The organism is Alphaproteobacteria bacterium, from assembly GCA_033344895.1.
Lineage (GTDB): Bacteria > Pseudomonadota > Alphaproteobacteria > UBA8366 > Aestuariispiraceae > Pacificispira.
This window is the reverse complement of the sequence record JAWPMN010000001.1, coordinates 3,954,881-4,012,551: the sequence shown is the minus strand read 5'-3', so window position 1 is coordinate 4,012,551 and position 57,671 is coordinate 3,954,881. Positions and strand designations below refer to the sequence as shown.

Annotated in this window: 51 protein-coding genes (2 of these 51 running past the window's edge); 27 read left to right on the top strand and 24 right to left on the bottom strand. The window is 60.9% G+C overall.

The annotated features are described in order from the left end of the window. From R8L07_19085 to R8L07_19045, 9 genes are all read right to left on the bottom strand, one after another. Positions 1–378, bottom strand: the 5' end (the start) of a protein-coding gene (locus R8L07_19085) for a cyclic nucleotide-binding domain-containing protein (protein ID MDW3207646.1). Its footprint begins 1,578 nt before the window's first position; only the first 378 of its 1,956 coding nucleotides appear in the window; its start codon is at positions 376–378; the stop codon falls past the left edge of the window. A gap of 149 nt (positions 379–527) precedes the next feature. Beyond that, entirely contained in the window at positions 528–926 is a 399-nt protein-coding gene (locus tag R8L07_19080) for a YdbL family protein (protein MDW3207645.1), read from the bottom strand. Then, complete coding sequence (locus tag R8L07_19075) at positions 895–1,011, bottom strand: YnbE family lipoprotein (protein MDW3207644.1); 117 nt, start codon at positions 1,009–1,011, stop codon at positions 895–897. Before R8L07_19075 ends, R8L07_19080 begins: the two co-directional genes overlap by 32 nt. Positions 1,012–1,200: 189 nt before the next feature. After that, positions 1,201–4,110 carry a YdbH domain-containing protein gene (locus tag R8L07_19070; protein ID MDW3207643.1) on the bottom strand — a complete coding sequence of 970 codons (2,910 nt, stop codon included), beginning with the start codon at positions 4,108–4,110 and terminating at the stop codon, positions 1,201–1,203. After that, positions 4,107–4,946 (bottom strand): hypothetical protein, encoded by an 840-nt coding sequence (locus tag R8L07_19065; protein MDW3207642.1) that lies wholly within the window; start codon positions 4,944–4,946, stop codon positions 4,107–4,109. The genes R8L07_19070 and R8L07_19065 overlap by 4 nt, the downstream gene beginning before the upstream one ends. Positions 4,947–5,064: 118 nt before the next feature. Continuing rightward, the gene (locus R8L07_19060; GenBank protein MDW3207641.1) at positions 5,065–5,856 is read right to left on the bottom strand and encodes a xanthine dehydrogenase family protein subunit M; all 792 of its coding nucleotides are present in this window, start codon (positions 5,854–5,856) and stop codon (positions 5,065–5,067) included. A 26-nt stretch (positions 5,857–5,882) separates the two neighbouring features. Then, positions 5,883–8,261: a xanthine dehydrogenase family protein molybdopterin-binding subunit gene (locus tag R8L07_19055; protein ID MDW3207640.1), complete on the bottom strand. Its 2,379-nt coding sequence runs from the start codon at positions 8,259–8,261 to the stop codon at positions 5,883–5,885. 99 nt (positions 8,262–8,360) lie between these two features. Beyond that, on the bottom strand, positions 8,361–8,849 hold the full coding sequence (locus tag R8L07_19050; GenBank protein ID MDW3207639.1) for a (2Fe-2S)-binding protein: 489 nt from the start codon (positions 8,847–8,849) through the stop codon (positions 8,361–8,363). A 167-nt stretch (positions 8,850–9,016) separates the two neighbouring features. Beyond that, on the bottom strand, positions 9,017–9,784 hold the full coding sequence (locus R8L07_19045; GenBank protein ID MDW3207638.1) for a carbon monoxide dehydrogenase subunit G: 768 nt from the start codon (positions 9,782–9,784) through the stop codon (positions 9,017–9,019). A 110-nt stretch (positions 9,785–9,894) separates the two neighbouring features. Here R8L07_19045 and R8L07_19040 point away from each other — a divergent pair, with 110 nt between their 5' ends. From R8L07_19040 to R8L07_19030, 3 genes are all read left to right on the top strand, one after another. Further along, on the top strand, positions 9,895–10,407 hold the full coding sequence (locus tag R8L07_19040; GenBank protein MDW3207637.1) for a DUF4065 domain-containing protein: 513 nt from the start codon (positions 9,895–9,897) through the stop codon (positions 10,405–10,407). Positions 10,408–10,472: 65 nt separating this feature from the next. Next, positions 10,473–11,747 (top strand): MFS transporter, encoded by a 1,275-nt coding sequence (locus tag R8L07_19035; protein MDW3207636.1) that lies wholly within the window; start codon positions 10,473–10,475, stop codon positions 11,745–11,747. 201 nt (positions 11,748–11,948) lie between these two features. Further along, entirely contained in the window at positions 11,949–13,283 is a 1,335-nt protein-coding gene (locus R8L07_19030; GenBank protein ID MDW3207635.1) for a sodium:proton antiporter, read from the top strand. Between the two features lie 55 nt (positions 13,284–13,338). On the opposite strand, the gene R8L07_19025 is transcribed toward R8L07_19030, so the two are convergent. Next, positions 13,339–14,172, bottom strand: a complete 834-nt coding sequence (locus R8L07_19025; GenBank protein ID MDW3207634.1) for a universal stress protein — start codon at positions 14,170–14,172, stop codon at positions 13,339–13,341. Positions 14,173–14,356: 184 nt separating this feature from the next. Here R8L07_19025 and R8L07_19020 point away from each other — a divergent pair, with 184 nt between their 5' ends. From R8L07_19020 to lpxB, 16 genes are all read left to right on the top strand, one after another. Next, complete coding sequence (locus R8L07_19020; protein ID MDW3207633.1) at positions 14,357–16,228, top strand: ABC transporter ATP-binding protein/permease; 1,872 nt, start codon at positions 14,357–14,359, stop codon at positions 16,226–16,228. 179 nt (positions 16,229–16,407) lie between these two features. Then, positions 16,408–17,256 carry a 30S ribosomal protein S2 gene (gene rpsB, locus R8L07_19015; GenBank protein ID MDW3207632.1) on the top strand — a complete coding sequence of 283 codons (849 nt, stop codon included), beginning with the start codon at positions 16,408–16,410 and terminating at the stop codon, positions 17,254–17,256. Between the two features lie 177 nt (positions 17,257–17,433). Then, positions 17,434–18,360, top strand: a complete 927-nt coding sequence (gene tsf, locus R8L07_19010) for a translation elongation factor Ts (GenBank protein ID MDW3207631.1) — start codon at positions 17,434–17,436, stop codon at positions 18,358–18,360. Between the two features lie 113 nt (positions 18,361–18,473). Then, positions 18,474–19,208 carry a UMP kinase gene (pyrH, locus tag R8L07_19005; GenBank protein MDW3207630.1) on the top strand — a complete coding sequence of 245 codons (735 nt, stop codon included), beginning with the start codon at positions 18,474–18,476 and terminating at the stop codon, positions 19,206–19,208. A gap of 115 nt (positions 19,209–19,323) precedes the next feature. Next, complete coding sequence (gene frr / locus R8L07_19000) at positions 19,324–19,866, top strand: ribosome recycling factor (GenBank protein MDW3207629.1); 543 nt, start codon at positions 19,324–19,326, stop codon at positions 19,864–19,866. Between the two features lie 31 nt (positions 19,867–19,897). Next, entirely contained in the window at positions 19,898–20,629 is a 732-nt protein-coding gene (locus R8L07_18995; GenBank protein ID MDW3207628.1) for an isoprenyl transferase, read from the top strand. Next, positions 20,626–21,489: a phosphatidate cytidylyltransferase gene (locus tag R8L07_18990; GenBank protein MDW3207627.1), complete on the top strand. Its 864-nt coding sequence runs from the start codon at positions 20,626–20,628 to the stop codon at positions 21,487–21,489. The genes R8L07_18995 and R8L07_18990 overlap by 4 nt, the downstream gene beginning before the upstream one ends. Then, the gene (gene dxr, locus R8L07_18985; GenBank protein MDW3207626.1) at positions 21,486–22,652 is read left to right on the top strand and encodes a 1-deoxy-D-xylulose-5-phosphate reductoisomerase; all 1,167 of its coding nucleotides are present in this window, start codon (positions 21,486–21,488) and stop codon (positions 22,650–22,652) included. Before R8L07_18990 ends, dxr begins: the two co-directional genes overlap by 4 nt. 21 nt (positions 22,653–22,673) lie before the next feature. Further along, positions 22,674–23,762: an RIP metalloprotease RseP gene (gene rseP / locus R8L07_18980; protein MDW3207625.1), complete on the top strand. Its 1,089-nt coding sequence runs from the start codon at positions 22,674–22,676 to the stop codon at positions 23,760–23,762. 204 nt (positions 23,763–23,966) lie between these two features. Then, positions 23,967–26,294: an outer membrane protein assembly factor BamA gene (gene bamA / locus R8L07_18975; GenBank protein ID MDW3207624.1), complete on the top strand. Its 2,328-nt coding sequence runs from the start codon at positions 23,967–23,969 to the stop codon at positions 26,292–26,294. 1 nt (position 26,295) lies between these two features. Then, positions 26,296–26,874, top strand: coding sequence for an OmpH family outer membrane protein (locus tag R8L07_18970; protein MDW3207623.1), 579 nt, complete (start codon positions 26,296–26,298; stop codon positions 26,872–26,874). Between the two features lie 16 nt (positions 26,875–26,890). Beyond that, entirely contained in the window at positions 26,891–27,922 is a 1,032-nt protein-coding gene (gene lpxD, locus R8L07_18965; GenBank protein MDW3207622.1) for a UDP-3-O-(3-hydroxymyristoyl)glucosamine N-acyltransferase, read from the top strand. 12 nt (positions 27,923–27,934) lie between these two features. Beyond that, the gene (gene fabZ, locus R8L07_18960; protein MDW3207621.1) at positions 27,935–28,402 is read left to right on the top strand and encodes a 3-hydroxyacyl-ACP dehydratase FabZ; all 468 of its coding nucleotides are present in this window, start codon (positions 27,935–27,937) and stop codon (positions 28,400–28,402) included. After that, on the top strand, positions 28,403–29,206 hold the full coding sequence (gene lpxA / locus R8L07_18955) for an acyl-ACP--UDP-N-acetylglucosamine O-acyltransferase (GenBank protein ID MDW3207620.1): 804 nt from the start codon (positions 28,403–28,405) through the stop codon (positions 29,204–29,206). It abuts the gene before it with no gap. A gap of 34 nt (positions 29,207–29,240) precedes the next feature. Next, positions 29,241–30,077 (top strand): UDP-2,3-diacylglucosamine diphosphatase LpxI, encoded by an 837-nt coding sequence (gene lpxI / locus R8L07_18950; protein MDW3207619.1) that lies wholly within the window; start codon positions 29,241–29,243, stop codon positions 30,075–30,077. Beyond that, positions 30,074–31,261, top strand: coding sequence for a lipid-A-disaccharide synthase (lpxB, locus tag R8L07_18945; GenBank protein MDW3207618.1), 1,188 nt, complete (start codon positions 30,074–30,076; stop codon positions 31,259–31,261). The genes lpxI and lpxB overlap by 4 nt, the downstream gene beginning before the upstream one ends. Positions 31,262–31,298: 37 nt before the next feature. On the opposite strand, the gene R8L07_18940 is transcribed toward lpxB, so the two are convergent. Beyond that, positions 31,299–32,600, bottom strand: coding sequence for a citrate synthase (locus R8L07_18940; protein ID MDW3207617.1), 1,302 nt, complete (start codon positions 32,598–32,600; stop codon positions 31,299–31,301). Positions 32,601–32,761: 161 nt separating this feature from the next. Continuing rightward, a complete protein-coding gene (gene gltX, locus R8L07_18935) occupies positions 32,762–34,174 on the bottom strand; it encodes a glutamate--tRNA ligase (protein ID MDW3207616.1) in 1,413 nt (470 codons plus the stop codon). A gap of 150 nt (positions 34,175–34,324) precedes the next feature. On the opposite strand from gltX, the gene R8L07_18930 reads away from it, so the two are divergent. Beyond that, a complete protein-coding gene (locus R8L07_18930; protein MDW3207615.1) occupies positions 34,325–36,481 on the top strand; it encodes a ComEC/Rec2 family competence protein in 2,157 nt (718 codons plus the stop codon). A 10-nt stretch (positions 36,482–36,491) separates the two neighbouring features. Here the strand turns inward: R8L07_18930 and lexA are convergent, their stop codons facing one another. From lexA to R8L07_18900, 6 genes are all read right to left on the bottom strand, one after another. Further along, positions 36,492–37,187 (bottom strand): transcriptional repressor LexA, encoded by a 696-nt coding sequence (gene lexA, locus R8L07_18925; protein MDW3207614.1) that lies wholly within the window; start codon positions 37,185–37,187, stop codon positions 36,492–36,494. A gap of 154 nt (positions 37,188–37,341) precedes the next feature. Then, positions 37,342–38,550 carry a molybdopterin molybdotransferase MoeA gene (locus R8L07_18920; GenBank protein MDW3207613.1) on the bottom strand — a complete coding sequence of 403 codons (1,209 nt, stop codon included), beginning with the start codon at positions 38,548–38,550 and terminating at the stop codon, positions 37,342–37,344. Next, positions 38,547–39,029 carry a cyclic pyranopterin monophosphate synthase MoaC gene (gene moaC, locus R8L07_18915; GenBank protein MDW3207612.1) on the bottom strand — a complete coding sequence of 161 codons (483 nt, stop codon included), beginning with the start codon at positions 39,027–39,029 and terminating at the stop codon, positions 38,547–38,549. Before moaC ends, R8L07_18920 begins: the two co-directional genes overlap by 4 nt. Before the next feature lie 3 nt (positions 39,030–39,032). Continuing rightward, positions 39,033–39,836: an indole-3-glycerol phosphate synthase TrpC gene (trpC, locus tag R8L07_18910; GenBank protein MDW3207611.1), complete on the bottom strand. Its 804-nt coding sequence runs from the start codon at positions 39,834–39,836 to the stop codon at positions 39,033–39,035. Next, the gene (trpD, locus tag R8L07_18905; protein MDW3207610.1) at positions 39,833–40,879 is read right to left on the bottom strand and encodes an anthranilate phosphoribosyltransferase; all 1,047 of its coding nucleotides are present in this window, start codon (positions 40,877–40,879) and stop codon (positions 39,833–39,835) included. The genes trpC and trpD overlap by 4 nt, the downstream gene beginning before the upstream one ends. A gap of 26 nt (positions 40,880–40,905) precedes the next feature. Beyond that, the gene (locus R8L07_18900; GenBank protein MDW3207609.1) at positions 40,906–41,481 is read right to left on the bottom strand and encodes an aminodeoxychorismate/anthranilate synthase component II; all 576 of its coding nucleotides are present in this window, start codon (positions 41,479–41,481) and stop codon (positions 40,906–40,908) included. Between the two features lie 189 nt (positions 41,482–41,670). Between R8L07_18900 and R8L07_18895 the strand changes: the two genes are divergently transcribed. Then, positions 41,671–42,864, top strand: a complete 1,194-nt coding sequence (locus R8L07_18895; GenBank protein MDW3207608.1) for a divergent polysaccharide deacetylase family protein — start codon at positions 41,671–41,673, stop codon at positions 42,862–42,864. A 23-nt stretch (positions 42,865–42,887) separates the two neighbouring features. Here the strand turns inward: R8L07_18895 and trpE are convergent, their stop codons facing one another. Both trpE and R8L07_18885 read right to left on the bottom strand, forming a co-directional pair. Then, positions 42,888–44,396 (bottom strand): anthranilate synthase component I, encoded by a 1,509-nt coding sequence (trpE, locus tag R8L07_18890; protein ID MDW3207607.1) that lies wholly within the window; start codon positions 44,394–44,396, stop codon positions 42,888–42,890. A 2-nt stretch (positions 44,397–44,398) separates the two neighbouring features. Continuing rightward, positions 44,399–46,264, bottom strand: a complete 1,866-nt coding sequence (locus R8L07_18885) for a SurA N-terminal domain-containing protein (protein ID MDW3207606.1) — start codon at positions 46,262–46,264, stop codon at positions 44,399–44,401. A gap of 233 nt (positions 46,265–46,497) precedes the next feature. Here R8L07_18885 and tpiA point away from each other — a divergent pair, with 233 nt between their 5' ends. The 4 genes from tpiA to kdsA all read left to right on the top strand — a co-directional run bounded on the left by tpiA (position 46,498) and on the right by kdsA (position 50,420). Beyond that, complete coding sequence (tpiA, locus tag R8L07_18880; GenBank protein MDW3207605.1) at positions 46,498–47,250, top strand: triose-phosphate isomerase; 753 nt, start codon at positions 46,498–46,500, stop codon at positions 47,248–47,250. 133 nt (positions 47,251–47,383) lie between these two features. Then, a complete protein-coding gene (gene secG, locus R8L07_18875) occupies positions 47,384–47,713 on the top strand; it encodes a preprotein translocase subunit SecG (protein MDW3207604.1) in 330 nt (109 codons plus the stop codon). A 123-nt stretch (positions 47,714–47,836) separates the two neighbouring features. Then, positions 47,837–49,477, top strand: coding sequence for a CTP synthase (locus R8L07_18870; protein MDW3207603.1), 1,641 nt, complete (start codon positions 47,837–47,839; stop codon positions 49,475–49,477). A gap of 106 nt (positions 49,478–49,583) precedes the next feature. Further along, positions 49,584–50,420, top strand: coding sequence for a 3-deoxy-8-phosphooctulonate synthase (kdsA, locus tag R8L07_18865; protein ID MDW3207602.1), 837 nt, complete (start codon positions 49,584–49,586; stop codon positions 50,418–50,420). A 6-nt stretch (positions 50,421–50,426) separates the two neighbouring features. Here the strand turns inward: kdsA and R8L07_18860 are convergent, their stop codons facing one another. The 3 genes from R8L07_18860 to R8L07_18850 all read right to left on the bottom strand — a co-directional run bounded on the left by R8L07_18860 (position 50,427) and on the right by R8L07_18850 (position 53,509). Continuing rightward, entirely contained in the window at positions 50,427–51,419 is a 993-nt protein-coding gene (locus tag R8L07_18860) for a hypothetical protein (protein ID MDW3207601.1), read from the bottom strand. A 46-nt stretch (positions 51,420–51,465) separates the two neighbouring features. Then, positions 51,466–52,356 (bottom strand): hypothetical protein, encoded by an 891-nt coding sequence (locus R8L07_18855; protein ID MDW3207600.1) that lies wholly within the window; start codon positions 52,354–52,356, stop codon positions 51,466–51,468. A gap of 127 nt (positions 52,357–52,483) precedes the next feature. Beyond that, positions 52,484–53,509 (bottom strand): hypothetical protein, encoded by a 1,026-nt coding sequence (locus R8L07_18850; protein MDW3207599.1) that lies wholly within the window; start codon positions 53,507–53,509, stop codon positions 52,484–52,486. Positions 53,510–53,752: 243 nt separating this feature from the next. Between R8L07_18850 and eno the strand changes: the two genes are divergently transcribed. Then, complete coding sequence (gene eno, locus R8L07_18845) at positions 53,753–55,027, top strand: phosphopyruvate hydratase (protein MDW3207598.1); 1,275 nt, start codon at positions 53,753–53,755, stop codon at positions 55,025–55,027. Between the two features lie 57 nt (positions 55,028–55,084). On the opposite strand, the gene R8L07_18840 is transcribed toward eno, so the two are convergent. Next, positions 55,085–57,262, bottom strand: coding sequence for an ATP-binding protein (locus R8L07_18840; protein ID MDW3207597.1), 2,178 nt, complete (start codon positions 57,260–57,262; stop codon positions 55,085–55,087). A gap of 355 nt (positions 57,263–57,617) precedes the next feature. Here R8L07_18840 and R8L07_18835 point away from each other — a divergent pair, with 355 nt between their 5' ends. Further along, positions 57,618–57,671 carry the 5' end (the start) of a septum formation initiator family protein gene (locus R8L07_18835; protein MDW3207596.1) on the top strand. It continues 267 nt past the right edge of the window, so the window shows 54 of its 321 coding nt (coding positions 1–54); the start codon lies at positions 57,618–57,620; the stop codon falls past the right edge of the window.

Below are 57,671 nucleotides of genomic sequence, written 5' to 3'. Positions count from 1 at the left end.
TTCAGGTTGGGTTGCGCGCGATCTTGGCGCGGCTTCGACACTGGCCGTTGTCCGACGCAGCCTGGATACCAGCACTGCCATGATGTCCGATGCGAACTTCGGGTCGATGCTGATTTGTTGCAGAAAGTCCCGTGCCGGAAACGACCGCACGGTCACGGGGCCTTTGGCACGGGCCGATGCAGAGCGGGGGCGGCCGTCAATGACGCCCATTTCGCCCAGCATCTCACCGGGTCCCAGAAGGGCGATGGTGATCTCGCCTTCTTCAGACTCCGTGAAAACCTCTACTTCGCCGGAATCGATCAGGCAGGCGAAATCGCTCGGCTCGTTCTGACGGAAAACCACTTCTCCGTCACCGAGTGTTCGAATCTCACCATCCAAGGCGATTGCTCCCCAACCATACCCAGCCGACGAGAATGCGCCGGGCGAAAAGTCACCCCGACAGGGCTGATCGAGCAGAGCCTATGCCATCACCACGGGAAAGTGTAGCGAAGCTAGCTGGGATTTTATCTATCCCGGACGGGACGTGACTATTTTTGCCGCCACCCGGATTGGGTCAGGAACCACCAGCCGGATGGGGCCTTGTCGAAAATCGCCTTGGCATAGATTTCCTGAATGGCCGAAATCGATACGCCTTGTTCTGCCGACTTGGATTTGTAGAAGGCCTGGCGCTTCTGGTTGATGCTGTCGACAAGTTGCTGTGTTTCGGCACTAGCACCGTCGCGGGCTACTGCATAACCGTCATGGCGTTCCCCAACCGTCCCGATATTGCGTGGGGCGTCGAGGGGATCAGCCGCCCTGGCAAGGCCCGGGATGAGAACTCCGGCTGCAACCAGAAGCCCACCCGCTGCCAGCAGCAGGGAACGGCGATCCGGCGCGCTCAGGCTGTCAGCCTTGTCAGAAGATCGGGTTCGAATCGACGTCATCATTGGCCTCTTCGATCAAACGCAGACGGACATCCGCGTCCAGTTTTACATTAAGATTGATGGTGATCGGCTCGCGGGGCGCTTCCACCTGAACTTTGGGTGTACATGCGGAAATCGCAACCGCACATGCCAGCACGGCAATGGGCCATATCGGTATGCGGGCAGGTCCACTCACGGATTTCAGCACCTTTCTTTAGAATGCGGCTCCCTAGGAGGTCCGCGTGTCTATTGGAAGACTAGGCAAGATTTCCCCGAACCGAAAGACATTGCTGCCTTGTCAATCGCGGGATCGGCGCCCAAGAATATCCGTCGAGAGGTTAAGAACCTGCTGCAAGACACGGAAAAGTTTTCGGAAATCGCTTTCCAGGGAAATATTCAGCTGAAACGGATGTCCTTCCAGGACTGCGGGATTGCGTCCGCCCATGCTCAGGAGGATCGTACCATCCCGGTCTTCGGGCAAGTCCACCTCCGCGGTGAGGCTGTCATAGTGAAAGTCCTTCAGGACCTCCGTCATCAGTTGAACAGTCTCCTCATCGCTCGCGAGGGCCCGATTGACCGAAGGATTGTCGACCTTGAGAACACCGCCTCCCTCAGCACCGATGCTGCCGCCCTGGATGACCGCATCCCCGGACCGAAGCTGTATCGGCAGCAAACCGGATACCTGACCGGTGGCCTCGACACCTTCGATATCGATCATGGTCATTGCATCCGCCAGTGAGACCCGCCGCAGACGGACCGTCCCCTCCAAGCTGCCATTCGCGGCATCTGCGACGGCATCGATCAGCGCGATGGAGCCCCCGAACAGTGTCAGGGTTGCTTCATCGATGTTGATACGGGCGTTGCGGTCGACCCGAAACCGCGCTGAAACCGGCACTGTCGGCATGCCGGGCAGACTCGCCGACGCCGTGAAGGCGTGCGTGCCAAGCGTGGCCGGAAAATTCGCCAGATCGAAGGTCAGCGGCCCATTCAGCCCCTGCACGGCGCCTTCTGAGGATTTGACCGCGAGGTCAGCCAGGTCCAAGGCCAGGGTGCCTGAAACATCGGTATCGCTGAGGACAGCCTCCAGCGATGCAGACACCCGTCCGGACAACGCCGGCAGGGCATTCGCATCGACAAGGAAGCGCGGCGGCACGAAATCGACGAGATCGATACCGCCACTTCCGAAGGTGATCGGCTGCGTGGAAAGAGAAATTCGGGTCTGAACCGGCGCCTGTTCGGTTTGGGCAACGCCAAGATTGGCGGAAATCGCACCGTCGGCGAGGGAGATCGGCCCCTCAGCCGAAAGCCGACCGTCCTTCGTCAAGGAGACCGCGAGGTCGATCGCAGCGCGTCCCGGGGCAATGGGGCGTCCGCTGGTCATCAGCTGTTCACTGCTGAAAGAAAAGGTGCCGGTTTTGCCGTGCCATGTGCCACGGATTACGGACCCGAGGGCCGCGGCGTCCAGTGACGGTGAGGCGATGTCCGACGGTCCGAGGACGACGCCCAGGGCTCCGCCCGAATACTCGATCGACGCCGGTTGCCGCCCGAACCGGATCGACGTCGTCCCGTCGCGACCGGGCAGGGCAACGCTGAGTTCACCGATTCGCAGTGATCCCTTGGCCTCCAAGCTGCCGGCCGGGTCATCGAAGCCGATCCGAACGGACAGCGGATCTCGCCCGGCCACATCCACCCGAAGATCGGGGGACAGGCGCGCGTCTCCGGTTCCGGTCAGACCGTCGGCACGCACCTGGCCGCCCGGTTCAACGGTAATGCCGATCCCGCCAAGACCTTCATCGAGATCCGCGACTCCTTCTCCACGAAACGTCGCCTGTCGCACCCAGACAGGATCGAAAATGGTCCCCGTCATCGTGCCCTCCAGGGCGTAGGACAGGCGAATTGGAGGGAAGGCGCCTCGGAGATAGGCCGCCAGATCCAGTTCCAGGGCACCAAGCTCAAGATGGGCCGACAGATCCCGGGGCAGGTCGACGCCGCGCAGCACGGACAGGCTGGAACGCCGGATGAAGACGGCTTTCGGGGCCAGGTCGGGGTCCAGGGTCAGGGATGCCGGTTCGATTTCCGCCGCGAGCGGCCCGATGGTCAGCGAAGCCGACATATCGAGATCAAGGCGGCTTTCCGTGTCAGTGGTGCCGAAAACCAGCGCGGGATCATCCGTCCGCGCATCCAGCACAATCTGGGGGGCGCCGCTGAGATAGGGCCGAAACGTGTCCGGGACCTGTGCGACCAGGAATTCGGGGAGGCTGGTAGCGGCGATCTCAATGGGTTGCGGCAGCGTCACCCTGTGCGTGGCGCCGTCACTCGCCACTTCGATCAATCCGTCCTCTAGTGACAGTTCCGGGTATCCTTTCGGTTTCAGCCCGGCGCCGGTCCAGGCAAGCTCGACCTCTCCGCCGACCTGACGCCCTGCATCCGAGGGCCGGCCCAACATGGAAAAGTCGAAACGCGCGGTGGCTCTGCCGCGGGCCGACTCGATACCCGGGCTCAACGGCAGCCAGTGCGCTAGAGACAGGTCTCCGGTTCCCGTAGCGGAAAAGCTGTCATTCGATGAATCGAACTCGGTCAGTACGGCACTTCTGGAAACGGGATCTTCCAACCTGAGCCGTCCATTCAGAGGGAACAGGCGGGGCGCTGAAGGCAGGGACAGATCCACTTCCCCGGAAAGCGTGTTGCGTCCGACAGGGCTGTCGACTTCGACCACGAGATCGGTGAGCACAAACCGGCGGACCGGAACGTCGACCGGTCCAGTGTCTTCGGTCGCGGAGGGCGGCGGCAGATCCAGCCCCTCAACCACAACCCCGGTGTCATCGGCTGTGACATGCATCCGCAGCCCGTCGACTGTGACGTTTTGCAGGAACGGTGTCGAAAAGGGGTTTGCGGTGAATGAAACAATGATCGTTCGGGCCGAAGGGCCGTTTTGGACGGCAACATCGGACAGTTCGATCCGATCAAAATCCGCCCGCGTCGCAATGAACCGGATATCCAGGCCAAGCTGGGTGGACGCGAGCCCCGGCCCGAAACGGTTGAGAAGTTCGATCCGGAACGGCCAGGCCGCTGCCATCACGATCACGAGGCCCAAAAGCGTGAACAGCAACCATTTCGCCAGGACCGCCACGATCAGCGGTTCTGCCTTGGCAGTGCCATCGCTGGGGCGTTCTTCGGCGGTCAGAGGACTTTTTTCCGGATCGCTCATCGGGCTGATCGCGGAGCCCCGATGCGACAGCCATTCTGAAGACAGCGACGCAGGGCGTCTTCCAGAGCCGCACTGAACGTCGCGTCGATCGGACCGTCATAGTAGCCCGCCGATTGCAGATAGGATTGAAATCGCGACGTCGCCGCCGCATTGCCGTCGGCAATCTGCCGATAGCGGGAAAGCGCACCATCCAAGTCCCCGGATTCTGCAAGGACGGCCGCTTCGACGATCCCGGTCTGATCCGTTTCCGCTTCGATGTCCTGCAGCAGGTCGGAAGCGCGTTGACCGTCCCGAAGTTCGGGCAGGGGGGCCGTTGCCAGAATCCAGGCAAGGGTCTGCCTTGCCTCGCGCAGTTCGGGATCGTGGCCGAGTGCGGTTTCCAGATCCTGGATTGCCGATCCGTATTCCCGATGTGCATAGAGGGCGAGCCCCCGTCTGGCATAAGGCGTTGCCGACAGGGGATTGAGGCCTGCCGCAACGCTGAAATCCGCGATCGCTCGATAAGGTTCATTGAGCCGCAGCAGAAGATCGCCGCGGTTCATATAGGCTTCGAAGCTGTAGGGATCGTAATCCAAAGTCGTATCAAGGTCCGTCAGCGCGGCATCAAGTTCCCCGGCCGATTGCCGGGCCGCTGCACGGTTCAGATGAGTACGGGCGTAGTCCGAAAGGTCGGTGAAGGCCGCACCGTCGATCAGGCTGGTACAAGCGGAGATCCGAGGCGCCGGCTCCCGGCCCGCGTCGCTGCAGATCATTTCCATCTCGCGGAAATCCTGTGCCGTCGCCCGGCCGGAAAGGGCCGTCAGAATCGCCACGATCATGATCAATCGCCGTACCATGGCTGCGTTCCCCGATTCCCCCTTCATGGCATTACTCTGCCCAGAGATCCGAAAAAAGAAAAGGGACCCGCACCAGGCGGGTCCCATTGGATCAATCGAATGCGGAGAGACCTGGAGGTCAGCCCGCGGCGGCCTGGGCCGCCCGTTTCGCCATGACACCGATCAGATGTTTGCGATAGGCAGCGGAGGCGTGAATGTCGGCATTGAGCGAGCCCTCATCGATCGAACTGCTGTCCGGGGTTTGTCCGGAAGCGATTTGCTCCTCAATTCCGCCCGCCCGGAAGACGCCGTCCTGACCGGCGCCGGTGACCGCGACCCGGACCCCGCCATCGGTATGGGCCACGAAAACCCCCACCAGGGCGTAGCGCGATGCCGGATTATCGAACTTCATATAGGCTGCGGATTTCGGCACCGGGAAACGGATCGCCGTGATGATCTCATCGTCTTCCAATGCAGTCTCGAACATACCCTGGAAGAATTCCTCGGCGGAGAGTTCCCGCTTCGTCGTCACAACCGTCGCGCCCAATCCGAGGACGGCCGCAGGATAATCGGCGGCCGGGTCATTGTTGGCCAGGGACCCGCCGATCGTGCCGCGATTGCGGACCTGAGGGTCCCCGATCCCGCCGGCCAGGGCGGCGAGGGCGGGAATTGCCGCCTTGACCTCGGCCGATGCGGCGACGGCACCATGGGTCGTCATGGCACCAATGGTTACCGTGGCCCCGTCGGACGCAATGCCGACCAGATCCCGGCAGCCGCGCAGCGACACGACATCGCTGGGCGCCGCCAGGCGCTGTTTCATCGTCGGCAGCAGGGTCTGGCCACCGGCAAGAATCTTGCCGTCCTCGGCGCCGGACATCGCATTGGCGGCGTCAGCGACGGTCGATGGTGTGTGATACGAGAAATCGTACATTTTCTTATCCTTTCATCCTCCGCCGGTTACTCGGCCGCGGCCGGGACACTGGCGGACTGGATCGCTTGCCAAACCTTCTGCGGCGTTGCGGGCATTGAGATGTCCTCGACACCCCGCTCCGCCAGTGCATCGAGCACCGCATTGATTACTGCCGGCGGGGAGCCGATGGCTCCGACTTCGCCGCACCCTTTCACGCCCAGAGAGTTATGCGCGCAAAGTGTACTCTCCGTCGTTGCCTGGAACCCGGGAAGGTTGTCGGCCCGCGGCATGCAGTAATCCATGTAGGACCCGGAAATCAGCTGCCCGCTTTCGTCATACTCGCAGGATTCCAGCAGTGCCTGCCCGATCCCCTGGGCAAGACCGCCGTGAATCTGACCCTCGACGATCATCGGGTTGATGACGCGGCCGACATCGTCGACGGCGGTCATGTTGATGATTTCCGTCACGCCGGTATCCGGATCGATCTCAACTTCGCAGATATGGCATCCGCCGGGATAGGTGAAGTTCATCGGATCATAGAAGGCGTTTTCTTCCAGCCCCGGTTCCAATGTTTCATGCGGGAAGTTGTGCGGTACATAGGCGGTCAGCGCCACGGTGCCGAAATCGACCTCCTTGTCCGTCCCTGCGACGGTGAACTTGCCGTCCTTGAACTCGACGTCCTCCGGCGAGGCCTCCATCAGATGGGCGGCGATCTTGCTGGCCTTGTCGATGACCTTGCCCAGGGCCTTCATGATGGCTTCACCACCGACCGCCAGCGACCGCGATCCATAGGTGCCCATCCCGAAAGCGATGCGGTTGGTATCACCGTGATCGATGTCGATATTCTCCAGCGGAATGCCCAGGGTCTCGGACACCAGCTGCGCAAAGGTCGTCTCGTGCCCCTGACCATGGCTGTGGGACCCGGTATAGATCGTCACCGAGCCGGTCGGATGCACGCGGACATTCGCGCTTTCGAACAGGCCGGCACGGGCACCGAGAGAGCCGACGACCGCCGACGGGGCGATGCCGCAGGCCTCGAGATAGGTCGAAATACCGATTCCGCGCAGTTTTCCGCGCCCGGCGGCCTCCGTCTTGCGGGCCGGGAACCCGTTCCAATCGGACAGTTCCATCGCCTTCTTGAGCGTGGCCTCGTAGTTGCCGCTGTCATAGGTCAGGGCAACCGGTGTCTGATAGGGGAACGCGTCGGCGGGAATGAAGTTCTTCCGGCGAATTTCGACCTGATCCATACCGAGCTGGCGTGCTGCCTTGGAGACAAGACGCTCCAGCAGATAGGTCGCTTCCGGGCGTCCTGCCCCCCGATAGGCATCGACCGGCACGGTATTCGTGAAGATCGCCTTCACATTGGCATAGATTTTCGGCGTCGTGTAGACGCCGGCCAGCAGCGTCGCATAGAGATAGGTCGGCACGCAGGTCGAAAATGTGGACAGATATGCCCCCATATTCGCCTTCGTGTAGACCTTCAGTCCCAGGAACTTGCCGTCGGCATCGATGGCCAGATCCGCATGGGAAATGTGATCCCGGCCATGGGCGTCCGACAGGAAGCTCTCGGAGCGTTCGGCCACCCATTTGATCGGCCGGCGTACTTTGCCCGCGGCCCAGGTGACGATGGCTTCCTCCGCATAGTGATAAATCTTGGAGCCGAAACCGCCGCCGACATCGGGCGCGACGACCCGCAGCTTATGTTCCGGAATCTGCAGGACGAAGGCGCCCATCAGAAGCCGGATCACATGCGGGTTCTGGCTGGTCGTATAGAGCGTGTATTCGCCCGTTCCCTTGTTGTAGTCGCCGATGGCCGCCCGCGGCTCCATGGCATTCGGGACAAGGCGGTTGTTGGTCAGGTCGATGGAAACGACATGGGCGGCATTCTTGAACTCCGCGTCGACCTCGGCCTCGTCGCCAAGCTCCCAATCATAGCAGAGGTTCCCCGGTGCGGCATCGTCATGGACCAGCGGCGCGCCATCTGCCAGAGCCGCTTCCATGTGCGCCACGGCCGGCAGTTCCGTATAGTCGACTTCTATCAGTTCCGCCGCGTCCTTGGCCTGGGCATATGTCTCGGCCACCACAATCGCGACCTGGTCGCCGACATGACGGACCTTGCCGACCGCAAGGGCAGGGTGCGGCGGCTCGTTCATCGGGCTGCCGTCCTTGTTGTTGACACCCCAGCCGCAGGGAATGCCGCCGACACCTTCCATGTCGGCGCCGGTGAAGACGGCGATCACGCCCTTTGCGGCCTTAGCCGCATCGGTGTTGATGCCGTTGATCTTCGCATGGGCGTGCGGGCTGCGCAGGATATAGCCGTAGGTCTGGCCCGGCTGATTGATATCGTCCGTGTAATTGCCGCGGCCGGTCAGGAAGCGGAAATCTTCCTTACGCTTTACCGAAGCACCGATTCCGGTAGCACTCATGACGTTTCTCCCGAAAGAAGTCCCTGTTGCGGCGCGAGGCTTCTGTGTGACGTCATGGCGTCCGGCCCCTGCGCGCGTGAATTCGGCATTGGCGGCGCGCTATTCAGCGGCGGCCTTCTCACCGCGCATGGCAGCGGCGCCCGCGGCGATCGACTTCACGATGTTATGGTAGCCGGTGCAGCGGCAGATATTGCCTTCCAGCCATTCCCGGATTTCATGTTCGCTGGGATTGGGATTGGTCTTCACCAGATCCAGCGCGCTCATTACCATGCCGGGTGTGCAGAATCCGCATTGAAGTCCGTGGTTTTCACGGAAGGCTTCCTGCATCGGATGCAGGTCGTCGGTATCCTGGGCCAGGCCTTCGATCGTGGTGACGTCGGCGCCGTCCGCTTCCACGGCCAGCATGGTGCAGGATTTTACGGAATCGCCGTTTACGTGCACGACGCAGGCGCCGCACTGGCTGGTGTCGCACCCGATATGGGTGCCGGTGAGATCCAGATTTTCGCGAATGAATTGAGCGAGCAGGGTGCGGGCCTCAACGTCTCCCGACACCTGCTTGCCGTTCACCGTCATGGAAACGGTTGGCATGCAGTTATCCTCCCTGTGCAGGCGGGACAGCCTCGACAAGGCCGCCTTCTCAGGCAGGGAGTTTGGAGCGCCGTTCGTAGCGGGTCAAGGGTACTCGGAGAAGGGGTTTTGTGAATTCCCTATGACTTTTTCCGATATCAGCGCCCGCCGGTGAGTGCGGTAGCGAATTACCCGCCGGTGCCGGTCGTCGGGCCGCCGCCGCCGAACAGCAGGGTCAACCCTGCCAGAACCGCGACAAGCAGCAGGATCCACTGGAAGGGTGACAGCCCCTTTCGTTTCGCCTTGGTTGCATCAACCGCGTCGATCGCCGCCCGCGCAATGTCATCGCGGGTGTCCTGGGTGGCATGGGAGGCGGTCGTTGCCGAATCTTCCGCACTTCCCAATGTCGCATTGGATTCGGGGCCGGTCTCGGGCTGTGCCTCCGGGTCCGCTTGCGGGGGAGTTTCGGGTTCGGGAGCGGGCGTCTCTGCGACCACTTCCCGGTTTTCGGCCTCACGGTCGTTCACGATTTCAACGAATTTCTCGAAAAAATCGGTGGCGTATTTCTTGGCCGTGGAATCCACCAGCCGCGCCCCGATCTGGGCCAGCTTTCCGCCGACCTGAGCGTTGACCGTGTAGTTCAGGATCGTTTCGCCGTCATCCTCGGTCAGTTTGACGTCGGCACCGCCCTTGGCGAAACCGGCCGCGCCGCCCTTGCCTTCACCGACGATGGTGTAGCTTTCCGGCGGATTGACGTTTTCCAGCCGTACCGCGCCCTTGAAGGTCGCCTTGACCGGGCCGACCTTGGCCTTGACGGTCGCCTCGAAACCACCGTCCTCGGTTCGCTCCAGCGATTCGCAGCCGGAGATGCAGGCCTTCAGAACCTCCGGATCGTTCAACGCATCCCATACGGTTTCGCGGGACGCCGGAATCCGGTATTCGCCTTGCATGTCCATGACGGGGTTCCTTTTCTCTGTGGTTCGGCGCGGCGCATTCGATCTGAGGCACCGGCCCTGCTATATCAAGTGAAAAGGATTTTGGAAATCGAGAGAGGGTTATAACGGTTATGACGGTTCCGGTAGTCGGATCGACCCTGGATGTCGCTCTCTGGTTCTTCGACCAGAGTCGTCGGGACGAACTGCATCTGCCTGCCCAGAAACTCCAGCGGTTGCTGTGGATCGCGCAGGCACTCTATGCCGCGGAGAATCACGGTCGCATGCTGATGCCTGCGACCTTCGTCGCCGGCGAGACCGGACCGACCGAACCTACCGTTTTTCATATCTTCGAGGACAGCCGTCCGCCCATCGCGCAGCACCGGATGAAGCCGGAGGCCGAGAACTTCCTGTCCCGCATCTGGCGGAAATATGGCCATCACTCGCCCGACTATCTGAACCGGATGATGAGCCACAACGAAGTCTATCGCCGTGCGTACCGGAAGGAGCCGGGCACGGTAATACCGTTCGAAACAATTGCGAAGCATTTCACCAGCAAACCAGACATAGGCAGCCAGGTGAAAACCTCCGATGGCCGGATCCTGAAGAAGTGGGTCCCGACCGCAAAGCCGGTCGCCCGCCGCTGAACCTGTCTGGCCCGCCGGCCAATCGTTCGGTAGGCTGATCGCAAATCAGCGAACCGGAGTTCCCCATGCCCGGTATCTACGGGTCCATAGCCGCCATTCTGCTGTCCATCGCCCTGCTATACGGGGGCAATACGATGATGGGCACGCTTCTGCCTGTCCGGGCCGGGCAGGAAGGTTTCGACGCGATCTTCGTTGGCGGCATGGGCACCGGCTATTTCATTGGCTTCATACTCGGTTGCAGATTGACGCCCTGGCTGGTTCAGCGTGTGGGCCATATTCGTGCCTTCGGCGCGCTTGCCGCGATAACCGCCAGCACGACACTCGGCTTCGCGCTGTTTCTCGAACCGGCCCCGTGGATCGTGCTGCGTTTCGTCTACGGCCTTGCGGGATCAGGGTTGTTGATGATCGTCGAAGGCTGGCTGAACGAAAAGGCCGGGCAGGGCAACCGCGGCCGCGTGCTGGCAATCTATACCTTGGTTTATATCGCCGCCCAGGCCCTCAGCCAGCAGGTGTTTCTGTTCATCCCGGCAAAGGAAGTCACGCTGTTCCTTGTGGCGGCGATTGCGATCTGCCTATCGCTTGTGCCGATCGCTGTGACCACCTCTCCGTCGCCGACGCCGCTGCGCACGGCCAGCCTGAACCTGCGTCGACTCTATGAGACATCCCCTGTTGCCACGCTGGGCAGTCTCGGTGTCGGTCTGGCAAATGGGGCATTCTGGAGCCTGGCGCCGCTCTTTGCCCAGGGAATCGGATTGTCGACCGAAACGGTCGGCATGTTGATCACCTCGGTCATACTCGGGAATGCCGTTCTGCAGTGGCCCATTGGCTGGCTGTCCGACCGAATTGACCGACGCATTCCGATAGTCGGCTGCTTTTTTGGCGCCAGTGCGCTCGGGCTGATGATGTCCTTCTCCGACGGTGTGCTCCTAATCCTGTCCATCGCGGCCGTCTACGGCGCCTTCGCGCAATCGATCTATGCCATGCTCGTCGCACATGCCGGCGACAAGGCGGGGCCGGAAGATTTCGTATCCGTGAGCGGCGGTCTGCTACTGCTGTACGGGGTCGGTGCCCTGATCGGTGCGATGCCCGGCGCGGCGCTGATGGATGCGTTCGGGCACCAGGCCCTGTTCTGGTGGACGGCATCCGTCCATGCGGGAATCGCTCTCTTCATCCTGTGGCGTATGCGGCAGCGTCCCGAGCGGGCCGAACCGGCCCCGGAGGGATTTCAGGCCGTTCCGAAGTCCACTCCCATGGCTTTCGAACTCGATCCCAGAGCCGATGCTGCACCGCAGCCGGACGAGGACGCCAGGGCGCAGGACGGGACGAAGAGCCCGCCTTGATCTTGCCGCGACAGGGTATTATGGACGAGGGGTCCGTGTTTCGGACCCTGGGCCCTTCCTTCGAATCAGCTTGGAAACACCGTGCCGATGCTCCGATCCGCCGCCACCGTATTCGTCTCGGCTCTGCTGTTTTCTTCGTTCGGATTTGGTCAGTCCGCGCTTGCGGCCGCCCCCGGCGCCCCGCATCTCGACGGGGCTTCCATGGGGCTGATCTGGGTCGTGCCCTTTGTCGGCATGCTGCTTTCCATTGCCATCTTTCCGCTCGTCGCGCCGCATTTCTGGCATCATAATTTTGGAAAGATTTCAGCGGTTTGGGCGCTGTTGTTCCTGGTTCCGTTCACCCTCGTGTACGGCTTCAATCTGGCCCTCTACGAGGTCGTCCACGTCCTGTTCCTGGAATATCTGCCGTTCATCATTCTGTTGCTGTCGCTGTTCACGGTTGCCGGTGGCGTCCGGGTGAAGGGGTATCTGGCCGGAACACCGGCAGTGAATACGGGAATCCTGCTGATCGGAACCGTGATAGCCAGCTGGATGGGCACGACGGGAGCGGCCATGCTTCTGATTCGGCCGCTGATCCGCGCCAATGAGGACCGCAAACACAAGGTCCATACCATGGTGTTCTTCATCTTTCTGGTGGCGAATATCGGGGGCTCGTTGACGCCGCTTGGCGACCCGCCGCTGTTCCTCGGTTTCCTCAAGGGGGTTTCGTTCTTCTGGCCGACGACGGAAATGTTCGTGCCGATGCTTTGCGTGTCCATCGTGCTTCTGATTGGCTACTACATCGCGGATTCGATCCTGTTTGCGAAAGAACGCAAGGCCGGGTCGCAGGTCGGTCTGCCCAAGGAGAACGAGGAGACCCATCCGCTGGGGATCGAAGGCGGGATCAACATCCTGCTTCTGGTCGGCGTCATCGGTGCCGTTCTGATGTCCGGCATCTGGAAAACCGGGATCGCCTTCGAAATCTATCATGTGGATGTAAAGCTTCAGAACATCGTCCGTGATCTGGCCCTGATCGGGCTGGCCGGGCTGTCTTGGCATCTGACCTCCATCGAAAGCCGCCGGGCGAACGGGTTCAGCTGGTTTCCGATCGTCGAGGTCGGCAAGCTCTTCGCGGGCATTTTCATGACGATCATTCCGGCTATCGCGATTCTGAAGGCGGGAACCGATGGTGCGCTGGAACCGATCGTTTCCCTGGTTTCCAAAGATGGCGAGCCGGTGAATGCGATGTATTTCTGGGCGACCGGGATTCTGTCCAGCTTCCTGGACAATGCGCCGACCTATCTGGTGTTCTTCAACACCGCCGGTGGTGATGCCCAGGTTCTGATGAACGAATTGTCGACCACCTTGCTGGCGATTTCAGCTGGCGCGGTCTTCATGGGGGCAAATACCTATATCGGGAACGCGCCGAACTTCATGGTCCGTTCGATTGCCGAAGAACGGGGTATCGCGATGCCCAGCTTCTTTGGCTACATGGCCTGGTCCGGCCTGATCCTGCTGCCCATCTTCGTCGTGGTGACGTTCCTGTTCTTCCTTTAGGACGCGCATAACCGTCCGATGGGCATGGCCGCACCCAGCCCGCCGGGGCGGATGATCAGTGCGACATCAGCAGGGGAATATGGGTGTGGCCAATCACGTAGCGGCTGGCGGACCCGAACAGCTTGTCCAGGAAGGACGTGTGCCCGTAGGCGCCCATGACGACCATTTCGGCCTTCACCGCCTCAGCCGTCAGCAGAATCTCCTCCCCGGCGTGCCCGGATTGCGCCTGGGAGATCTGTGAGACTTCGACGCCATGCCGCTTCAGGTAGTCGACAACCCGGTTGGCGGATTCCGAAGCCACCTGCCGGTCTGAACCGCAGGTCAGCAGATGTACGGACTTCGCCTTGGTCAGCATCGGCAGGGAATCGCGCAGGGCCCGGATGGCTTCCTTCGAGTAGGTCCAGGCCACCAGGATCGTTCCGACCGTATCCAGATCGAATTCGGTCATGCCTTTCGGAATCACCAGAACCGGTCCGCCGGCTCCCATGACCAGCTTTTCCGGCATCTGGTACATCAACCGGTCCTCGAAACTGTCGAAGCCAACCTGGTTCACGACGGTCATGTCGACGTGGTGAACTTCATCCAGCAAGGTGTCGAGGTGATCTTCCTCGCCATAGATCCATTCGTGAGAGACATTGGCGGCCGCACAGACTTCTTCGACACGCGACTTGATCGCCGTCGATTTCTCCCTGGCACGTTCCCTGGCTTCCTGAAGATACAATGCAGAGGCACCGCGTCCTTCGGCACCGGGCGGAAGGTGGACCGGCGTCGCGACGTAGAGCGCCAGCAGATGGGCGTCCAGCTTGCTCGCCAGGCCGACCGCCACCTTGAGCCGGTTGTCGCAATCGGGATCCGGTGCAAGATGGACGAGCAGGGTCTTGATAGCCATGGCGGAAACCTCCCGAAATCGACGCGTGAATCGGGTGCGAGGCTATCGCCCGGGTCCGGCGAATGCAATCGGATCACAGGGGGACGGAATGGGGAAATCTGACGGAGAATTATTCGACATTGCTTTTGCCGACCGGCCTGCCATCTTAAAAGTACACTAATTCGTTTCCTTCAAAGATTCCCCTATGGCCACTGATACACAAACCGGGTCCGAGGCAAAAACCAGGCGCGGAGTCCAACTCAGGACCCTGCGTACCATGCTGCCTTACCTGTGGCCTGCCGGGCGCCCCAATATAAGGTATCGTGTCGTCGGTGCGCTGATCGCGCTGGCCCTTGCCAAGGGGGCGAACGTCATCGTCCCGATCTTCTACAAGCGCGCCGTGGATGCCCTGGACGCCGCCGGCAGCGAACAAGGCGCCGCTGTCGCCGGGATTGTGGCTATCCCGGTTGCTCTGCTGGTCGGATACGGCCTGACGCGACTTCTTGCCGTCGTATTTCAGGAAATTCGCGAAGCGCTGTTCGCCCGTGTGGCTCAGACCGCGATCAGGACGGTCGCGCTGCAGACCTTTCGGCACCTGCACGCGTTGAGCCTGCGCTTCCATCTGGAGCGTCAGACAGGCGGTCTTTCCCGCGTCATCGAACGGGGGGTGAAAGGCATCGAATTCGTCCTGAACTTCATGCTGTTCAACATTCTGCCGACCCTGCTGGAAATCGGCTTGGTCTGTGTCATCCTGTGGGGGCTGTTCGACATCACCTATGCGGCGGTGACCTTTGTCACCATCGCCGGATATATCGCCTACACGCTGATCGTGACGGAATGGCGGCTGAAGTATCGCCGCGAAATGAACGACAGCGACACGAACGCGAATACCAAGGCGATCGACAGCCTGCTGAATTACGAGACAGTGAAGTATTTCGGCAATGAAGGGCATGAGGCCGACCGGTACGATGGTGCCCTGAAACGCTATGAAAACGCTGCGGTTCGTTCGACGGTCAGCCTGTCGGTGGTCAATGTCGGGCAGGGCGGCATCATTGCCCTTGGTCTCGTGGTTCTGATGCTGATGGCAGCCAACGGTGTGGCGGCCGGCACCATGTCACTGGGCGATTTCGTTCTGGTGAACACCTACCTGATCCAGCTTTACCTGCCGCTGAACTTCCTGGGGTTCGTTTATCGCCAGATCCGGCAGAGCCTGACCGACATGGAGGACATGTTCCAACTGCTGCATGTGCCGCAGGAAGTGCAGGATAAGCCGAAGGCCGAAACGCTGCGTGCGCCGGAAGGGCGGCTCAGTTTTCATCATGTCGATTTTGGATATGACCCGCGCCGCCCCATTCTGAAGGACGTCGACTTCACGGTCGAGCCGGGCAAGACGCTTGCAATTGTCGGTCCGTCAGGAGCCGGTAAGTCCACGATCAGCAGGCTGCTGTTCCGTTTTTACGATCCTGTCGGGGGCGCCGTGACCATCGACGGTGTCGATTTGCGGGACGCTACGCAGGACAGCGTGCGTGCCGCGGTCGGAATCGTGCCGCAGGACACGGTCCTGTTCAACGACACGATCGAGTACAATATCGGCTATGGACGACCGGGGGCGAGCCGGGAGGAAATCCGCGAAGCGGCGCGACTGGCACGAATCCACGATTTCGTCGAGTCCCTGCCGGACGGGTATGAAACGACTGTCGGGGAGCGCGGCCTCAAGCTGTCTGGGGGCGAAAAACAGCGCGTCGCCATTGCCCGCGCCATTCTCAAACAGCCGCAGATACTGCTCTTCGACGAGGCGACATCCGCCCTCGACACCGCAACGGAGCGGGAAATCCAGAAATCCCTGCGCGAGGTGAGCCGGGGGCGCACCACGCTTGTCATTGCGCACCGCCTTTCGACCGTGGTTGACGCCGATGAGATCATCGTTCTGGAGGCCGGTCGGATTGCGGAGCGCGGTACACACTCGACCCTGCTGACCCAAGGCGGCGTCTATGCCGAGATGTGGCGGCGTCAGCAGGAGGGAGAGGAAGGCGACGGAATCGCCCTGGACCGTTCGGTCAGTCCGAAATCGGAATAGGGCGGCGGCCGGGAAGAGGGCTTGTCATCGCCGGTTCCGCGGTATATACGCCGCCGCACAACACACATGGGACTTTCCGGGATGTGGCCGTCATAGGGCCCGTTCCGTCCGGTGCCGGGCTTCCGGCTTATACCAAGGGTCTCATGGAGGATTAACCGGAGAAGCAAAGGAGCCATTTTATGGCCGTGCCGACTTTTACCATGCGTCAGCTGCTCGAAGCGGGCGTGCATTTCGGACATACCACCCGTCGCTGGAACCCGAAGATGAAACCGTTCATCTTTGGTGAGCGCAACGGCATTCACATCATCGATCTGGAACAGTCCGTTCCGATGCTGACCCGCGCGCTGGAAGAAGTGTCGCGCGTCGCAGCGGCCGGCGGCCGCATCCTGTTCGTCGGCACGAAGCGCCAGGCACAGACGATCGTTGCGGAGCACGCGCTGAAATGCGGTCAGTACTACGTCAACCACCGTTGGCTCGGCGGCATGCTGACCAACTGGAAGACGATCGCGAACTCGATCAAGCGCCTGAAGGCCCTGGAAGCCCAGTTTGAAGACGAAGCGAACCTGCAGGGCCTGACCAAGCGTGAGCGACTGGGCCTGGAGCGGGAGCGCGAGAAGCTGGACCGCGCCCTGGGCGGCATCAAGGACATGTCCAACCTGCCGGACCTGATTTTCATCATCGATACCAACAAGGAATCGATCGCGATCAAGGAGGCCGGCAATCTGAACATTCCGGTCGTTGCGGTGCTGGACTCCAACTCCGACCCGGATGGGGTTGCCTTCCCGATCCCGGGCAATGACGACGCCATGCGCGCCATCAACCTGTATTGCGACCTCGTCGCCGGCGCCGTTCTGGGTGGCCTGCAGGAATCGCTCGGCAAGTCCGGCGTTGACCTGGGTGCCGCGGCCGAACCGGCTGTCGAGCCGGCCCTGACGGAAGAGGCCGCCCCGGCCGAAGAAGCCGCTCCGGCGGAAGCAGCACCGGAAGCGGGTGCCGACGGCTCGGAAGAAGCCAAGACCGAGGCCTGATCGCCCTGCGATCGTGATGCGCGCCCCGACCGTCAACGCCCTGTCACAATCTTGTGGCACAGCGGGTCGGACAGTCGGGGCCGCCATCCAGCCTTTGATTTGATTGAACCGGACAGCGGTCCGGCCGGCCCGCCGGCAACGCGACCGCGAAAACGCTAAGACAAGAGGAGCCGTTCCATGGGCCAGATTTCGGCGAGCATGGTAAAGGACCTGCGCGAAAAGACCGGCGCGGGCATGATGGATTGCAAGAAAGCTCTGGCGGAAACCGACGGTGACGTCGAAGCCGCCGTCGATTGGCTGCGCAAGAAAGGTCTTGCCGCCGCCGCGAAGAAGTCGGGCCGCGTTGCGTCCGACGGTCTGGTCGCGGTCGTGACGGACGGCAAGGCCGGCGCCGCGGTTGAGATCAACGCCGAGACCGATTTCGTCGCGCGCAACGAAAGCTTCCAGGCCTTCGTTTCGGAAGTGGCCAAGATTGCCCTGGCGAATGGCGGCGATGCCGCGAAGACGCTGGCTTCCGCCTATCCGGGCACGGACCGCAACGTCGAAGAACAGCTGACCCACAACATTGCGACGATCGGCGAGAACATGAGCTTCCGCCGCGCGATCGCCCTGTCGGTCGAGAACGGCGTTGTCGCCGGTTATGTGCACAGCGCCACGGCGCCGGGCCTCGGCAAGATCGGCGTGCTGGTCGCGCTGGAATCGACGGGCGATACCGAGAAGCTGGAAGCTCTGGGCAAGCAGATCGCGATGCATGTCGCGGCCGCCCGCCCGGAAGCGCTGAAGATCGAAGATGTCGATAGCAGCAACCTGGATCGCGAGCGCGAAGTTCTGGTCGAGCAGGCCAAGGCTTCGGGCAAGCCGGACAACATCATCGAGAAGATGGTCGAGGGCCGGATTCGCAAGTATTACGAGGAAGTTGTTCTGCTGGAGCAGGTCTTCGTCGTCGATGGCGAGAACCGGGTCAAGAAGGTCGTCGAAGACGCTGCGAAGGACGTCGGCGCCCCGGTGACGCTGACCGGCTTCGTCCGTTTCGAACTGGGCGAAGGCATCGCGAAGAAGGAAGAAGACTTTGCCGCCGAAGTTGCCGCGGCGATGAAGAGCTGAGGCTCGATATGCATGAAAAGGGCCGTTCCCCACGGGAGCGGCCCTTTTCTTTTGCCTGTAACGTCCCGAATAATCACAATGCGGTCCTCTCCGAGGAAGGATAGTGAAGCCCCATGCCGACTGATGGATCCGATCTGACCTACAAGCGCGTTCTTCTGAAACTGTCCGGCGAGGCCCTGATGGGCGACCGAGACTTCGGGCTGGACCCGGAGGTCGTCAGCCGGATCGCTGATGAAATCAAGGGGGTCCGGGAACTGGGCTGCGAGATCTGCCTCGTTATCGGCGGTGGCAACATCTTCCGCGGCGTGTCCGTGGCCGCAAAGGGGATGGAACGCACGACCGCCGACTATATGGGCATGCTGGCGACCGTCATGAACGCCCTTGCCATGCAATCCGCCCTGGAGGCAAAGGGCGTTCCCACGCGGGTTCAGTCTGCGATTCCGATGGCGACCGTTTGTGAACCCTATATCCGCCGCCGCGCGACACGGCATATGGAGAAGGGCCGGATCGTCATCTTCGCGGCGGGAACCGGCAACCCGTTCTTCACCACCGATACCGCCGCCGCTTTGCGCGCGTCCGAAATGGACTGTGATGCGATGCTGAAGGCGACGAAGGTCGATGGCGTGTACACCGCGGATCCCATGAAGGACCCCGATGCACAACGTTACGAAACACTGACTTATCAGCAGGTCCTGACGGACAATCTGAAGGTGATGGATGCGTCCGCGATCACCTTGTCGCGCGACCGCGGCATTCCGATCCTGGTTTTCTCACTTTACGAACCCGGCATGTTCGCCCAAGTGGTCCGCGGGCAGGGTCGGTTCACAAAGGTGATGGAAGGGTCCTAATTGTTGTCCGAAAATCGCTCTGCATCATTGGACCGACGCGGGCAAACCGGATAAAACATCGCTCGGGTCGATGGCGACGCCGAAAGATTGGGGTGAATAGGAAATGTCTGCGAATATGAAAGATCTGAAGCGCCGGATGGAAGGTGCACTGGAAAATCTGGCGACCGAGTTTCAAGGTCTCCGGACGGGACGCGCATCCACGGATCTGCTGACGCCGATCCATGTCGACGCCTATGGCGCCAGCATGCCGCTGAACCAGGTCGCCAGTATTTCGGCGCCGGAGGCCCGTATGCTGTCCGTCACCGTCTGGGACAACAGCATGGTCAAGGCTGTCGAAAAGGCCATTCGCGAGTCGGAACTGGGGCTGAACCCGATGACGGAAGGCAACGTGATGCGAATTCCGCTGCCGGAACTCAACGAGGAGCGCCGCACCGAACTGACTCGCGTCGCCGGTAAATACGCTGAACACGCCCGCATCGCCGTTCGCAACATCCGACGGGATGGCATGGATACGCTGAAGCGTCAGGAGAAGGACGGTGAGATCGGCCAGGACGAGCTGCACCGTGGCCAGGACGATATCCAGAAGTTGACCGATGAATATGTCGCAAAGGTCGACGCTGCGCTGGCAGAGAAAGAAAAGGACATCATGCAGGTCTGACCGGGGCGCCGGGACGATCGTCGATTCCGTTATGACCGAATCCTCCACCGACATTTCGCCGCCGAAACACGTGGCCATAATCATGGACGGCAACGGCCGCTGGGCGAAACGCCGCGGCCTGCCGCGTGTTGCTGGCCACAGGCAGGGCGCCGAATCCGTGCGCAAGGTTGTCGAGTCAGCCGGGCGCCTGGGGATTGAATACCTGACTCTTTTCAGTTTCTCGTCGGAGAACTGGCGTCGTCCGGAGGAGGAAGTCAGCGATCTGATGGGCCTGTTGCGGCGCTATCTCAAATCCGAGATTGCCGAACTGCACCGCAAGAATGTTCGGTTCAAGGTGATCGGCGAACGCAATCGCCTGGACAAGGACATTCAGGCCCTGGTTCAGGATGCCGAGCAGATGACGGCTGAAAACACGCATCTAACACTGTCTCTGGCCCTGTCTTACGGCGGTCGGGCGGAAATTGCGGATGCGGCACGCCGTATCGCGGAATCGGCCCGCCTTGGCCTTCTGGAACCGGCGGCAATCGATGAGAAGCTGTTCGAAAGCTACCTTTGGTCCGTCGGACTGCCTGACCCGGATCTATTGATCCGGACAAGCGGGGAAAAACGCATCAGCAATTTCCTGCTCTGGCAATGTGCCTATACCGAATTCTACTACACTGACGTCTATTGGCCGGATTTTGACGAAGCCGAGCTTTCCGCGGCTATCGAGGACTTCCGCCGCCGGGACCGACGCTTCGGCGCGACGGCGAGCTACGCATGACTTCCGATGCGGCCGGCGGCAAGACTGTCCTTCCTTCCGACCTGAAGATTCGGGCCGCCTCCGGCTCAGTGCTGATCGCAATAGCGGTGGCGGAGCTCTATCTCGGCGGCTCCTATTTCGTTGTGTTCATCGGGTTGCTGGCCTGCGGCATGATCTGGGAGGCTCTGAACCTTACCGGCGTTCGCGGCAGGCTGCGGCGTCTGACGGCAACGGCACTGACGGGCGCCGCTTTCCTGGCCCTGATGCCGGCCCTGCCGAATGGTGGCTTTCCAGTCTGGATTTCCCTGTGCCTGATGGGGGGGACATTGATCTTTGCCTGGAGTGCGGCCACGCGCAAAAGGGCCTTTCCCTTTGGCATGGTCGCCGCCGCATCGGTCTGCATCGGATGTCTGGTGATCGTTCTGGCGGAGTTGCGGTCTGAGTTTTATACGATCCCGCCACTGATCCTGCTGGTCCCGGCCGTGATCGGTACCGATATCGGGGCCTATTTCGTTGGCCGGGCACTTGGCGGCCCGAAGCTTGCGCCCAAGGTCAGCCCCAACAAGACATGGTCCGGCGCGATCGGCGGTGTGGCAATCGCGGTCGCGGCCGGAACGGCAACCGTCTGGGCATTTCGGCAGAACGGCTTGCAGGCCCCGCTGATCGACACGTTGGTCATGCTTACCATCCTCTCCGTCTGTTCACAGATTGGCGATCTGGTCGAATCCTGGCTGAAGCGACGTGCGGGACAAAAGGATTCTGGTAGACTGATCCCCGGCCACGGCGGGTTGCTGGACCGGTTTGACGGCTTCATGGGAGCCGCAGTCCTGGGCCTCGGTCCGTGGCTGTTGCTTCATGAAACCGGAGCGATCGGCGGATGACCGCACCAAAACGCGTCACCATCCTTGGAGCCACCGGCTCTATCGGCCAAAGCACTCTGGATCTTGTACGACAGGATCCGACCGCATTCGATGTTGTCGGATTGACGGCACACCGAAATGTTGCCGATCTCGCGCGGCTGGCGCGGGAATTCAATGCCGATTGTGCCGCGATTGCCGATCCGGCCCTGTATGACGACCTGAAACAGGCCCTGACCGGCACGGCAACTGAGCCCCTGGCAGGGGAGGCGGCCATCGCCGAACTGGCCGAACGTCCCGCCGACTATGTCATGGCGGGGATCGTAGGGTCCGTCGGTCTGCGGCCGACACTGGCGGCGGTTCGGACAGGGACCTGCGTGGCGTTCGCGAACAAGGAATGTCTGGTTTCCGCCGGCCGGCTGATGATGCGGGAAGTGGCTGCTCATGCGGCGACGCTGTTGCCGGTCGATTCCGAACACAACGCGATTTTTCAGGTATTCGAATCCGGCAACCGCGCCGCGATCACGCGCCTGATTCTGACGGCATCCGGGGGACCGTTCCGGACGTGGGATACCGCCGGAATGGCGGCGGCCACCCCGGCACAGGCGGTAGCACACCCGAACTGGAGCATGGGCGCAAAGATCTCCGTCGATTCCGCCAGCATGATGAACAAGGGGCTGGAACTGATTGAAGCGCATTACCTTTTCGATATGCCGGAGGACCGCATAGAGATCGTTGTGCATCCACAATCCATCATCCACAGCATGGTGGAATACGCGGACGGCTCGGTTCTAGCCCAACTCGGGCCGCCGGACATGCGCACGCCGATCGCGAACACCCTTGCCTGGCCAGGCCGAATGTCCAGTCCGTCGGAGCGGCTGGATTTTCTCAAATTGGCGCGCCTTGACTTCGAGCCGCCGGATGAACGGCGATTCCCGTCGCTGCGACTGGCTCGGGAGGCCTTGCAAGCCGGCGCATATGCACCAACTATCATGAATGCCGCGAATGAGGAGGCCGTAGCGGCCTTTCTCGGGGGACGCTGTGGCTTTGCCGATATCCCCCGGACGGTGGAGGCAACGCTGAGCGCCATTGCGCCGCGCCCCCTCGATACACTGGAAGACGTCTTCGATCTTGAAATCGAAGCGCGCGCGAAAGCCCGGGAGCACGTGGCCGTCGCTGCGGAATAGCCGGATTTGGAAAGGTAGCGTATGGATTCTCTGATCGGCGGCGTGGGCCATTTCAACGCCATCATCATCTTCTGCATTCTGGTCTACATCCATGAGATGGGCCATTACCTGGTGGCGCGGTGGTGCGGCGTGCGGATCGAGGTGTTTTCCATCGGCTTCGGTCGGGAGCTGTTCGGCTGGACGGATAAATCCGGAACACGTTGGAAATTCAGCATGATCCCGCTCGGGGGATATGTTCGCATGTTTGGCGAACACAGCATGGAAGATGTTCAGGGCGATACCGGACGCGCGATCAGTGAAGAAGAGAAGGCGGTGTCCTTCGATCACAAGCCCCTGGCCCAGCGGGCTGCCATCGTTTTTGCCGGCCCGGCCATGAATTTCCTTTTCGCGATTGCCATTCTGGCCGTTCTTTTCGGCGCGGCCGGTGTTCGGGAAACACGTGACTTCGCGGCCTATGGTGTCGGTGCCATCGTGCCCGAAAGTGCAGCTGCTGAAGCAGGGCTTGAGGAGGGGGATCGCATCCTCTCCATCGATGGCCGCAGCGTTCCCGACTGGGAAACCCTGGTTCGCGAGGTGCAGTCGAGTGACGGGCGCGAACTGATCCTCAAGGTGGAACGGGACGGATTGGTCTCGACCAAGCGGATCACGCCGCGGCAGAATCCGGAGACGGGCACGTATCTGATCGGGATTCATGCACCTTTTCAGGTGGTTACATTCGGTCCTCTCGAATCCCTTGCCATGGCGACAGAACGGACCTGGGATTACAGCGTTCTGACCCTTACGGCCATTGGCGAGATCATTACCGGTTCCCGAAGCCTCGATGATATGGGCGGGCCGGTAAAGATCGTCGATCTGTCGAATCAGGTGGCGCAACGGGGGGCGCTCGACCTGATCGTCTTCATGGGGGTCTTGTCCATCAACCTTGGACTGTTGAACCTGCTGCCTGTTCCCATGCTCGATGGGGGGCATCTGTTCTTCTATGCCATCGAGGCCTTGCGAGGACGCCCTCTGAACGAGCGAACGCAGGAATATCTGCTCCGCGGCGGGCTCGCGTTGCTGCTCTTTGTGATGATTGTCGTCACTGGAAACGATCTGCTCGGTTACTTTTGAAACCGCCCCAAGTGAGAACAGAGTGAATCCGTTCTTAGAGAATTGATTCGCGCGGTATTTTCGGGTTTAATCCGTTGCAACGATAAGGTATCACTGAGCCGGTTTCCGGGCGCTGTTCGGATCCGGCTCGATTGATGATTCGCGGTTTGTGGGACGAAGAGGGCGGTTTTGGTGGCGATCTTCCCGAGAAATGTATCGTGTTTGGTGGCGGTCGCAGGCGTATTGCTGCTGACTTCCGGCGCTGTTTCGGCTCAGACCGTTCCGCCCATTGTCGCCCCTCAACCACAGGGCACCACCCCCGGTCAGCAAGGGGATTCGCAGCCGCGGGTCGACCCGAACGCCCCAACGATCAGTCAGATTTCCATCGAAGGCGCGCAGCGTATCGAGCGTGCGACGATCCTGTCCTATATCGGGGTTCGCGAAGGTGACAAGATCGACGCCCAGGGCGTGAACGAGATTCTGAAGACCTTGTTCGCGACAGGCCTGTTTGCCGATGTCACCATGCAGATGACGGGCGGCACGCTGGCCATTCGAGTGGTTGAAAACCCGATCATCAACCGGATCGCCTATGAAGGGAACCGGCGCATCGATGACGAAACGCTGGAGACGGAAACGCAGCTTCGTCCCCGTGTCGTCTACACCCGGACGCGCGTCCAGAACGATGTGCAGCGCATTCTCGATCTGTATCGCCGCAGCGGCCGATTCGCAGCGCGGGTGGAACCGAAGGTAATCCAGCTTGAACAGAACCGCGTCGACCTGGTCTTTGAGATTTCAGAAGGCCCCGTCACCGGTATCGAGAAGATCAGCTTCATCGGGAACGACTACTTCTCGGACAGCGCCCTTCGGGAAGAGTTGGCGACCAAGGAGTCTCGCTGGTATCGCTTTCTTTCCAACGCCGATACCTATGATCCGGACAAACTGACCTTCGATCGCGAATTGCTGCGGCGCTACTATCTCGCCAACGGTTTTGCTGATTTCCGCGTGATCTCGGCCGTGGCAGAGCTGACGGAAGACCAGGAGGCGTTCTTCATTACCTTCACGGTCGAGGAAGGGGAGCGCTATCAGTTCGGTGCGTTCGATCTGACGTCCAAGATTCCGGATATTGATCCGGAACCGCTCAAGGATGCCATCGGGCTCGAGACCGGCGACTGGTATAATGCCGATGCGGTGGATGACACGATCGTGTCGATCACCAATGCGGTTGGCGATCTGGGCTATGCCTTCGTTGATGTGCGTCCGATCGTCGATCGCGACAAGGAAAACCGCACGATCAACATCACGTTCGAGGTTCAGGAGGCGCCGCGGGTCTATGTCGAGCGCATCGACATCCGCGGCAACGTTCGCACGCTCGACGAAGTCGTTCGCCGCGAATTCCTGCTCGTCGAAGGCGACGCGTTCAACGCAACCAAGCTGCGCCGTTCACGTCAGCGCATCAGCGATCTCGGTTTCTTCTCCAATGTCGAAGTCACCAACGTTCCGGGTTCCGATCCGGACAAGACCGTGGTTCAGGTTGACGTCGAAGAACAGTCCACCGGGGAACTCTCGATCGGGGCGGGCTTCTCGAGCACGGATGGCGCGTTGGGTGAACTGACCATTCGTGAGCGCAACCTTCTTGGTCGCGGCCAGGATTTGCGCCTCGGTACGACCTTGTCTCAGCGCCGTCAGATGGTCGATTTCGCCTTCACTGAACCGTATTTTCTGGATCGCGATCTGTCCGCCGGTGTGGATTTGTTCCACATCGTTCGGGACAACCAGGATGTTGCGTCCTACGACAGTCGGGAAACCGGTTTCGGGCTTCGCCTCGGCTACGATTTGAATGAAGACTGGCGTCAGCAACTCCGGTACAGGTTTGCCGAGGAAACGATCGAGAATATCGACTCCTCCGCCAACCGCTTCATCAAGGAAGAGGAAGGTTCGAAGTTTGTCTCGTTGGTCGGTCAGACTCTGACCTTTGATCGACGCAATAGCCGGATCGATCCGACAGACGGCTATCTTTTCGCCTTCGGCACAGATTTCGCCGGTCTGGGTGGTTCAGTCCAGTACATGCGGACGACATTGCGCGGCTCCTGGTATATTCCGATCACCGACGATATGCGCCTTGTCACCGGCGCAGAGGTCGGATCACTGGTCGGTCTTGGCGACGATGTTCGGATCAACGATCGCTTCTTCCTGGGAGGCGACAATCTGCGCGGCTTTGAATTTGCCGGCGCCGGTCCCCGCGACTCCGCCAGCGGCGATTCCCTGGGTGGGGAGCGCATGGCGAACGGGTCGGTGGAATTCATCTTCCCGCTCGGTCTTCCCGAAGAATTCGGGCTGTCCGGCGCGCTGTTCACCGATGTCGGTTACCTGACCGAGGTTGATGAGAAAGGCAGCGGGATCCAGGATGAGCCTTCCCTGCGCGCGTCCGTGGGGACAGGCATCACGTGGAGTTCTCCATTCGGCCCGATCCGGGTGGACTTCTCACACGCCGTTCTCAAAGAAGACTTCGATGAAACGGAGTTCTTCCGGTTCAACTTCGGCACGAGGTTCTAATATGCCCTGGCAATCGATGAGCGTGCGCACCGTTATTGCGGTGTTCGTCGCCGTCGCGTCCATGATGTCCGTCAACGCTGCCGCTCAGGACATCCCGCCGGTCAAGGTCGCAATCGTGGAGATGCAACGCATCCAGAACGAGGCGTCAGCCTGGAAAGACCTGAGTCAAAAACTCAAGGCCGCACAAGAAAAGGTGCTTCAGGATCTGCAGCCGCAGCAATCGGCACTCGAAGAGGAGGCCAAGGCGCTGCAGCAGCAACAGGCCATCCTTGCTCCGGAGGCTTTTGAAACCAAGGTGGCGGAATTCGAGCAGAAACGCCGTGAGATGGTTCAGACGTCAAATGAACGTCGACAGGCTGTCGAACGTGCCCTCGTTGAGGCCAAGAACAGGATTATCAAGGAAATCCGTGACATCCTGCTCGGTATCACGGAGGAAAAGGGTTACAACCTAATTCTCGATCAGTCGAATGCTGACCCGACCATTGTCGTCGCGTCTCCGGAAATCAACATTACCGAGACCGTGATCAAGCGCCTGGATCAGAAGCTGCCGACAGTAGAATTCAGCGTCCCCGCTCAATAAGAGGCAGCGACATTCTGTGGCAGATCCACGTTTTTTCACTCACGGCGGTCCTTACACGCTTCGCGAAATCGCAGAAATTACCGGTTGCGAGGTATCGGATTCGAGGGCGCTTGAAAAACGTGTGACAGACGTCGGGACGTTGAACTCCGCAGGGCCCGAAACGGTCGGTTTTCTCGCCAACAAGCGGTATCTGGACGACCTGGCCGGCACCGCCGCCGGCGCAGTCCTTATTCAGCCACAATACGCCAGCCGACTTCCGGATGGCTGTGTCGGACTGGTTCATCGCGATCCGTATTATGCCTTCGCCCAAGTCTCCCAACTCTTCTATCCGGAGCCGTCCCCGGAACCGGCGATTCACGAAACGGCGGCCATTTCGGACAGCGCGACTCTAGGTCGGGACCTGCGCATCGACGCTGGCGCGGTAGTCGGCGACAATGTGGTACTTGGCGACGGTGTGTGGTTGGGGCCCAATGCGGTCATTGATCGTGGCGTTGTCATAGGGAAGGGAACCTGGATTGGCGCAAACGCCTATGTCGGCTATGCCGATCTGGGTGACCACAACAGAATTCATCCGGGCGTCCGGATCGGAACCCGTGGATTTGGTTTCGCCATGAGTCCACAGGGCCATCTGGACATCCCCCAATTGGGAACGGTCAAGATTGGCAGTTACGTTGAAATCGGAGCCAACTCGACCGTCGACCGGGGCATGGGCCCCGATACGGTTATCGGCGACGGGTGCAAGATTGATAATCTCGTACAGATCGGGCACAACGTCCGTTTGGGACGTGGCTGTGTCGTCGCGGCACAAGTCGGGATCGCGGGAAGCACCGTGCTACAGGATTTCGTTGCATGCGGCGCACAGTCAGGAATCGCGGGGCATCTGACAATGCATTCCGGCGCGCAGATTGCCGCCAAGGCGGGCGTAATTCGCGACGTCGAACCGGGGAACAGGGTCGGCGGTCTACCGGCCGTACCGGTTCGGCAATGGCTGCGACAGCACGCAGTCCTCAGCAAAGCCGCCGCGACCGGTAAGGTTGATAAAGACTAAGACGAGCGAGCCATGAGCGAAACGCAAGAAGACTATACCAAGAATATCGATATCATGCGGGTCATGGACCGGATTCCTCACCGGTTTCCGTTCCTGATGATCGACAAGGTTCGCGAAGTCATCCCTTTCGAAAGCGCTGTCGGAATCAAGTGCGTTTCGATGGGGGAGCCGCATTTCCAGGGCCATTTCCCCGGTAAGCCAGTCATGCCGGGCGTGCTGATTATTGAAAGCATGGCACAGACCGCCGGTGTCATGGTGGTGACCAGCCTCGGCCCCGAATCCGAGGGCAAGTTGGTGTACTTCATGTCGGTCGAAGAGGCGAAATTCCGCCGACCTGTCGAGCCCGGCGACTATATGGAAGTGCATGTTACCAAGAAGCAGAACCGCGGCCAGGTATGGAAATTCCGGGGCGAGGCCTTTGTCGACGGAAAGCTCTGTGCCGAAGCGACCTTCGCCGCCATGATTCGCGACAGGCCCTGAATGGCGGAAATTCATCCCACATCAGTCGTCGATCCACGCGCAACGCTGGCGGATTCTGTATCGATCGGTCCATTCTGCACGGTCGGCCCCGACGTCGAACTGGGCGAGAATGTCGTACTCCGGTCCCATGTCGTCATTGATGGCGATACGTCAATCGGCGAAGGTACTGAAATATTTCCCTTCGCGAGCCTTGGCCTTGCGCCTCAGGACCTAAAGTATCGTGGCGAAAAGACCCGCCTGGAGATCGGCGCACGCACGAAAATTCGTGAATATGTGACCATGAATCCCGGCACGGAAGGCGGCGGCGCGCTGACCAGGGTAGGCAACGATTGTCTGTTCATGGTCGGATCCCATGTGGCGCATGATTGCATGGTGGGCAACCATGTCATCCTGGCCAACAATGCCACCCTGGCCGGTCATGTCACATTGGGCGACTTCGCCATCGTCGGCGGGCTCTCCGCCGTCCATCAGTTTGTCCGGATCGGCCCGCACGCCATGATCGGCGGCATGTCCGGCGTTGAGCATGACGTAATTCCTTACGGATCCGTCATGGGCGACCGGGCCAGTCTCTGCGGTTTGAACATTGTCGGACTGAAGCGGCGGGGCTTCGACAAGGAAACGATTCACCGCATGCGCTCCGCCTATCGGATGCTCTTTGCGGATGAGGGGACGATCAAGGAACGCGTCGACGACGTCAGCGAAGTCTTCGGCGAGGAAGAGGCCGTACACCAGATTCTCGAATTCGTTCGCGCGCAATCCAGCCGGGGCCTGACCCAGCCGCGCTCTTTGGGATCGGGCGAATAGCGAACAGCGCCCCCTTCGAAGCGGAACCACCGCAATGTCGTCGATCGAAAGACTGGGTGTTATCGCTGGAAGCGGCAAACTACCCCTCGAGATAGCCGAGGCGGCCGCCGAAAACGGCATCAAGGTTCATGTTTTCGTCCTGCGCGATCAGGGCGATTCAACGCTGTTCGAAGATCGATTCCCGACATTCATGATCCGACTGGGCGCGGCCGCGGAAGCTATATCCCTCGTTCGCGAACAGAAGGTCCAGGATATCGTTTTTGCTGGCGGGGTGCGTCGACCGTCCTTCAAGGAACTCAGTCTGGATGCCACGGCGGCCAAAATACTGGGAAAGGGTCTCTTCAGACTGGGGGACGACGGGCTGCTTCGATCCGTCATCAGGTATCTGGAGGAGCATGAGGGCTTTCGGGTTCATGCGGTCGACGAATTCCTGAACAGCCATAAGCCACGGGCCGGACAGATCGGGGATGTCGCCTTGCCGGATCACGCCGATGCCGACATCCGACGGGGCATCGATGTGCTCGACGCCTTGGCGCCGCAGGACGTGGGACAGGCCACCGTCATTCAAAACGGACTTGTCCTTGGAATAGAAGCGATCGAAGGGACCGCTGCCCTGTTGGCCCGATGTGGCCCCTTGCGCCGAGACTGTGACGGTCCGGTTCTGGTCAAGATGAGCAAGCCGGAGCAAACCGGCCGGGCGGACCTGCCGACGATAGGACCAGATACAATCGACCAGGCCCAGGAAGCCGGCCTGTCGGGGATTGCCATCGAGGCTGAACGGAGCCTGATCGTATCGCGCGACGAAACGATCAGGCGCGCAAATGCCGCCGGCCTGTTTCTGGTCGCGGTGACGCGGGACAGCCCGAAATGAACCCCGGCATTGATCGTCCGCTCAGGGTTTTCCTCTCCGCCGGGGAAAGCTCCGGCGATGTTCTGGGTGGGCGCTTGATCGCCGCCCTGACTGAACGCTGCCCGGCCGGCCTTGAACTTCAGGGGGTCGGCGGTCCTGAAATGGCGCGACAGGGCCTCACCAGCCTGTTTCCCATGTCGGAATTGGCGTTGATGGGTTTGGTCGAAATCCTGCCCCACATTCCGAGGCTCAAGCGGCGGATCGCGGAAACGGCGAGAGCGGCAACGGCCTTTTCCCCGGACGTGATCGTCACAATAGACGCCCCGGGCTTCAACAAGCGCCTGGCGGCATCCTGTGGAGATTTGACCTGTCCGAAGGTTCATTACGTGGCGCCTACGGTATGGGCCTGGCGCCCCGGCCGCGTCCACAAGTTCAAGGCCCTGTTCGATTCCCTTCTGTGTCTTCTGCCGTTTGAACCCGAATACTTCACGGCAGTGGGGCTGGATGCACGTTTCGTTGGGCATTCCATCCTGGAGAGTGGGGCGGACAAGGGGCAGGGCGCAACCTTCCGGCAGAAACTCGGGCTGGCGGCCGACACGCGGTTGCTCTGCGTGCTCCCAGGCTCCCGGGCCGGCGAAGCGCAGCGCCTGCTACCGGTCTTTCAAGCGGCCATGGCGCGCTATCAGCAGCAACGCAGCGACCTGGATATCCAGGTTCTCATGCCGGTGGTCGGTCATCTTCGACACCATCTCGAGGAGCGGACCAAGGATTGGCCGGTTCCGGTCCATCTTGTCGATTCGCAGGACAAATACCATGCAATGGCCGCGTCCGACCTGGCGCTAGCCGCCTCAGGAACCGTTGCCCTCGAACTGGCCATGGCACGTGTGCCTGCCGTGGTTGCGTACCGGCTTAATGCACTGACATTCCAGATCCTTCGACGCCTGGTTCGCACGCGCTTTGCCCATCTGCTCAACATCGCGGCGGATCGGGAAATCGTGCCGGAGGCGATCCAGGAACGGTGCAATCCTGATGAAATCGCTGAGTTGCTGCTCGGTCTGGAAGGGGCGGCAGGACGGGCCCAGGTGGACGCCCTGGCGCCGGTTCTGGAGACCTTACGCCCGGAGGGCACGGACCTTCCGAGCGTCGCCGCGGCTGACGCGGTGATGGAAATCGTCCACAAAGGAAAACGCGGCCCGGGAAGCTGATCCCGAGCCGCGCAAAACCCAAAAGTTCGATACGCTATCAGCGCTTGTTCATGGCCGGGAATTCACGCTTGTCGTGCCCAAGGAACAACTGCCGGGGACGACCGATCTTCTGATACGGATCCGCAATCATTTCATTCCACTGGGCGACCCAGCCGACGGTCCGCGCCAGAGCGAACAGCACGGTAAACATCGATGTCGGGAAGCCGATCGCCTTCAGGATGATGCCCGAATAGAAATCGACGTTCGGGAACAGCTTACGCTCGACAAAGTAATCGTCCTTCAGCGCGATCTGTTCCAGCTCCTGGGCGAGTTCCAGAAGCGGGTCTTCGACGCCGAGTTCCTTCAGAACCTCGTCGCAGCTCTTCTTGAGGACACCGGCGCGCGGGTCGTAGTTCTTGTAGACACGGTGGCCGAAGCCCATCAGGCGGAACGGATCGTTCTTGTCCTTGGCGCGCTCCAGGAATTCCGGGATGTTCTTCTTGTGGCCGATCTGATGCAGCATGTTCAGGACGGCTTCGTTGGCACCGCCATGCGCCGGGCCCCACAACGAGGAAATCCCCGCCGAAATGCAGGCGAACGGATTGGCGCCCGAAGATCCGGCGATCCGAACGGTGGAGGTCGACGCGTTCTGCTCATGATCAGCGTGCAGGATAAAGATCCGGTCCATGGCGCGTTCGACGGCCGGGGAGATGACATAATCCTCTGCCGGTACGCCGAAGGTCATCTGCATGAAGTTTGCTGCGTAGCTGAGATCGTTGCGCGGATACATGAAGGGCTGGCCGATGGAATACTTGTAGGCCATCGCCGCCAGCGTCGGCATTTTCGCGACCAGTCGGTGCGACGCGATCATCCGCTGTTCCGGATCGTTGATGTCCGTGGAGTCGTGATAGAAGGCACTGAGAGCCCCGACGACCCCGACCATGATTGCCATCGGATGCGCGTCGCGGCGGAAACCGCGATAGAAGTTGAGAAGCTGCTCATGGACCATCGTGTGATAGGTGATGGTCTTTTCGAAATCCTTGCGTTCGGTCTCGTTCGGCAGTTCGCCGCGCAGCAGCAGATAGCAGACTTCCATGAAGTCGCAGTTTTCGGCCAGATCCTCGATCGAGTAGCCGCGGTGAAGCAGGATGCCCTTGTCGCCGTCGATATAGGTGATGGCGCTGTCGCAGGACGCCGTCGACGTGAAGCCGGGATCGTAGGTGAAGTAGCCGGTCTGACCATACAGCTTCCGGATATCGATCACTTTCGGGCCAACGGAGCCAGCCATGACCGGCAGTTCCCAGCTATCCCCGGTCGCATTGTCAGTAAGGGTCATTGTATGCTTTTTCGTGTCGCTCATACCGGCGCCTCCTGTTAATTTTTAAGACCGAACCCAATGAAATCCGGGCTAAAATAACGCCCGCCCGCATTGGACAGGTACTCTCCCCGCAATCGGTGCGGCACATTAACCGGATATGACGCAGCGCACAATAAGTCGGAATGACGCGCCCTGCGTTGCCCTTATACCGCGTCCGGAGTCTCCGGCAGAGCCGCGATCCGCGCGAGGCATTCCTCCTTACCCAGAACCCGCATGACCTCCGTCAGATCCGGGGAGGCGAAGGTGCCTGTCAAAGCGCCGCGAACCGGCTGCGCCACCTTACCAAAACCGACGCCTTTCGCCTCCACAAATCCTTTCAGGGCATCGTGGAGCGCTTCCTCGGTCCAAGGGTCGAGATCGCTCAGCACCGTATCCGCCAGTTCCTTGGCCAGGGCCGGGCCGGCCCCCGCGACAAGTTTGGCGGATTTGGCATCTTCCAGCGGGAATGTCGGCGGTTCGACATAGAACCGCGCTGCCTCGACGAGTTGCGGGATGGTGTCGCACCGTTTCGTCAATCCAGCCATGCCTGCGGAAAGACGGGAAACCAGAGCCGGGTTTCCCGAAACGCCGAGTTCTTCCGCGACACGCGATGCCAGCTGGTCCGGATCAGCGGCGCGCAGATAGTGGCCGTTCAGGTTTTCCATTCGCTGGAAGTCCATGCGCGAGGGGGAGCGCCCCACCGCATCCAGATCGAACCATTCGATGGCCTGTTCCTCGGAAATGATTTCGTCGTCACCATGAGACCAGCCGAGGCGTAGCAGGTAGTTCTTCAATGTCTCCGGCAGGTATCCCATGTCCCGATACTGCTCCACGCCGAGCGCACCGTGCCGCTTGGACAGTTTGGCGCCGTCCGGCCCGTGGATCAGCGGAATATGCGCGAATGCCGGCACATCCCACCCAGCTGCCTTGAAAAGGTGATATTGCCGGAAGGCGTTGACCAGATGATCATCGCCCCGGATGACATGGCTGACGCCCATGTCATGGTCGTCGACCACCACGGACAGCATGTATGTGGGCGACCCGTCGGCGCGAAGCAGAATGAAATCGTCGAGTTGGTCGTTCTCGATGGTCACGTCGCCTTGCACGAGATCCCTGATTGTCGTGCTGCCGCCATCTCTGGGCATCCTGATGCGAATGACCGGATCGACGCCGGCCGGCGCCTCCGACGGGTCGCGATCGCGCCAGGTACCGTCGTAAGGCGTCTTGCGCCCCTCATCCTTCATGCGTTCGCGCATTGCCGCCAGTTCTTCCTGAGAGCAATAGCAGCGATAAGCATGGCCCTTTTCCAGAAGATCCCGGGCGACTTCCACATGTCGATCCGCCCGCGCGGACTGATAGACCGGTTCACCATCCCCTTGCAGGCCCAGCCAGGACAGACCGTCGAAAATCGCCTCGATGGCATCGGTCGTCGACCGCTTCTTGTCGGTGTCCTCGATGCGCAGCTTGTAGGTGCCGCCGCAATGCCGGGCGTAGAGATAATTGAACAACGCCGTTCTGGCCCCGCCAATGTGCAGATAGCCGGTCGGGGAGGGGGCAAATCGGGTTACGACGGTCATGATCACTCCTGAATGGCTGTCGACCGGGGAACTCGGCCGGCGGGATTTCCGGTCGTTTACCACAGGCGGCGGGGAACCAGCAAAGCCGTAAAACGGATGTCGCCCGATCCGCCCATACGATCTATGGTCGTACCTTCGAGAGGATCCGGGATGAATCGGGGACACCAACAGCCGGTTTGGTCAACGAGTGGTGCGGCGATCGCAGCACTTTCGCCTGCTTCCATCGTCTCGCGTGCCCGCGCCTGCCTGATTGCTGAGCGCGACCGCTGGGCACTATGGCTGCCGGTTCTCATGGGATCCGGGATCGCCTTCTATTTTTCACTGCCGTTCGAGCCCCCGCTTGTCCTGGGCATTGGGCTCCTTGCGGCGGCGGTTGCCGGGTTCACGGTCGCCTGCCTTCGACGTGCCGACGCCTGGGCAGCCGTTTCAGCCCTGGTCATGGCGGCGGCCTTCGGACTTATCCTGGTTGGCATCGCAACCCTGCGGGCGGAAGCTCTCGTCCTGTCGCATGCGACGGTTCTGTCGGGCCTTACGGGGAGGATTACAGCCGTCGAGCCCTTTCCCGACGGATCGCGAATTCGACTGGAGGACCTGTCCCTTGAAGGTAATTACGGGCACGTCGCACTGCCTGAGGCAGTGCGCATCAAACTGCGCCGGGATAGCCCGCGTCCCCATGCGGGTCAGTGGGTAAAGGTCACGGCGAGACTGTCACCGCCGCCAAGGCCCAGCTATCCGGGCGCCTTTGATTTTGCCCGCAATGCCTGGTTCGATCGACTGGGCGGGGTCGGCTTCGCCTATTCGCACTGGCAGGACGTGCCCGCCGTCCGGCCTCTGACGCATTGGGAACGGCTTGCAGGAGGGACCGAGCGGTTCCGGAACAAGATCGCATCCCGGCTGCGGTCGGCCGAGCCGGATATCTCGGGGCATGTTCTCGCAGCGCTCCTGACCGGAGACAGGTCCGGCGTTCCGGAGCCGGTGCTGGAGGATCTACGACGGTCCGGTCTTGCCCATCTTCTGGCAATTTCCGGACTTCATATCGGCATGGTCGCGGCGATTGTCTTCGTGACGATCCGCTTCCTTCTGGCCTTGCGGGAGGGTTGGGCCCGCGACCATCCGATCAAGAAATGGGCGGCCGCCGTGGCTCTGCTGGCCAGTTTCGGATACCTCATCCTGTCCGGGGCCACGATCCCCACGCAACGGGCCTTTCTGATGACCGGCCTGGTGCTGATTGCGGTGCTGACCGACAGACTGGCAATTTCCATGCGACTGGTTGCCGTTGCAGCGGCAACGGTCCTGGTTCTGTCACCGGAAAGCATCGTCGGCGCCAGCTTTCAGTTGTCATTCGCAGCAGTAATCGCCCTGGTCGCGGTCTACGAACAGTTTCGTCGGCATGCGATGTATCCCAGTCTGCAGGGGCCCCATGGCAAGATACTGACTTACCTTGGAGCGGTATGCCTGACGACGGTCATCGCCGGAGCGGCGACCGCGCCCTTCGCAATTTATCATTTCGGACAGGTCGCCCATTACTCGGTTCTGGCCAATCTGATCGCCGTTCCGATCGTGACCTTTCTCGTCATGCCGCTGGGACTTCTGAGCCTTGTGGCGATGCCATTCGGATTGGAAGCCCTGCCGGCGATGGGCGCAGGGTGGGGGATAGACGGTGTGCTGTGGATCGCACGATGGGTGGCGGACCTGCCTGGCGCCGTGGGACAAGTTCCCGCGATGCCGGATTGGGGGTTGGCCCTCGTCGTGGGCGGCGGAATGTGGTGCGCGATCTGGCTGCGCCGGTGGCGCTATCTTGGCCTGCCTCTCATTGTCATCGGCATCCTGTCGCCATTCTGGATGCCAACTCCGATCCTCATACTTCATGAGGAAGGCGAACAATCCGCGATTGTCTGGAACGATGCGCTCTGGGTTGAAGCAACCCGAAAGGAACGCTTCGCACAAAATGTGTGGAGCGAGAAAACCGCCTTTCCGATTGCGGGCGACTGGAGCGACCTCGCCGACCGGAAGGACGCACCGATCCGGTGCGATCCACTCGGCTGTGCAACGGCGCTGACCCTGAAGTCCGGCAATACCGTATCGGCGGCCTTTTCCCGTGATCCCAGAACCCTGCTGGAAGACTGTGCCCTGTCAGACCTTGTCCGCCTGCCGGTCGTTCCGCATCCAAGCCGTTGCCGCGACACCCTGGCCATCGATCCGGCCATGCTCCGCCGGAACGGCGCCCATGCCATCTTCGGTCGTTCGACAGGTCTGGTGGCGATATCAGTCGAATCCCGGCGCGGCGAACGGCCCTGGACGCATTGAACGACGAGGATCAGTACTTTCGAAGCAGACCGACGAGACGGCCCTGAATATTGACCTGGTCGGGGCGATAGATCCGCGTCTCGTAATTCGCATTCGCCGGTTCCAGAGCGACACTGTCCCCCTTGCGGCGCAGGCGCTTGAGGGTGACTTCATGCCCTTCCACCAGGGCCACAACGATATCGCCGTTGCTGGCATGCTCCGACCGCTCGATAACCACGGTATCGCCGTCGAGAATGCCGGCATCGACCATGGAATCCCCCTCAACCTCAAGGGCATAGTGGTCGCCGCGCCCCAACAGGGTCGCCGGCACATCGACCAGCATGGAATGATCGCGCAGCGCTTCGATTGGCGTCCCCGCCGCGATCCGGCCATAGAGCGAAAGCTGAACCGTGTTGCCGCCGCCCCGCATCATCGACCGTCGGCTGCCGACCTCTTTCTGGCGCAGCATTTCCACACGGCGGTTCCGGATGGGCAGTTGCTCGGGTTCCGTGTTCTCCGGAAGGCGAACCACTTCGAGCGCGCGGGCGCGATTCGGCAGGCGACGAAGGAAGCCGCGCTCCTCCAGACCCGTAATCAATCGATGAATGCCGGATTTCGACTTCAGATCCAGAGCCTCCTTCATTTCCTCGAAGGAAGGGGACACGCCGGAATTCTGCAGGCGGTCGTGAATGAACATCAGAAGTTCGTACTGTTTTCGGGTCAGCATTCCATCCGCTCCTTGCAGTCAATCGGCAGCCGGGAGAAGTCCCCGCCGCAGCCGTTGAACATTTAATGGACTAATTTTGTTCACTTTGCGTGTCAAGGGGCAAAATTAGAACATGTTGCGGACAAATGCCCGACAAGAAATGCTGGAGAACATTCTAGAACGAAGATAAGTCAATAATTTCAACAGTATCCCCAATTTGAGCCGGGGCTGTATGGGGCAGTCGTCGGATCAGACAGCCGGCCGTCGCCAGCCGGCGCATCATCGAGCTGTCCTGACGCGAATAAGGTCGTGCATGCAGATTTCCGGCCGAATCGCGCAGGAGGTCCGCCCGCAGATAATCCTCGCGTCTGTCATTCTCCGGCAGGGGCGCGTCGAGTATTGCCGCATCGAGCCGGGGCGCCGTGTCCCCCATTCCAAGAAGCTTCGACAGGGCCGGGACGCCGAACAGCAGAAAACAAACGAGTGCGGAAACCGGATTACCTGGAAGCCCCAACATGGGAACGCCCGACAGGTGGCCGAACATCAGCGGCTTGCCCGGCCGCATCGCGATCTTCCAGAAATCCAGTTCGAGACCGGATTCCGTAAGGGCCGAGCCGATCAGGTCGTGCTTGCCGACCGAGGCGCCGCCGGTCGTCAGAACCAAGTCATGCCCCGCTGCCCCCTTGGCGACCGCCCGCAGAGCTTCAGGATCATCCTTCGCGACCGGCAAAAGGGTCGGAACGCCGCCTGCCTTGACCACCGCCGCCGCGAGGGCAGGGCCGTTGGAACTGACGATCTGGTTTTCACCCAGCGGTTCGCCGGGCAGCACGATTTCGTCCCCGGTCGCCAGGATCGCCACCCGCGGTCGTCGATAAACGGTCAACCAGGGGCGGTTCATTGCCGCGGCCAGACCGATGGAGCGTGAATTCATCCGATGTCCGGAATCGAACACGACATCATCCGTCTTGAAGTCAAGCCCGGCCGGTCGGACGTAGGTTCCTTTCGCCGCGCTTTCCAGGATCCGAACCGTGCCGCCTGATTCATCTGCTTCGGTGTTTTCCTGGATTATGATCGTGTCGGTTCCGGCGGGCAGGGGGGCACCGGTGAAGATCCGGACGCAACGGCCCCTCGGGACCACCTGCTCATAGGATGCGCCCGCGGCAACCTCGGCAATGACCTCAAGTTCAACAGGTGTCGTCGCCACATCTTCGGCACGCACGGCATAGCCGTCCATGGCCGACATGTCCTTTGGCGGCTGTGAGCGATACGCTGCCAGAGGCAGTGCAAGCACCCGGTCCAGGCCCTCGGCCAGGGAGACGGTTTCCGTTCCGACCGGCTGCAGGCTCGCCAGTATTCGCGACCGCGCTTCCGCGACGGAAATCATGGTGTCGACCGGTATTCGCCGGACTTCCCACCGGCCTTGTGGACCAGATGGATGTCGGTGATGCGCATGGACTTGTCGACGGCCTTGACCATGTCATAGACGGTGAGGGCGGCCACAGACACGGCGGTCAGCGCCTCCATCTCGACGCCTGTCTGCCCCTTCAGCTTAACCGTGGCCTCGATCTCGACCGCATTTTCAGCTTCGTTCAAGGTCAGGAAGACCTTTACGGAACTGAGTGACAAGGGATGACAAAGCGGTATCAGGTCCGGCGTCTTCTTGGCCCCCATGATCCCGGCCAGTTGGGCCACGGTCAGCGGGTCACCCTTCTTCACCTTGCCGTCCCGGATGACGGCGACCGTTTCCACGCTCATCCGGATCATGCCGCGTGCCGTGGCTGTTCGTTCGGTGGCGTCCTTTTCGGACACGTCGACCATCACCGCATTGCCCTGAGCGTCAAAATGCGTCAGCGAACCGCTCATCGTTCAGGCTGCCTCCGCCCGTGTCAGCAGCGTCCGGGTGGCCGCCTCGACATCGTCCTGGCGCATCAAGGATTCCCCGACCAGAAACCGCATGGCGCCCACACGGGCCATACGCTCCAGGTCCGCCGATGAATAGAGACCGCTTTCAGCAATCAGCACCTTGTCGTCCGGCACCATGGCCGAAAGCTCTTCCGTAGTCTTCAGATCCACATCCAAAGTCTTGAGATTGCGATTGTTTACGCCCAACAGTGGAGATTTGAGGGACAAGGCGCGCTCCATTTCCTCGGCATCATGCACTTCGACCAGGACATCCATGCCCAGGTCCATGGCGAGGCTTTCAAGCGTAGCAGCCATGCTGTCTTCCAGGGCGGCCATGATCAGCAGGATGCAGTCGGCGCCCAGGGCACGTGCTTCATAGACCTGATACGGATCCAGCATGAAATCCTTGCGCAGCACGGGTAGATCGACGGCGGTACGGGCGGCGGTAAGGTATTGATCCTTGCCCTGGAAATAGGGCTCGTCCGTCAGAACGGACAGGCAGGCCGCGCCGCCCTTGCGATACGCGCGGGCAAGGGCGACCGGTGCAAAATCGGGCCGAATCAAACCCTTCGACGGGGAAGCCTTCTTGATTTCGGCAATCAGGGCAAACTCACCAGCCTCCGCCTTTCGGGTCAGGGCCGCGGCGAATCCCCGTGGCGCCGGCGCGGAGTCGGCATGTTGCCGGATTACCACTTCCGGCACGGCGTCCTTGCAGGCGGCGATATGTTCACGCTTGTCGGCACAGATCTTCGCCAGTACGTCACTCATGCCTCGGCCTCCTTGGGGTAATCGTTGGTGACGCGAACCAGATCAGCCAGCACCTTCTTGGCACGGCCGGAATCGATGCTGTCCGCAGCAAGCGAAACCCCCATTGCAAGCGTCTCCGCCTTGCCCGCAATCAACAAGGCTGCGGCGGCGTTGAACAGAACAATGTCGCGATAGGGCGACTGCGCGCCGTTCAGCAATTCCGTAATCGCGGCGGCGTTCTGTTCCGGCGTCCCCCCCAGCAGGTCTTCAAGCGCCGCTTCGGGCAAACCGGCGTCGGCGGGCGAGATTTCGAATGTGGTGACCTTACCGTCTTCCAGGGAGGCCACCTGCGTCGGACCGGTCGTGCTGATCTCATCCATGCCGCTATGACCATGCACCACCCAGGCCCGTTCCGCCCCCAGATCACCAAGCGTCTCTGCCATTTTCTCGATGAACTCCGATCGGAAGCAACCGATCAGATAACGCTTCACCATGGCGGGGTTGGACAGCGGTCCCAGAATGTTGAAGATCGTCGGGATGCTCAGCTCCATCCGGGTCGGCATGACGTTGCGCATGGCGCCGTGGTGCCGGGGGGCGATCATGAACCCGAGACCAGCCTCGATGATGGATTTTTCGATATTGGCGAACGGGCAATCCAGGTCCACGCCCAGTTGCGACAGGGCGTCGGCCGTTCCCGATTTCGACGAGGCCGCGCGATTTCCGTGTTTCGCGACCGGCACACCTGAAGCCGCCACCACCAGGGCTGTGGCGGTTGAGACATTGTAGGTGCCAAGCTTGTCGCCACCGGTGCCGACGATATCCATCGCATCGGCGGGCGCGGAAATGCGTTTTGCCTTGGCGCGCATTGTCCGGGCGGCGCCGGTAATTTCCGAAACAGCCTCGCCCCGCATCCTAAGCGCGGTGAGAAATCCGCCCATCTGGGAAGGCGTGGCATCGCCCGACATGATGATATCGAAGGCGGTCTCGGCTTCCTGCGTCGACAAGACGCCGCCTCCGACGACCTTCGCGATCAACTGCTTCATATCCTGCATGTCGGCTGCCATGCTTCTGGCCCCTATCTCAATGGCTCTCAATTTCGGGTACGGCGGAGGAAGTTCTCCAGCAGATCGTGACCGTGTTCTGACGCGATGCTTTCAGGGTGGAACTGGACGCCGAAGAGCGGCAGGTCCCGGTGCTCCATCCCCATAATGATGCCGTCATCCGTCTGCGCGGTCACATTGAAACAGTCCGGCAGATTGTGCGCGGCCACGACCAGACTGTGATAGCGGGTTGTCTTGAGAGGGCTGGGCAGGCCGTCAAACAGGCCTACCCCCTGATGCGTGATGGCGGAAACCTTGCCGTGCATCGGTGCCGGCCCTCGCTCGACGGTAGCGCCGTATGCATATCCGATCGACTGATGCCCCAGACAAACCCCCAACAGCGGAACCGATGCGGCGGCAGCGGCCTTGATCAGATCGACACAGATGCCGGCCCTCGGCGGATCGCAGGGCCCCGGCGACAGAACGATCCCGCGGGGCTTCCTTGCGAGGCATTCCTCGGCGGTGATCCGGTCATTGCGATGGACCTCGCACTCCGCCCCAAGTTCGCCCAGATAATGAACGAGATTGTAAGTGAAGCTGTCATAGTTATCGATCAGCAGATACATCGGCGGACACCGTCGAAAGGGGGCCGGGCACACCCCGGAAAAATCGCGTGTGCGGCGTTATAGCAAGGGGCGGGTGTCGCGAAAAGCATGGACGCCACCCCGGAGCGATTGGAACGCAGGGCGGAATCCCCTATTGGAACAATGGCCCCGATGGTGATGGGCACACCGCAGGAATAATGGGAAGTTATGATGGCCAAAAGGCCCGCTCGTCGAAAAAGCGATGCCCGCATCAGTCACCGCGCGTCCGCAACGCCGTGGTATCTTCAGGCGCGCTACGCTTTCCCGGTTATTGCCGCGGCTATCCTGATCGTGGGCATCGGATTGGGCACGACGATCGGTCTCTGGATCGCGCCGGAGCGTGAAGCGGCAACAACCGCCTCCGTGCCGTTGCCCCGGGGGCAGATGGACGGTACTTCCGTACCGGAAGGCAGCCCGTTGCCGGTAACCGCGCATGAATCGGAATCCGCCAAGCGCGTCTATGAGGAAAGTCTGCGGGCGCAGCCGGAGGCACAGCGCCCCGACCCCAACAGCGCGCCCCCCGCACCGCCAAACCGGGCGGCGAGCGAGCCGGCTCCCACGTCGCCAATTGAGACCGCCCCACAGCCTTCGAATGCCGGGATTGCGGAGAAACCTGCTTCCCGAGCTCTGACGCAATCGGACCGTTGGCTGGCCTTCGCCGCGCCCAGCGATCCAACAGGGGAGAGGCCGAAGATTGCCATCGTGTTCGACGATCTCGGCATCGATCAGGTTCGCAGCCGTCGAACCATCGCCCTGCCGGCACCTTTGACGCTCGCCCTGCTGCCGTATGGCTACAATCTTCGCGATATGGCCCGAGCGGCCCGCGCAAACGGCCATGAACTCATGGTCCACGTTCCGATGGCACCGGTCGACCTGAGCGTCGATCCCGGTCCGAACGCCTTGCAGAAGGAACTGGGCGCGGCCGAAATCCTGCGACGTCTCGACTGGGATCTCAGTCAGTTCGATGGCTATATCGGGATCAACAACCATATGGGCAGCCGATTCACCGCTGACCGGGAGGGCATGCGCCTGGTGATGGCGGAGCTGAAACGGCGCGGTCTGGTCTTTATGGATTCCGTGACAACCCGGGATACGGCGGGATTTCAGCTGGCGGCCGAAATGGGGGTGCCCTACGCCGTCAGGGACGTCTTCCTGGATCATGATATCGACCCGAAGTCGATCCGCGCACAATTGCGCAAGGTCGAGGCAACTGCCCGGCAGCAGGGCCACGCCATCGCGATCGGTCACCCTCACGATGTAACCCTGGAGGTTGTATCGGACTGGCTGAAGACAGCGGAACGCCGGGGATTTGATCTGGTTCCGCTATCAGCGATCATCCGGCAGCGGCTGATCGAAGGCCAATAGGCCTCCCCCGGAGTGCGTTTCAGTCAGTTTCGCGCGGATGCGAAACGAACGGCCTCCTGTGCCGCCCGGACAAGCGCCTTCGCCTTGTTGACGCATTCCATGTGCTCGGACTGAGGGTCGCTGTCGGCAACGATGCCGGCGCCGGCCTGGACGATCATCTTGCCGTCCTTCACGACCGCCGTGCGCAACGCGATACAGGTGTCCATGGACCCATCGGCCCCGAAATAGCCAATGCAGCCGGCATAGACGCCGCGTCGGTCGGGTTCCAGTTCCTCGATGATTTCCATCGCGCGTACCTTCGGCGCGCCGGAGACCGTTCCGGCCGGGAACCCGGCCATCAAGGCGGTCAACGCATCCTCACCGTCCTTGATGCGTCCCTCGACATTGGAAACGATGTGCATGACGTGACTGTAGCGTTCGACGATAAACTGGTCCGTGACCTTGACCGACCCGATCTGTGCCACACGCCCGACGTCATTTCGTCCGAGGTCCAGAAGCATCAGGTGCTCGGCGCATTCCTTGGGATCCGCCAGCAGATCCTGCTCCAGGGCAATATCCTCGTCCCGGTTGGCACCGCGCGGACGGGTTCCGGCGATCGGTCGAATCGTGACCTTGCCATCGCGCAGCCGAACCAGAATTTCGGGGCTGGATCCGACGATCGAGAATCGCCGGAAAGCCATGTAGAACAGGAAAGGCGACGGGTTCGTTCGGCGCAGGGCGCGATAGAGCGAGAACGGGGGCAGGTCGTAGGGCAGTTCGAAGCGTTGAGACAGGACGACCTGGAAGATGTCCCCGGCGAGAATGTAGTCTTTCGCCTTCGCCACCATGTCCTTGTAGGCCTGCGGTGACATGTTCGATGTCGGCTCCATGCCCTCGTCCTGAGCGGACCGGAAATCCGCGCTGTAGGGCAGGGGGCGGGCAAGTCCGTCGCGCAGGTCCGCCAGCCGCTCCAGGGCCTTCTCATAAGCAGCCACAGCACTGGTTTCGCCATCCGGGCGCACCGGCGTGACGACGGTCACGACATCTTCGATCGTATCGAAGACAGCGACCAGCGTCGGGCGGATGAAGATCCCGTCCGGCACTTCCAGTACATCGTTGTTTTCGTCCGGTACGTTTTCGACCAGGCGAACGCAATCGTAGCCCATATAGCCGACAAGACCGGCCGCCATGGGGGGCAGGTCCTCGGGCATGTCGATTTCGCTGGCCTTGTGCAGGGCTCGCAGCGACGAAAGCGTCGGCAGGGAATGGGATTCGAAGGCCGTCGGATCGATCAACGCACGGCGGTTGACCTCCGCGCGATCACCGAAACAGCGCCAGATCACATCCGGCTTCAGACCGATGAAGGAATACCGACCCCGAATGGCACCGCCTTCGACCGATTCGAACAGAAATGCGTCCGGTCGGCCGTCCGCCAGTTTCATGAAGGCCGAGACCGGCGTCTCGAGATCCGCGACCAGCCGCGTATAGACGACCTGCGGCTCGCCTGCCTCATATCGCCTCTGAAAGGTTTCGAAATCGGGCAGGCAATCCATGATCAGCGGTAAACCTGTTCGTAGACTTCCGGATTGGTTTCGATCGAATAGCGTTCGCGCAGTGCTACGCCGAGCTGTTCGACCAGGTCCTGGGCCATGCCGGTGGTAACAGCATTGGCCAGCGACTGACGGAAGGTTTCATCCGATGTCTCTTCCGCCGGGCTGATACCGGTCAGCCGAGCCACAATGAAGTTCTCGCCATCCGCCGCATAGGTCGCTTCACCGACATTCAGGGCAAAAAGCTCTCGCGCCAGGGATTGCGGCAGGCGATTGCCGCTGGCGCTCATTCCGTCGCGGGCAAGCTCTTCAATGGTTGCGGATTCGACCCCCATGATCTGAGCCAGTACGGCGATTTCGCTGCCTTCGCTCAGACGCTCGGCCAGGGTTTCGGCGCGCGCTTCCGCGGCATCGTACTGGGCCTCTTCCTGCCAGACGGTGCGAACCTCTTCCTCGACCTCCGAATAGGCGGGAATGGCCGACGGCGTAATCGTGTCGACACGCACCATGAACATGGCGTTGGATTCCGTCGTCTCGAGGAAGCTGACCTCGCCCGTATCCAGATCGAAGGCCGTGCGCAGGAACTTCAACCCCGCCGGCAGCCCGTCCAGAACTTCACCGGACGGTCCATGGCCGCTTTCGTCGACGGCCTCCACTGTCTGCACCTCAAGGCCAACGGACTGCGCCGCATCTTCCAGGGACATGCCCTGTCCGAACGCGTCTTCCAACTGGCTGCCGCGTTCGAACACCTCATCATAGGCGCGATCGAGCGCCAGGTCCGCGGCCAGGCTTTCACGCACGTCGTCAAGGTTCGGTTCAATGCCTTCCTCGATATCGGTCACGACCGCGATCGACCAGCCGAAGGCGCCTTCGAACGCTTCAGTTGCGCCCGTCTGTTCGAGCGAGAAGGCGGCCTCGGAGAGCCCTTCATTCGGAACCGATTCCTTGGTGAAGGTGCCAAGTTCAATCACTTCGAGACCAAGCTCTTCCGCCTTTGCGGCAATCTCGTCCGCCGGGACGTCCGCCAGGGATTTGGCCGCCGCACGTGCATCCTCTTCTGCGGAAAACAGAATCTGGGAGAGGCTGCGGCGTTCGGGTTGCCCGTAGCTGTCCCGACGCTGTTCGAAAGCGGCCGCGACTTCCTCTTCGGGGATTTCCATGGCGCTGGCCAGCATTTCGGGCGAAATCAGGACATAGCTCAGGCTGCGCAGTTCAGGACGGCGGAAATCCTCCTTCCGCTCCTCATAGAGCGCCTGCAGATCCGTTTCGTTCGGACTGCCCTGCGCGGCGACGGAATCGATCGGCATGATCATGTATTCCGCGGAGCGCCGCTCGCCGAAATGTTCGAACAGCATGTCGACCAGGGAGGGCGGGGCATCGCTGCCGGAGGTGACCGCGCCAATGAGCTGGCCGCGCCCCAGTTCACGGCGTGCCGTGTCGACATAGGCCGCTTCATTGAGGCCAAGTCGGGCCAGTGCGTTCTCAAAGGCGGCGCGACTGAAGCTGCCGCCGGAGCGAAACTCCGGACGCCCTTCGATGGCCTGCCGCACCATGCCGTCGCTGGCCGTCAGGTTCTTGCTGCTCGCCTCGGCTTCATACAGCGCAGTCGAGGTCAAATTCTGAACCACGGATTCGGCGATGCGGAGCTGCCGCGCGACATCAGGGTCGACGGCATTCAAACGCTGGCTTCGAATGAAGTTCTGATAGGCCAGCTGAAACTCCTGGTAGCCGATCTCCCGATCGCCGACCTTTGCTACGACCGTACCCGTGCTGCCGGACGTGGTGTAATCGGCGACACCCCATCCCAGAAAGCTGAGCACCAGAAGCCCGAGAATGCCCTTGGCAATCCAGGAGCCAGTGGAAGAACGCATACGCTGTAGCATGATCGACCCGACGGTTTCGTGACACGAATGACTTGGACCGGCCCGTGGGCCGGAAAGCGCGCGGATCATAGAAGCGCCGCCCCGGGGCCGCAATCGATAATCCGGCGGGTTTCTGCCTGAGTTCCCGCCGGTTTCCACCAGATTGGCGAATGAGCCCGCGCGTGGTAAATGCCCCGTCGACACTCAATACCAATACTGGACCAATACTGGAGGCCGATCTCATGAGCCGCACGCCCCTTATCGCCGGAAACTGGAAAATGAACGGTACGCTGGAAGGGGGGGGCGCCCTTGCACAGGCCGTCGCCGATGGCGGTGCGAGTGCCGCCTGCGAACTGCTGATCTGTCCGCCGGCTCAACTGCTTTACCCGATCGGGCGCGCGCTTGCCGGAACCAATGTCCAACTCGGCGCGCAGGACTGTCACGCGGAAGAGAAGGGCGCCCATACCGGCGATATCTCCGCGGTCATGCTTCGGGACATTGGTTGCAGTCACGTCATCGTCGGCCATTCGGAACGCCGGGAAGACCATGGGGAAACCGACGGCACCGTGCGGGCCAAGGCCGAGGCCGCGCATGCGGCCGGCCTTGTTGCCGTCATCTGCGTCGGTGAGACGGATTCCATGCGCGACGCCGGCAAGACCAACAGTTTCATTGTCGGGCAGCTTGACGGATCCGTTCCGGAGGGCGCAACCGCCGCCAATACCGTCATCGCATACGAGCCGGTCTGGGCCATCGGCACCGGGCGCACGCCGACTCCGGAGGAGGCGAATGAGGTTCATGCCCTGATCCGAAGCCATCTGTCGGATCGTCTCGGTGCCGCGGAATGCGACAAGTTGCGCATTCTGTACGGCGGGTCGATGAAGCCGGGCAATGCGGCAGACCTCCTGGCACAGCCGGACATCGACGGCGGTCTGATCGGCGGCGCGGCGCTGAAGGCCGACGACTTCCTGGCCATAGCGGCGGCGGTTGCGGGCTGACCTGCGGCCAACCGGGGCCCGTTCGATGCGATTGGGGCTTTAAATCGCGGCTGCAACGGGTTACATACCCGCCGTGCCGCGACGGCCTGACCGGGCCGGCGCCGCGATTCCTTGAACAGAAGGCGATAGCGCCATGGAAAACATTCTTCTGATCATCCACCTGATCATCGCCGTTGCGTTGGTCGCGGTGATTCTGCTGCAGCGGTCGGAGGGCGGCGCCCTCGGCATGGGCGGCGGTTCGGCCGGTGGCGGCATGGGAATGTTCTCTGCGCGCGGCGCCGCCAACGCTCTTACCCGTACGACGGCGATCCTGGCCGTGCTGTTCCTCGGCACCAGCCTGGCCCTCGCGATTCTGGCGGGCGGCACCCGCGAGTCCGAATCGATCTTCGATTCGACGCAGCCCGCCGCCACGGAATCCGAACCGGCGACCGACGGCACACCGGCTGTCCCGACCACGGAGTAACGGCGTAAACCATAGAGAAATCAAGGAAGGCGGCGCAGGTGCCGCCTTCTTCTTTGACCCAGGCCGGTCATTCGGCCGCGATCAGACTTGTCAGAAAACAGCCAAAGGATACAGTGACCTCCCATGTCGGCACGATACATCTTCATTACGGGCGGCGTGGTTTCCTCTCTCGGGAAGGGATTGGCGTCGGCGGCGCTGGGCGCGCTTCTTCAGGCACGAGGCTACAAGGTCCGCCTGCGGAAACTGGATCCCTATCTCAACGTCGATCCCGGGACGATGAGCCCCTATCAGCACGGCGAATGCTTCGTGACCGATGACGGCGCGGAAACCGACCTGGATCTCGGCCATTACGAGCGCTTCACCGGCGTTCCGGCACGTCAGTCGGACAATGTCACGACCGGCCGAATCTATTCCGACGTCATCGCCAAGGAACGCCGTGGCGACTATCTGGGCGGGACCGTACAGGTCATTCCCCATGTAACCGATGCGATTCGCGAGTTCGTATTGTCCGACGTCACGGACGAGGATTTCGTGCTTTGCGAGATCGGCGGTACCGTCGGCGATATCGAAGGCCTGCCGTTCCTGGAGGCCATTCGTCAGTTGGGCAACGAACTGGGGCGCAACCGGGCCTGCTATGTCCATTGTACGCTGCTGCCGTTCATCGGCGCGGCGGGCGAACTGAAGACCAAACCGACCCAGCATTCGGTGAAGGAACTGCTGTCGGTCGGGATCCAGCCGGACATCCTGCTGTGCCGGGCCGAACGCGAGATCCCGCAGAGCGAGAAGCGCAAGATCGCGCTGTTCTGCAACGTCAAGGAAAGCCGCGTCATTCCGGCACTGGACGTCGATACGATCTACGCCGTGCCGCTGACCTATCATCGCGAAGGCCTGGATGTGGAAGTCCTGCGCTATTTCGACATGATCGAGGATGGCAAGGAAGAGGATATCGACCTTTCCCGATGGACCAACATCACCCGATCCGTCCGGGCGCCGGAAGGCGAGGTCACCATCGCGGTGGTCGGTAAGTACACGGTCCTGCTGGACGCCTACAAATCACTGGCCGAAGCCTTGGTGCATGGCGGTATCGCCAACAATGTCCGCGTAAAGCTCAACTGGGTGGAATCGGAGATCTTCGAACGCGACGATCCCGTCCAGTATCTTGAAAACGTCCATGGCATCCTGGTGCCCGGCGGTTTCGGGGAGCGTGGTGCGGAAGGCAAGATTCAGGCATGCCGTTTCGCACGCGAACGCAACATTCCCTATTTCGGGATCTGTTTCGGCATGCAGATGGCCGTCATCGAGGCGGCGCGCAACCTGGCCGGAATCGAGGATGCCTCGTCGACCGAATTCGGTCCGACGAAGGAACCGGTCGTCGGCCTTCTGACCGAATGGAAACGCGGCAACCGGGTCGAAACCCGCAATGCGGACGACGATCTCGGCGGCACGATGCGCCTGGGTGCCTATCCCTGCGTCATCGAGGACGGGTCGAACGTGCATCGGGTCTATGGTGAGCGGCATATCCAGGAGCGCCACCGCCACCGCTACGAGGTCAATGTCGGCTATCGCGAAAAACTGGAGAAGGCCGGGCTGAAATTCACCGGAATGTCCCCGGACGGCGTGCTGCCAGAAATCGTCGAGCGCGAGGACCATCCATGGTTCATCGGCGTCCAGTTCCATCCGGAACTCAAGTCGAAGCCCTTCGCGCCGCATCCGCTTTTCGCCGGCTTCATCGAGGCCGCGGTAAAGAACAGCCGCCTCGTCTGATTCACCGACAGCAGCGTTTGCATAAGGACGACGGAGACTTTGCGTCTTCGTCGCCCTTATGGCATCAAGCGGCATTCGAAAAATTACAGAACGGACGGCATCCATCATGACGGCGCAGCACACGGTCACGCTTGGTTCCTACAAGATCGCCAACGACCAGCCCTTCACCCTGATCGCCGGTCCGTGCCAGATGGAAAGCCGCGATCACGCGTTGGATATGAGCGGTGCGCTGAAAGAGATCTGCGACCGTCTGAACATTAATCTGATCTACAAGACCAGCTACGACAAAGCCAACCGTACCTCCCTGAAAGGCCAGCGCGGCCTGGGGATGGAGAAGGCCCTGGCCGTGTTCGAGGATGTCCGGAAAACGTATGGTCTGCCGGTTCTGACCGATGTTCATGAGCCCGGTCACTGCGCCGAAGTGGCGACGGCCGTCGACGTCCTTCAGATCCCGGCTTTCCTGTGCCGCCAGACCGACCTTCTGGTCGCGGCGGCCAAGACCGGCAAGGTCGTCAACGTCAAGAAGGGGCAGTTCCTGGCGCCCTGGGACATGAAGAACGTCGTCGCAAAGATCGTCGAAAGCGGCAATTCGAACGTCATGGTCACAGAACGCGGTGCAAGTTTCGGCTACAACACGCTGGTGACCGATTTCCGGGGCCTGCCGACCATGGCGGAGCAGACCGGCATGCCGGTGGTTTTCGATGCCACCCATTCGGTGCAGCAGCCGGGCGGGCAGGGCACATCCTCGGGCGGTCAGCGCGAGTTCGTTCCGGTCCTGTCCCGCGCCGCCGTGGCGGTCGGCGTCGCCGCGCTGTTCATGGAAACCCACCAGGATCCGGATAACGCCCCGTCCGATGGCCCGAACATGGTGCCGATCGATCAGATGGAGGCCCTTCTGGCCAAGCTTCAGGCTTACGACGCAGTCACAAAATCCCAGGGCTGATCAGCGTCAGCTCTGCGCCTGCAGAGTAAACGTTGCACTGCAGGACGTGGTTCCGGGGGGATACATGTCACCGGAAATCCGATTGCCATCTATGATGCCGCGCATCACGTAATCCACCGTGGTCCCATAGGGAATGAAGCGCGCGCGAATTTTTCCACCATCCACGACGCCATTCACTTTGGTAACTTTACCGTTGGGGTTGTGAAGTCGTCCGGTGAACTTCGACTCGTGAACCTTCACTTCGAACCTGAGGAGGTCGGTCGTCTTGCAAAACACCTCCCCATAGGCGTTGATTCCGTCGCCGGAGACAGTCCCGCGCCAGACCTTTGGCCCAACGCCCGCCGCAGTCGAACCGTCCGAAGACGCGACATTCTGTAATGAGCTCCCGTCGGCGGTTCCTTCCCAAAGCGCTTCCTCGTGGCGGAAATTGGCAACCTGAAGCAGGCGGTTGAGACGGTACACGGCTTCCTGCGCCAGAACGCTGTCAGGGTAGGTTTGTAGAAATCCGCCATAGCTCGAGGCCGAATGCTGTGAGGAGACTTCAATCCAGGCTTGGCGTTCTGCGTCGGAAAGCGTCCGATTGAATGCTTGGATAGCTTCCGCCCGCCCCTCATCGGTTTCCATGCCGAATGCGGCCCAGTCCAGTCTCTCAGGAACGATTACGGCCGAATAGCCGCGTCCGGACAGGCATTGGGTGAATTCCGATTGGACCTGGTCATCATGAATGTTGGACGCAACGATCGCGCCGGCGATCCCGCCCAGCAGAAACCCGCCAGCCGCATATCCCGCACCCTCGGTTTCCGCCTCATTCCGCGCGGAGTAGCAAACATTCAGGTCGGCAATCTGTTCGTCCGTCGATTTCGACGCATTGAAGTGGATTCGTGGCCGGTCATCGTCCTCCAAAGGCGAATTCGCGTTATTCCCGTTACCGGTTTGGCAGCCGGACAGAACAATCACCGCCGTCACAGCCGCCGCGCACAGCCCCCAGAATTTTATCATGAAGCCCCCAATTTCAGCGGTTTTCATCAAAGCAACTTCGTGCCGACTAGGCGCCGCCCTTGCGATAGCGCGGATCGTCCGTCGAGACAGTGAATTTCGCCGTGCAGCTGTTCCAGGCCGTCGCGGCCAGGGTTCCCGAAATGGCGTTGCCTTCCATTCTGGCGGACAGCATGAACTTGGACATGAAGCTATTGGTGTCCGCGAGTTGCCCCGTCACGACGTTGCCCCGAAGTTTGCCGTGCAGTTTCGCAACCTTTCCGTCGGCCGCGCGAACGAGCTGCCCGGAAACCGTCTGGCCATCGATTTCGAGGGTCAGCTTGCTTGGCCTCCGAACATCGCAAAACTCGCCGTAATTCTTGACGATATCCTGAGGCACAGCGCTGCCGGTCCATACGGACGGGCCGTTGGCAAATTCTGAACCGGGAACATCGCTTGTCGGTTCGACTTGCGAATCCTCACTTGTGCCCGGCTGCTGTGCCTGTTGCGGCAGGCTTCCCCTGCCGCCGGGTATCAGTAAGACCTCTCCAAAGCAGGTTAGCGCGCTTTGGCTGTCCCAAAAGACGAATTGCCCGTCGGCAAAGGTGCCCGCGTAGTTCAACGGGACCGGTCCTGAAAACTCAAAACGCTCCGTCTGAAGGTCGAGATTGACGACAGCCCCGTTCAGCTTTGCACTCGATGCATGAAAATTGCCGTCGATGATTTGACGATCTGCGGTGCCAAGCTCGGCGTCCATCCGAATACTAATCGGCGTTTCCAAAGGACATGCAGCCGGAAGATCACTGTCCTGCGGTCGCGAGAGGGTCAACTCCAGCGGCCCTGAATAGGCAATATTGAACTGCTCGTTTTGTGCTGCTGCACTGCTCAACATCAGAATGTGAAGCGATACCATCAATGATGCGCATGCGGACCGGACCGCCAGAACTGTAAAATGCATCATCTGATCCTTCCCAAAACCTAAGGCGACCAACCCTTCATTGATTGTCGACGGAAACAGTCTACCTGCCCAGCCTGGGCCACTATCTGAACGTCTCCCACAACCATACCGCGCCAATTCTGGAACTCCATTAGCTGCTGACTGCGTCTGGCGTGACGGTGAAGCTGGCGCTGCACCCGTTTGTTGCAGACCTGCTGATGCTACCCTTTATGGCATTACCGTCCCGGCGTCCGATCACTTGAAACGGTGTGGGAAAGGCGCTGTTGTCTGTTAGGCGGCCCTTTAGGGCATTGTCCGACAAAACACCTGAAAACTTGGCGATCTTCCCATCGGCGGCGCGGATCAGTTCACCGGTAACTTTCTCGCCTTCAATTCGAAGGACAAGCCTGCTGGACTTTTTGACATCGCAGAAATCGTTGAAGAACGCGCCGCTCGGTTTCGAGATTGTGCGACCACGCCAGGTATTCGGCGCATCGGCCGGGGCTGCTGCGACCTGCGCAGTGCTCGGCGTCCCATCCTGCGTCAGCGGCGCCACGGCCGGCTCTGATCCCGTGGCGGTTCCGGCCCAGACAGCCTCTTCGTATTGCGCCTGCGCGAACTTGACGAGCCGGTTGTGGCGGAAGATGGCCTCCTGTGTCAGCAAGCCGTTGGGGTGGGCATCGACGAAGGAGCGGTAACCGGCAATCGTGCTCTGCGATACGGCGGTCTGCCAAGCGTCCCGTTCGGTGTCCGAAAGCGCCTGGCTAAAGGCTTGAACCGATTCTGCGCGACCCTCCTCGGTCTCCAGACCGAAGGCGATCCAATCCAGGTTCTCCGGCACAAGGACGGCCTCGTAGCCGCGGTTCGCGAGGCAGGAGGTCAGGGCGGTTTCGATCGAATCCTCGCGGGCGCTGGACACGGCGATGGCACCGACAATGCCGCCCAGCAGAAAGCCCGCGGCTGCATAGCCCGCATTCGCGCTCTCCGCGTCATCGCGCTGGTCGTAGCAGGCGTTCAGGTCGACGATCTGGGTCCCGGCCGGTTTCGCCGCATTGAAGAAAAAGCGCGGGCGTTCATCGTCCGTTGTGGGGCTGCTGCCGCCGTTGTTGGTTTGACAGCCGGATAGAAAAACGGTCGCCACTATTGCCGTGGCGCCGAGTGCCCGAAGCTTCCTCATGAAATTGCCCACCCCAACCGAATTCAAGCCACAAGTTCAGCAAACAGGCCATGCCACACGATCAGGGACGGGGCAGCCTTCACCTTCGTTCGGAGGTATCGAAAACATACAGGAAATGCAATTCAAAATCGTTCTGGAATGGTAGCGCGCAAGCTGGGGGCCGCCATTGTCTCGTCACCCGTTGCGCGCTATAGACCGCGCGACACTGAATCGTCAGTCGCCAGAGAAGGAGCGCACGAGCCCATGACCGCCATCATCGACATTCACGGACGTGAAATTCTGGATAGCCGCGGGAACCCGACCGTCGAGGTCGAGGTCACGCTCGAAGACGGTTCTTTCGGCCGCGCCGCCGTTCCCTCCGGTGCCTCGACCGGCGCCTACGAGGCCCATGAACTGCGCGACGGCGGCAACCGTTATGGTGGGAAGGGCGTGCTGCAGGCCGTTGAAGCGGTCAACACCGAGCTTTTCGACCTGCTGGTCGGGAACGAAGCAGAAGAACAGGTTCTGATCGACCGCGCGATGATCGACCTGGACGGCACCGACACGAAGAGCCGCCTGGGTGCCAACGCGCTTCTCGGCGCATCCCTTGCGGTCGCCAAGGCTGCTGCAGCGGCCGCTGCCCTGCCGCTCTACCGCTATGTCGGCGGTGCCTTCGCCAGCCGCCTGCCGGTGCCGCTCATGAATATCGTCAATGGCGGCGCCCATGCGGATAACCCGATCGACATTCAGGAATTCATGATCATGCCGGTCGGTCAGGACCGGTTCAGCGACGCCCTGCGATGCGGCGCGGAAGTGTTTCAGAGCCTGAAAGGCCAACTGAAGCAGGCCGGCCACAACACCAATGTCGGTGATGAAGGTGGGTTCGCGCCCAACCTGTCTTCCGCCAATGAGGCTCTGGACTTCATCATGAAGGCGATCGAGGCCGCCGGGTACAAACCGGGCAGCGATGTCGTCCTGGCACTCGATTGCGCCTCCACGGAGTATTTCAAAGACGGCGCTTATCATCTGGCGGGCGAGGGCAAGACCCTGACGCCGGATCAGCATGTCGATTACCTGAAGCAGTTGGTAAGCGCTTATCCGATTGCGTCGATTGAAGACGGGATGGCCGAGGACGATTGGGACGGTTGGTCGGCGCTGACCGATGCAATTGGCGATGGCTGCCAGTTGGTCGGCGACGATCTCTTCGTTACCAACCCGGCTCGCCTGCGCGACGGTATTGATCGGGGGGTCGCCAATTCGATCCTGGTGAAGGTCAATCAGATCGGGACGCTGACCGAGACGCTGGAAGCGGTGGAGACTGCCCACAAGGCGAGCTACACGGCCGTCATGTCCCACCGGTCGGGTGAAACCGAGGATGCGACCATTGCCGATCTGGCTGTTGCGACCAATTGCGGCCAGATCAAGACGGGCTCACTCAGCCGTTCGGACCGCCTGGCAAAATACAATCAGTTGCTTCGTATCGAGGAGGAACTGGATTTAGCGGCCCTGTATGACGGGTCGGCATTCATTCGCGCCTGAGCAGACGCACGCACGGACTTTCGTTACGGAAAAGGGCAGCCTCGATGCTGCCCTTTTCTAGTTTCCGATCGGGTTCCCGACGCTCTTCGGCAGACGAACCGACACCTTGGTCCCGACACCCGGCGCACTGGAGATATCCAGGCGACCGCCATGAGCTACCGTCAATGCATTGGCGATCGACAGCCCCAGCCCCCAGCCTTCCTGGGCTTCATAGGGGTTTTCGCGACCCCGTTCGAAAGGTTCCTTGATCACCGCCAATCGTTCCGGCGCAATGCCCACGCCGGTATCCGAGATGTCGATCTCGACCTGATCCCCGGCATCGGACACCTGGATATCGATATGGCCGTTTTCCGGTGTAAATTTGACGGCGTTCGAAAGCAGGTTCAGCAGAATCTGTTTCAAAGCACGGGGATCGGCATGGAGATATGTCAGGTCGTCGTCTAACGCGATCTCAATCTGAAGCGACTTCTCGTGGGCCTTGGGCAGGATCGACTGTAGGCAGTCCTGAATGAATGGCGCGATCTCGAACTCGGACTTCTCGACATTTGCCTTCCCGGATTCGATCCTTGCCATGTCCAGCAGGTCATTCACGAGTTCCAGCAGGTACCGGGCGCTTGAGTGAATGTCCTTCGCATACTCCTTGTACTTTCCAGCACCCGGTGGACCGAAATACTGATTGGCCAGAACGTCCGAAAATCCAATGATCGCGTTCAGCGGCGTCCGAAGTTCGTGGCTCATTGTCGCCAGAAAATGGGACTTGGTCTTGTTCGCGCGCTCCGCTTCGACCAGGGCCCGGTCGCGCACTTCCTGTGCTCGGATTTCGTCCGTGATATCCGTACCCGATCCCCGGTACCCGACAAACCGGCCGTCACCGTCATAGACCGGCTTGCCACTGGTGCTCATCATATGCTTCGTGCCGTCACCCCACAGGACCAGATAGCGAAAGTCTCTGAAGGATTCCTGGTTATTCAGGGCTTCGGCGTGCCGCCGCCACTTTTCCGTGTCGGTATCTTCGGCGGCGATGTCCTCACGGCGAAGACCCAGCACTTCCTCAATGTTCATGTTCAGAATATTGGTGCTGCGTTTGGAGAAGAAGGTGAAACGGTGATCGGCATCGGATTCCCAGAACCAGTCCGATGAAACCTCCGCATAGTCGCGGACGCGTTCCTCCGACTCGGTTCGCGCACGCAGCTCTCGGTTCAGCGCATCGGTACGCTGATCCACCGTCTTCGCCAGGTCGGCATTTGCCTGCATCAGGATCCTGTGGCGCATGCGAAAGACGACGATGGTTGTCCCGACCAAACCGGCGAGCAGCGCGGCCATGGCAACCAGCAGGATTTCGCGCCGGGAGCCGAGAGAGGCGTTGACTTCGACATCGGGCGACGAAAGGGCGACGACAATTCGACGTTCGCCGAAGAGCGCCGTGTCCCAGGCCACGAGTTTGCGGGATTCCGCCCCTCCGCGCTGCACCGTGAAGCGATATTCGCTCTTGCCCGAATCCTCGGTGACCATCCGGCGGTCAAGCTCCAGCAGGTTGGGATACTTGTCATGCATGCCATCGAAGACGCTTTGGCCGATGATTTCGACCTCGTGGTCATAGACAACGCGTCCGTTCCCATCCAGCGCATAGCCCGCGCCATATGTGCCGAAACGCATCGGCGCCACGTAAAGGTCCAGAAGAACACGCAGGTCGATCGCCACGGCCAGCCAAACCGGCGGGGCGGACGGGTCGCCCATACGGTTCGCATGGACGATGAGGCCCGCAATCTGGTGGTTGGGTGTCAGATAGAATTCAGGAAAGCGAACGGGCAGGCTGCGGTCAAAAGGCGTGGCCATACAAAACATGTCGAGGGCCTCGACGAGGCCGGGGGAGGGCATGCCATCGTCCGTCCAGCGGGCCAATGGCTTCTCGTCATCACCGACGAACAGCTCGACCGCCAGGATTTCGGGCCGCTTCAGGATGCGCTCCATGATCGGGTCGAGCCCGGTGCCCGCAACGCTGGCAATGTTCCACCGCATTTCCGATGTGACATCCAGCAGGAAACCGACAATCTGCCCAAGATGGTTCTCAAGCCCGCGCTTGGCGAGCGAGACCTGGGTAAGTTGCTGTTCGTTGAAAAGTTCCTCGTGATAGCGCCTGGTCGTCTGATCGGCCCAATACGCCACGGTCCCGAAACTGACGATCAGAATCAACCAGACAACCGCGACGTAAAGAATTAGCCGACGACTACGCATCCTGGATCTACCGGACGCGCGGCGGGCTGCCAGGGGCAACCCGTTCCAGCACGTATTCGATTTTCAACCCTGCTCCCCTCCCGCTTGCCGGCCGACAAACCGCGCAACAGTAAATCAGGCATCCGGTAAACAACAGATTAACTACACAGTTACCGACAACCCAAAATAGCCGATACTTATCGTATCGGTTGCCCCACAGGAATCCTACCAGAACTCGCCCCACCCACTACAGATGGGGATTCACTCTGGGGCAATAGGCAATATCTGCCGCTTCAGGGTGGGAAGATTTTGCCGTTAACCTATTGAAAATATTGCCCATTGACGCGGACTCAGCTTCGTGATTCAAGAAGGGGCTATGTCTGTGCTCACTGAACTTAGAAGGCGGTCACGCGCTATCGGACTTCCGGCT

Bases quoted from the DNA above. Each gene is read 5' to 3' on its own strand.
- R8L07_19080 (MDW3207645.1), bottom strand. From the start codon at position 926: ATGATGACGTCGATTCGAACCCGATCTTCTGACAAGGCTGACAGCCTG.
- R8L07_19070 (MDW3207643.1), bottom strand. From the start codon at position 4,110: ATGAGCGATCCGGAAAAAAGTCCTCTGACCGCCGAAGAACGCCCCAGC.
- R8L07_19065 (MDW3207642.1), bottom strand. From the start codon at position 4,946: ATGGTACGGCGATTGATCATGATCGTGGCGATTCTGACGGCCCTTTCC.
- R8L07_19060 (MDW3207641.1), bottom strand. From the start codon at position 5,856: ATGTACGATTTCTCGTATCACACACCATCGACCGTCGCTGACGCCGCC.
- R8L07_19055 (MDW3207640.1), bottom strand. From the start codon at position 8,261: ATGAGTGCTACCGGAATCGGTGCTTCGGTAAAGCGTAAGGAAGATTTC.
- R8L07_19050 (MDW3207639.1), bottom strand. From the start codon at position 8,849: ATGCCAACCGTTTCCATGACGGTGAACGGCAAGCAGGTGTCGGGAGAC.
- R8L07_19045 (MDW3207638.1), bottom strand. From the start codon at position 9,784: ATGGACATGCAAGGCGAATACCGGATTCCGGCGTCCCGCGAAACCGTA.
- R8L07_19040 (MDW3207637.1), top strand. From the start codon at position 9,895: ATGACGGTTCCGGTAGTCGGATCGACCCTGGATGTCGCTCTCTGGTTC.
- R8L07_19035 (MDW3207636.1), top strand. From the start codon at position 10,473: ATGCCCGGTATCTACGGGTCCATAGCCGCCATTCTGCTGTCCATCGCC.
- R8L07_19030 (MDW3207635.1), top strand. From the start codon at position 11,949: ATGGGGCTGATCTGGGTCGTGCCCTTTGTCGGCATGCTGCTTTCCATT.
- R8L07_19025 (MDW3207634.1), bottom strand. From the start codon at position 14,172: ATGGCTATCAAGACCCTGCTCGTCCATCTTGCACCGGATCCCGATTGC.
- R8L07_19020 (MDW3207633.1), top strand. From the start codon at position 14,357: ATGGCCACTGATACACAAACCGGGTCCGAGGCAAAAACCAGGCGCGGA.
- rpsB (MDW3207632.1), top strand. From the start codon at position 16,408: ATGGCCGTGCCGACTTTTACCATGCGTCAGCTGCTCGAAGCGGGCGTG.
- tsf (MDW3207631.1), top strand. From the start codon at position 17,434: ATGGGCCAGATTTCGGCGAGCATGGTAAAGGACCTGCGCGAAAAGACC.
- pyrH (MDW3207630.1), top strand. From the start codon at position 18,474: ATGCCGACTGATGGATCCGATCTGACCTACAAGCGCGTTCTTCTGAAA.
- frr (MDW3207629.1), top strand. From the start codon at position 19,324: ATGAAAGATCTGAAGCGCCGGATGGAAGGTGCACTGGAAAATCTGGCG.
- R8L07_18995 (MDW3207628.1), top strand. From the start codon at position 19,898: ATGACCGAATCCTCCACCGACATTTCGCCGCCGAAACACGTGGCCATA.
- R8L07_18990 (MDW3207627.1), top strand. From the start codon at position 20,626: ATGACTTCCGATGCGGCCGGCGGCAAGACTGTCCTTCCTTCCGACCTG.
- dxr (MDW3207626.1), top strand. From the start codon at position 21,486: ATGACCGCACCAAAACGCGTCACCATCCTTGGAGCCACCGGCTCTATC.
- rseP (MDW3207625.1), top strand. From the start codon at position 22,674: ATGGATTCTCTGATCGGCGGCGTGGGCCATTTCAACGCCATCATCATC.
- R8L07_18970 (MDW3207623.1), top strand. From the start codon at position 26,296: ATGCCCTGGCAATCGATGAGCGTGCGCACCGTTATTGCGGTGTTCGTC.
- fabZ (MDW3207621.1), top strand. From the start codon at position 27,935: ATGAGCGAAACGCAAGAAGACTATACCAAGAATATCGATATCATGCGG.
- lpxA (MDW3207620.1), top strand. From the start codon at position 28,403: ATGGCGGAAATTCATCCCACATCAGTCGTCGATCCACGCGCAACGCTG.
- lpxI (MDW3207619.1), top strand. From the start codon at position 29,241: ATGTCGTCGATCGAAAGACTGGGTGTTATCGCTGGAAGCGGCAAACTA.
- lpxB (MDW3207618.1), top strand. From the start codon at position 30,074: ATGAACCCCGGCATTGATCGTCCGCTCAGGGTTTTCCTCTCCGCCGGG.
- R8L07_18940 (MDW3207617.1), bottom strand. From the start codon at position 32,600: ATGAGCGACACGAAAAAGCATACAATGACCCTTACTGACAATGCGACC.
- gltX (MDW3207616.1), bottom strand. From the start codon at position 34,174: ATGACCGTCGTAACCCGATTTGCCCCCTCCCCGACCGGCTATCTGCAC.
- R8L07_18930 (MDW3207615.1), top strand. From the start codon at position 34,325: ATGAATCGGGGACACCAACAGCCGGTTTGGTCAACGAGTGGTGCGGCG.
- lexA (MDW3207614.1), bottom strand. From the start codon at position 37,187: ATGCTGACCCGAAAACAGTACGAACTTCTGATGTTCATTCACGACCGC.
- R8L07_18920 (MDW3207613.1), bottom strand. From the start codon at position 38,550: ATGATTTCCGTCGCGGAAGCGCGGTCGCGAATACTGGCGAGCCTGCAG.
- moaC (MDW3207612.1), bottom strand. From the start codon at position 39,029: ATGAGCGGTTCGCTGACGCATTTTGACGCTCAGGGCAATGCGGTGATG.
- trpC (MDW3207611.1), bottom strand. From the start codon at position 39,836: ATGAGTGACGTACTGGCGAAGATCTGTGCCGACAAGCGTGAACATATC.
- trpD (MDW3207610.1), bottom strand. From the start codon at position 40,879: ATGGCAGCCGACATGCAGGATATGAAGCAGTTGATCGCGAAGGTCGTC.
- R8L07_18900 (MDW3207609.1), bottom strand. From the start codon at position 41,481: ATGTATCTGCTGATCGATAACTATGACAGCTTCACTTACAATCTCGTT.
- R8L07_18895 (MDW3207608.1), top strand. From the start codon at position 41,671: ATGGCCAAAAGGCCCGCTCGTCGAAAAAGCGATGCCCGCATCAGTCAC.
- trpE (MDW3207607.1), bottom strand. From the start codon at position 44,396: ATGGATTGCCTGCCCGATTTCGAAACCTTTCAGAGGCGATATGAGGCA.
- R8L07_18885 (MDW3207606.1), bottom strand. From the start codon at position 46,264: ATGCGTTCTTCCACTGGCTCCTGGATTGCCAAGGGCATTCTCGGGCTT.
- tpiA (MDW3207605.1), top strand. From the start codon at position 46,498: ATGAGCCGCACGCCCCTTATCGCCGGAAACTGGAAAATGAACGGTACG.
- secG (MDW3207604.1), top strand. From the start codon at position 47,384: ATGGAAAACATTCTTCTGATCATCCACCTGATCATCGCCGTTGCGTTG.
- R8L07_18870 (MDW3207603.1), top strand. From the start codon at position 47,837: ATGTCGGCACGATACATCTTCATTACGGGCGGCGTGGTTTCCTCTCTC.
- kdsA (MDW3207602.1), top strand. From the start codon at position 49,584: ATGACGGCGCAGCACACGGTCACGCTTGGTTCCTACAAGATCGCCAAC.
- R8L07_18860 (MDW3207601.1), bottom strand. From the start codon at position 51,419: ATGATAAAATTCTGGGGGCTGTGCGCGGCGGCTGTGACGGCGGTGATT.
- R8L07_18855 (MDW3207600.1), bottom strand. From the start codon at position 52,356: ATGATGCATTTTACAGTTCTGGCGGTCCGGTCCGCATGCGCATCATTG.
- R8L07_18850 (MDW3207599.1), bottom strand. From the start codon at position 53,509: ATGAGGAAGCTTCGGGCACTCGGCGCCACGGCAATAGTGGCGACCGTT.
- eno (MDW3207598.1), top strand. From the start codon at position 53,753: ATGACCGCCATCATCGACATTCACGGACGTGAAATTCTGGATAGCCGC.
- R8L07_18840 (MDW3207597.1), bottom strand. From the start codon at position 57,262: ATGCGTAGTCGTCGGCTAATTCTTTACGTCGCGGTTGTCTGGTTGATT.